58 protein-coding genes and 1 pseudogene (2 of these 59 only partly in view) are annotated in these 56,997 nt (G+C 64.1%); 42 read left to right on the top strand and 17 right to left on the bottom strand.

All coding sequences use genetic code 11. The features are described from left to right. Positions 1–682 carry the 5' portion of a hypothetical protein gene (locus OG203_RS17755; protein WP_405166766.1) on the bottom strand. 227 nt of this gene lie to the left of the window's left edge, so the window shows 682 of its 909 coding nt (coding positions 1–682); it begins with the start codon at positions 680–682; its stop codon lies beyond the left edge, outside the window. 338 nt (positions 683–1,020) lie between these two features. Between OG203_RS17755 and OG203_RS17750 the strand changes: the two genes are divergently transcribed. The 3 genes from OG203_RS17750 to OG203_RS17740 all read left to right on the top strand — a co-directional run bounded on the left by OG203_RS17750 (position 1,021) and on the right by OG203_RS17740 (position 2,868). After that, complete coding sequence (locus tag OG203_RS17750) at positions 1,021–1,554, top strand: CAP domain-containing protein (protein WP_405166765.1); 534 nt, start codon at positions 1,021–1,023, stop codon at positions 1,552–1,554. Positions 1,555–2,110: 556 nt separating this feature from the next. Continuing rightward, positions 2,111–2,575 (top strand): hypothetical protein, encoded by a 465-nt coding sequence (locus OG203_RS17745; RefSeq protein WP_405166764.1) that lies wholly within the window; start codon positions 2,111–2,113, stop codon positions 2,573–2,575. Then, entirely contained in the window at positions 2,563–2,868 is a 306-nt protein-coding gene (locus OG203_RS17740) for a transcriptional regulator (protein ID WP_405166763.1), read from the top strand. Before OG203_RS17745 ends, OG203_RS17740 begins: the two co-directional genes overlap by 13 nt. Positions 2,869–3,428: 560 nt before the next feature. Here OG203_RS17740 and OG203_RS17735 read toward each other — a convergent pair. After that, the gene (locus OG203_RS17735; RefSeq protein ID WP_405166762.1) at positions 3,429–4,061 is read right to left on the bottom strand and encodes a hypothetical protein; all 633 of its coding nucleotides are present in this window, start codon (positions 4,059–4,061) and stop codon (positions 3,429–3,431) included. 114 nt (positions 4,062–4,175) lie between these two features. Continuing rightward, on the bottom strand, positions 4,176–4,445 hold the full coding sequence (locus OG203_RS17730; protein ID WP_405166761.1) for a muconolactone Delta-isomerase family protein: 270 nt from the start codon (positions 4,443–4,445) through the stop codon (positions 4,176–4,178). Here OG203_RS17730 and OG203_RS17725 point away from each other — a divergent pair. The 6 genes from OG203_RS17725 (at position 4,445) to OG203_RS17700 (ending at position 11,817) form a co-directional block, all read left to right on the top strand. After that, on the top strand, positions 4,445–4,573 hold the full coding sequence (locus tag OG203_RS17725; RefSeq protein WP_405166760.1) for a hypothetical protein: 129 nt from the start codon (positions 4,445–4,447) through the stop codon (positions 4,571–4,573). The genes OG203_RS17730 and OG203_RS17725 overlap by 1 nt on opposite strands. A gap of 963 nt (positions 4,574–5,536) precedes the next feature. Further along, complete coding sequence (locus OG203_RS17720; protein ID WP_405166759.1) at positions 5,537–7,339, top strand: amino acid adenylation domain-containing protein; 1,803 nt, start codon at positions 5,537–5,539, stop codon at positions 7,337–7,339. A 5-nt stretch (positions 7,340–7,344) separates the two neighbouring features. Further along, entirely contained in the window at positions 7,345–8,289 is a 945-nt protein-coding gene (locus OG203_RS17715; RefSeq protein ID WP_405166758.1) for a chlorinating enzyme, read from the top strand. After that, positions 8,286–9,392, top strand: a complete 1,107-nt coding sequence (locus OG203_RS17710; protein ID WP_405166757.1) for an alpha/beta fold hydrolase — start codon at positions 8,286–8,288, stop codon at positions 9,390–9,392. The genes OG203_RS17715 and OG203_RS17710 overlap by 4 nt, the downstream gene beginning before the upstream one ends. Next, positions 9,389–10,678 carry an FkbM family methyltransferase gene (locus OG203_RS17705; protein WP_405166756.1) on the top strand — a complete coding sequence of 430 codons (1,290 nt, stop codon included), beginning with the start codon at positions 9,389–9,391 and terminating at the stop codon, positions 10,676–10,678. Before OG203_RS17710 ends, OG203_RS17705 begins: the two co-directional genes overlap by 4 nt. Continuing rightward, complete coding sequence (locus OG203_RS17700) at positions 10,675–11,817, top strand: acyl-CoA dehydrogenase family protein (protein WP_405166755.1); 1,143 nt, start codon at positions 10,675–10,677, stop codon at positions 11,815–11,817. Before OG203_RS17705 ends, OG203_RS17700 begins: the two co-directional genes overlap by 4 nt. Before the next feature lie 5 nt (positions 11,818–11,822). Here the strand turns inward: OG203_RS17700 and OG203_RS17695 are convergent, their stop codons facing one another. The 5 genes from OG203_RS17695 to OG203_RS17675 all read right to left on the bottom strand — a co-directional run bounded on the left by OG203_RS17695 (position 11,823) and on the right by OG203_RS17675 (position 17,058). Then, positions 11,823–13,355, bottom strand: coding sequence for a peptide ligase PGM1-related protein (locus OG203_RS17695; protein WP_405166754.1), 1,533 nt, complete (start codon positions 13,353–13,355; stop codon positions 11,823–11,825). A 124-nt stretch (positions 13,356–13,479) separates the two neighbouring features. Further along, positions 13,480–14,253, bottom strand: coding sequence for a class I SAM-dependent methyltransferase (locus OG203_RS17690; RefSeq protein ID WP_405166753.1), 774 nt, complete (start codon positions 14,251–14,253; stop codon positions 13,480–13,482). 161 nt (positions 14,254–14,414) lie between these two features. After that, positions 14,415–14,696: a hypothetical protein gene (locus OG203_RS17685; RefSeq protein ID WP_405166752.1), complete on the bottom strand. Its 282-nt coding sequence runs from the start codon at positions 14,694–14,696 to the stop codon at positions 14,415–14,417. Between the two features lie 269 nt (positions 14,697–14,965). After that, entirely contained in the window at positions 14,966–15,880 is a 915-nt protein-coding gene (locus OG203_RS17680; RefSeq protein ID WP_405166751.1) for a hypothetical protein, read from the bottom strand. A 323-nt stretch (positions 15,881–16,203) separates the two neighbouring features. Then, positions 16,204–17,058, bottom strand: a complete 855-nt coding sequence (locus OG203_RS17675; protein WP_405166750.1) for an LLM class F420-dependent oxidoreductase — start codon at positions 17,056–17,058, stop codon at positions 16,204–16,206. A 296-nt stretch (positions 17,059–17,354) separates the two neighbouring features. On the opposite strand from OG203_RS17675, the gene OG203_RS17670 reads away from it, so the two are divergent. After that, positions 17,355–18,806 carry an FAD-binding oxidoreductase gene (locus tag OG203_RS17670; RefSeq protein ID WP_405166749.1) on the top strand — a complete coding sequence of 484 codons (1,452 nt, stop codon included), beginning with the start codon at positions 17,355–17,357 and terminating at the stop codon, positions 18,804–18,806. A gap of 82 nt (positions 18,807–18,888) precedes the next feature. Here OG203_RS17670 and OG203_RS17665 read toward each other — a convergent pair whose 3' ends face one another. Then, complete coding sequence (locus OG203_RS17665; protein ID WP_405168221.1) at positions 18,889–19,134, bottom strand: hypothetical protein; 246 nt, start codon at positions 19,132–19,134, stop codon at positions 18,889–18,891. A gap of 283 nt (positions 19,135–19,417) precedes the next feature. Between OG203_RS17665 and OG203_RS17660 the strand changes: the two genes are divergently transcribed. Further along, the gene (locus OG203_RS17660; RefSeq protein ID WP_405166748.1) at positions 19,418–20,266 is read left to right on the top strand and encodes a hypothetical protein; all 849 of its coding nucleotides are present in this window, start codon (positions 19,418–19,420) and stop codon (positions 20,264–20,266) included. A 44-nt stretch (positions 20,267–20,310) separates the two neighbouring features. Here OG203_RS17660 and OG203_RS17655 read toward each other — a convergent pair whose 3' ends face one another. Together OG203_RS17655 and OG203_RS17650 are read right to left on the bottom strand one after the other, a co-directional pair. Next, positions 20,311–20,733, bottom strand: a complete 423-nt coding sequence (locus OG203_RS17655) for a RidA family protein (protein ID WP_405166747.1) — start codon at positions 20,731–20,733, stop codon at positions 20,311–20,313. A 37-nt stretch (positions 20,734–20,770) separates the two neighbouring features. Next, complete coding sequence (locus tag OG203_RS17650; RefSeq protein ID WP_405166746.1) at positions 20,771–21,445, bottom strand: HD domain-containing protein; 675 nt, start codon at positions 21,443–21,445, stop codon at positions 20,771–20,773. 71 nt (positions 21,446–21,516) lie between these two features. Here OG203_RS17650 and OG203_RS17645 point away from each other — a divergent pair, with 71 nt between their 5' ends. Continuing rightward, a complete protein-coding gene (locus tag OG203_RS17645) occupies positions 21,517–22,518 on the top strand; it encodes a GlxA family transcriptional regulator (RefSeq protein WP_405166745.1) in 1,002 nt (333 codons plus the stop codon). A gap of 72 nt (positions 22,519–22,590) precedes the next feature. On the opposite strand, the gene OG203_RS17640 is transcribed toward OG203_RS17645, so the two are convergent. From OG203_RS17640 to OG203_RS17630, 3 genes are all read right to left on the bottom strand, one after another. Continuing rightward, positions 22,591–23,010, bottom strand: a complete 420-nt coding sequence (locus OG203_RS17640) for a Dabb family protein (protein WP_405166744.1) — start codon at positions 23,008–23,010, stop codon at positions 22,591–22,593. A 68-nt stretch (positions 23,011–23,078) separates the two neighbouring features. Continuing rightward, positions 23,079–24,278 (bottom strand): MFS transporter, encoded by a 1,200-nt coding sequence (locus tag OG203_RS17635; RefSeq protein ID WP_405166743.1) that lies wholly within the window; start codon positions 24,276–24,278, stop codon positions 23,079–23,081. Positions 24,279–24,453: 175 nt separating this feature from the next. After that, positions 24,454–25,029: a CGNR zinc finger domain-containing protein gene (locus tag OG203_RS17630; protein ID WP_405166742.1), complete on the bottom strand. Its 576-nt coding sequence runs from the start codon at positions 25,027–25,029 to the stop codon at positions 24,454–24,456. 102 nt (positions 25,030–25,131) lie between these two features. Here OG203_RS17630 and OG203_RS17625 point away from each other — a divergent pair, with 102 nt between their 5' ends. Continuing rightward, positions 25,132–26,304, top strand: coding sequence for an epoxide hydrolase family protein (locus OG203_RS17625; protein WP_405166741.1), 1,173 nt, complete (start codon positions 25,132–25,134; stop codon positions 26,302–26,304). A 22-nt stretch (positions 26,305–26,326) separates the two neighbouring features. On the opposite strand, the gene OG203_RS17620 is transcribed toward OG203_RS17625, so the two are convergent. After that, positions 26,327–32,311: an amino acid adenylation domain-containing protein gene (locus OG203_RS17620; RefSeq protein ID WP_405167897.1), complete on the bottom strand. Its 5,985-nt coding sequence runs from the start codon at positions 32,309–32,311 to the stop codon at positions 26,327–26,329. A 240-nt stretch (positions 32,312–32,551) separates the two neighbouring features. Between OG203_RS17620 and OG203_RS17615 the strand changes: the two genes are divergently transcribed. Beyond that, positions 32,552–33,346 (top strand): hypothetical protein, encoded by a 795-nt coding sequence (locus tag OG203_RS17615; protein WP_405166740.1) that lies wholly within the window; start codon positions 32,552–32,554, stop codon positions 33,344–33,346. Positions 33,347–33,450: 104 nt separating this feature from the next. Further along, entirely contained in the window at positions 33,451–34,215 is a 765-nt protein-coding gene (locus OG203_RS17610; RefSeq protein WP_405166739.1) for a helix-turn-helix domain-containing protein, read from the top strand. 147 nt (positions 34,216–34,362) lie between these two features. Here the strand turns inward: OG203_RS17610 and OG203_RS17605 are convergent, their stop codons facing one another. Next, complete coding sequence (locus OG203_RS17605) at positions 34,363–34,650, bottom strand: hypothetical protein (protein ID WP_405166738.1); 288 nt, start codon at positions 34,648–34,650, stop codon at positions 34,363–34,365. 210 nt (positions 34,651–34,860) lie between these two features. On the opposite strand from OG203_RS17605, the gene OG203_RS17600 reads away from it, so the two are divergent. From OG203_RS17600 to OG203_RS17560, 9 genes and pseudogenes are all read left to right on the top strand, one after another. Next, on the top strand, positions 34,861–35,802 hold the full coding sequence (locus OG203_RS17600) for a BTAD domain-containing putative transcriptional regulator (RefSeq protein ID WP_405166737.1): 942 nt from the start codon (positions 34,861–34,863) through the stop codon (positions 35,800–35,802). Positions 35,803–35,836: 34 nt separating this feature from the next. After that, a complete protein-coding gene (locus OG203_RS17595) occupies positions 35,837–36,112 on the top strand; it encodes a phosphopantetheine-binding protein (RefSeq protein ID WP_405166736.1) in 276 nt (91 codons plus the stop codon). Then, on the top strand, positions 36,109–37,746 hold the full coding sequence (locus OG203_RS17590) for a fatty acyl-AMP ligase (protein ID WP_405166735.1): 1,638 nt from the start codon (positions 36,109–36,111) through the stop codon (positions 37,744–37,746). Before OG203_RS17595 ends, OG203_RS17590 begins: the two co-directional genes overlap by 4 nt. Before the next feature lie 504 nt (positions 37,747–38,250). Next, positions 38,251–38,970: an N-acetylmuramoyl-L-alanine amidase gene (locus OG203_RS17585; protein WP_405166734.1), complete on the top strand. Its 720-nt coding sequence runs from the start codon at positions 38,251–38,253 to the stop codon at positions 38,968–38,970. A gap of 2,224 nt (positions 38,971–41,194) precedes the next feature. Further along, a complete protein-coding gene (locus OG203_RS17580; RefSeq protein WP_405166733.1) occupies positions 41,195–42,370 on the top strand; it encodes a hypothetical protein in 1,176 nt (391 codons plus the stop codon). 24 nt (positions 42,371–42,394) lie between these two features. Next, a complete protein-coding gene (locus OG203_RS17575) occupies positions 42,395–42,844 on the top strand; it encodes a DUF6301 family protein (protein WP_405166732.1) in 450 nt (149 codons plus the stop codon). A 70-nt stretch (positions 42,845–42,914) separates the two neighbouring features. Further along, positions 42,915–43,373 (top strand): TY-Chap domain-containing protein, encoded by a 459-nt coding sequence (locus OG203_RS17570; protein ID WP_405166731.1) that lies wholly within the window; start codon positions 42,915–42,917, stop codon positions 43,371–43,373. 175 nt (positions 43,374–43,548) lie between these two features. Further along, positions 43,549–44,097, top strand: a pseudogene (locus OG203_RS17565) (DUF6301 family protein). Between the two features lie 305 nt (positions 44,098–44,402). Then, positions 44,403–44,594, top strand: a complete 192-nt coding sequence (locus OG203_RS17560; protein WP_405166730.1) for a hypothetical protein — start codon at positions 44,403–44,405, stop codon at positions 44,592–44,594. Between the two features lie 51 nt (positions 44,595–44,645). On the opposite strand, the gene OG203_RS17555 is transcribed toward OG203_RS17560, so the two are convergent. Then, complete coding sequence (locus OG203_RS17555; RefSeq protein WP_405166729.1) at positions 44,646–45,395, bottom strand: hypothetical protein; 750 nt, start codon at positions 45,393–45,395, stop codon at positions 44,646–44,648. A gap of 447 nt (positions 45,396–45,842) precedes the next feature. Here OG203_RS17555 and OG203_RS17550 point away from each other — a divergent pair, with 447 nt between their 5' ends. From OG203_RS17550 to OG203_RS17465, 18 genes are all read left to right on the top strand, one after another. After that, positions 45,843–46,607 (top strand): PE-PPE domain-containing protein, encoded by a 765-nt coding sequence (locus OG203_RS17550; protein WP_405166728.1) that lies wholly within the window; start codon positions 45,843–45,845, stop codon positions 46,605–46,607. Positions 46,608–46,664: 57 nt separating this feature from the next. After that, positions 46,665–47,294 carry a hypothetical protein gene (locus tag OG203_RS17545; protein ID WP_405166727.1) on the top strand — a complete coding sequence of 210 codons (630 nt, stop codon included), beginning with the start codon at positions 46,665–46,667 and terminating at the stop codon, positions 47,292–47,294. Positions 47,295–47,549: 255 nt separating this feature from the next. Then, complete coding sequence (locus OG203_RS17540) at positions 47,550–47,771, top strand: hypothetical protein (RefSeq protein ID WP_405166726.1); 222 nt, start codon at positions 47,550–47,552, stop codon at positions 47,769–47,771. After that, entirely contained in the window at positions 47,771–48,211 is a 441-nt protein-coding gene (locus tag OG203_RS17535; protein WP_405166725.1) for a hypothetical protein, read from the top strand. The genes OG203_RS17540 and OG203_RS17535 overlap by 1 nt, the downstream gene beginning before the upstream one ends. 97 nt (positions 48,212–48,308) lie before the next feature. Next, positions 48,309–48,974, top strand: a complete 666-nt coding sequence (locus tag OG203_RS17530; protein ID WP_405166724.1) for a hypothetical protein — start codon at positions 48,309–48,311, stop codon at positions 48,972–48,974. Between the two features lie 171 nt (positions 48,975–49,145). Next, on the top strand, positions 49,146–49,268 hold the full coding sequence (locus OG203_RS17525) for a hypothetical protein (protein WP_405166723.1): 123 nt from the start codon (positions 49,146–49,148) through the stop codon (positions 49,266–49,268). Between the two features lie 31 nt (positions 49,269–49,299). Next, the gene (locus tag OG203_RS17520; protein ID WP_405166722.1) at positions 49,300–49,632 is read left to right on the top strand and encodes a hypothetical protein; all 333 of its coding nucleotides are present in this window, start codon (positions 49,300–49,302) and stop codon (positions 49,630–49,632) included. A 119-nt stretch (positions 49,633–49,751) separates the two neighbouring features. Beyond that, complete coding sequence (locus OG203_RS17515) at positions 49,752–50,117, top strand: hypothetical protein (protein ID WP_405166721.1); 366 nt, start codon at positions 49,752–49,754, stop codon at positions 50,115–50,117. Next, positions 50,114–50,503, top strand: a complete 390-nt coding sequence (locus tag OG203_RS17510; RefSeq protein WP_405166720.1) for a hypothetical protein — start codon at positions 50,114–50,116, stop codon at positions 50,501–50,503. Before OG203_RS17515 ends, OG203_RS17510 begins: the two co-directional genes overlap by 4 nt. 48 nt (positions 50,504–50,551) lie before the next feature. After that, on the top strand, positions 50,552–51,055 hold the full coding sequence (locus OG203_RS17505; RefSeq protein WP_405166719.1) for a hypothetical protein: 504 nt from the start codon (positions 50,552–50,554) through the stop codon (positions 51,053–51,055). A gap of 34 nt (positions 51,056–51,089) precedes the next feature. Further along, positions 51,090–51,974: a phage tail protein gene (locus OG203_RS17500; protein WP_405166718.1), complete on the top strand. Its 885-nt coding sequence runs from the start codon at positions 51,090–51,092 to the stop codon at positions 51,972–51,974. Next, the gene (locus OG203_RS17495) at positions 51,971–53,650 is read left to right on the top strand and encodes a phage tail protein (RefSeq protein WP_405166717.1); all 1,680 of its coding nucleotides are present in this window, start codon (positions 51,971–51,973) and stop codon (positions 53,648–53,650) included. The genes OG203_RS17500 and OG203_RS17495 overlap by 4 nt, the downstream gene beginning before the upstream one ends. A 48-nt stretch (positions 53,651–53,698) precedes the next feature. Next, positions 53,699–54,136, top strand: coding sequence for a DUF2744 domain-containing protein (locus OG203_RS17490; protein WP_405166716.1), 438 nt, complete (start codon positions 53,699–53,701; stop codon positions 54,134–54,136). Further along, entirely contained in the window at positions 54,133–55,521 is a 1,389-nt protein-coding gene (locus tag OG203_RS17485) for a hypothetical protein (RefSeq protein ID WP_405166715.1), read from the top strand. Before OG203_RS17490 ends, OG203_RS17485 begins: the two co-directional genes overlap by 4 nt. A 102-nt stretch (positions 55,522–55,623) precedes the next feature. Continuing rightward, positions 55,624–55,944 carry a hypothetical protein gene (locus OG203_RS17480; RefSeq protein ID WP_405166714.1) on the top strand — a complete coding sequence of 107 codons (321 nt, stop codon included), beginning with the start codon at positions 55,624–55,626 and terminating at the stop codon, positions 55,942–55,944. 46 nt (positions 55,945–55,990) lie between these two features. Then, on the top strand, positions 55,991–56,383 hold the full coding sequence (locus OG203_RS17475) for a hypothetical protein (protein ID WP_405166713.1): 393 nt from the start codon (positions 55,991–55,993) through the stop codon (positions 56,381–56,383). Continuing rightward, on the top strand, positions 56,380–56,715 hold the full coding sequence (locus OG203_RS17470) for a hypothetical protein (RefSeq protein WP_405166712.1): 336 nt from the start codon (positions 56,380–56,382) through the stop codon (positions 56,713–56,715). The genes OG203_RS17475 and OG203_RS17470 overlap by 4 nt, the downstream gene beginning before the upstream one ends. A 61-nt stretch (positions 56,716–56,776) precedes the next feature. Next, positions 56,777–56,997, top strand: the 5' portion of a protein-coding gene (locus tag OG203_RS17465; protein ID WP_405166711.1) for a hypothetical protein. 130 nt of this gene lie beyond the right edge of the window; 221 of the gene's 351 nt are visible here — the first part of the coding sequence; the start codon lies at positions 56,777–56,779; the stop codon falls past the right edge of the window.

Here is a 56,997-nt window from a genome sequence, read left to right as displayed (position 1 = left end):
TGGTGGTCAACAGCGATGTGAGATCTGTTGTCGGAGCGGCCATTTGAACATTTTTGGCTGTCGTGCTCGCGGGATTCGCGGCGTCTGCGGAGTCGCTTTCCGTGCTGCTCGGCGCGGGAGTACTCGCCTCGGTACTGGGGGCCGCGCTGCTGGATTCCAGGCCTTGTGCGAATGCCGCTCCGGCGTTGAGGGCGGCGCTGATGTTGGTCAGGAGTGCGGTGAGATCGATGGGTGGAACTGCGGTTTGGGCACTGGGCTTGGCACCTGCCGCAGTATCCCGCGCGTCGCTCTGATGGTGGATTCGGGGTGTGTTCGTCCGGCCTGGTATCGACGTCTTCTGCTCGAACGGTGTGAGTGGCAGGCCAAGTCCGGTCGGCCCCGCCTTCTGGCTGGACGGCCGATCCTTCCGATCGGCGGGTGCGTCCGAGGCGATGGCTGGTCGTATCGGATGCTCCGGTCGGCTGGCCGCGGTCGGCTGTTGTATGTCGTTCGCAGTGATGGCTGGCTCGGTGACCGGCGCCTGGGGAGGTAGTTCGGTCACGGTGGCCGTCAGGACCGCCGCTTGATTCTCGGGCGACGGCCCGTGCTCGGTGGCGATTCCGGTGGCGATCAGTGCGGTCATCGAGAGCATGGCCAACCGCATCGAACCGAGAGGGTTCCGCCTTGCGTTGTGTTTGCCCATCAGTTGTTGTCCTTAGTAGCGAATCGATCGATTCAGTTGTGCCCGCACGTCGGTGCCACCGGATGCGACGGATATGGCGCTGCTATTCGCGCACGTCCGCCCATGGCCGAGCATGGGTCGAGGCGAAGATCGAACACGTCCGGTGTCCTGAGATGCGACCATTTTGGATGTCACGAATCGTATCGAAGGTTCGTCTTCCGCGCTACGTTATGAAGTCGAATCTCGTGCTGTAGCGACCCGATTGCCACCGGGCAGCTGGAGCCCGCAGAGATCTTGCGTACGCGCACGCTGAGATGTTAATGTTATTTAAACGTAATACGAACCGTGGAGTCTGAATTATGCGTCTTTCTCCCGCTCTGAACCGTTCCTTCCTTACTTGTCTCGTCATATCAACGTATTCCGCCTGGCTGATCGCCTTCGGGCCGGCGACCCTAGCGGCGCCACAGGCTCAGTCCGTCGCCTCCGACGTGGTCCGACTAACCAACGCGGAACGCGCGAAGGCCGGGTGTCCCGCCCTAAGGGCCGAAAGCCGCCTTAACCGGGCCGCACAGGCGCACACGGAGGACATGGCCGCCCGTGGCGTCTTGGATCACAACTCGTCTAAGGGCAGTCCGGGCGATCGGATCAAGGCGGCGGGCTACCGCGCAAGCGCCTGGGCCGAGAATATAGCCTCGGGGCAATCGAGTGCTTCCGACGTTGTGGGTGCATGGATGCGCAGTGCGGGTCACCGTGCGAACATTCTTAATTGCGGGCTACGTGATATTGGTGTCGGATTTGCCAAGGGTAGAAATGGCACTCCCTATTGGACGCAAGACTTCGGTACATCCAGTGGGCAGGGCTCCAATCAATCCACTGGGCGATCGCGTCGGTAAAGCTTCTGATCAACCGAATTCGGATACATCGGAAATTAGGGCGGGAATGCCGAATTTCCGGAACGACAACTGCGTTTGTCCGCAGCTGACAATCTTGGTTCTGCGTGCGGAACCGTGACTCGCTGGTAGCGATAGGTCGACCGGTTGCCGACCTATCGCTATCCGTGGTGTCGTGTGCCGAACTGCTGCGCGATCAACCTGTCGTAGTCCATCTCGGAGACGCCCGTCTGCGAGCGTTGGCGTTTTGTGGCGGCGCTGGTGGTGGGCTCACTGACGGGGCCGCTCACTTGGTTGCCGGTGCGAGTGGCGGTGCGCGAACAGTTCCGACGGTGGGTAGCCGTAGGAGAGTGCACTCCGGCGGGCGCCTAGGACGGATCCTGGCCGGGATCGGTCGTGTCTCCAATTAGCTGCGGAGCGCGCGTCCGACCAGTCACAACCGTTGGGCGGCAGTCGTTCTCGCGAATATCAGTGCCTGCCGATGAGCGACTCAGGACGCGGGCCACTCGTGTTGGGAAACAGGTTTCCCAATGGAAACTCGTTGATGTATGGTCACCTCATGCAAGAGGCACAGACACCACAGCAGGCCCTCGACGTCGCCGCCGCTGCCACTCGTCGGGCGCATGAGGCCGCCGCTTTGCCCACCTGGGGGCCTTTCGCGGCAGGTGTGTTCGCGGGACTCTTCGTCACGCTGTTCGGCCTGGCCCTCCTGCTCGGATTCGACGATCCGATCAAATGGACCGCCCTGATCGGCGCAATCGCCTCGTTCGCGGTGTATTACGCGATTGTGCGGTGGCTGCGCCGAGTCCGGCGTGCGCGCGGCCTCATTCCCGTCCCGCTGGCGGAGTGGAAGTTCCTCGTGGTGCTGATCGTGGTGCTGATCATTCCTGACTTCGGTCACGGAAATCAGAGCCTGACCGCATGGCTACAACTGCCGTGCGGATTGGTCATGGGCGGATGGATGTGGTTCGCACAGGCCCGCCCGAACGGCGCACTGTGGAGGATGCGACCGTGGCGGACCTGAACGAGCTGTTCGCCTCCCTACCGCGCCTCAAACTCGTCGCATTCCTCGATGGCTGCATCGAAGCCGAATTCATGGTTGTCACCGACCTCTGCGAACTGAACAAATCCACCCTCTCCAAAGCGATGACCGTCCTGGAGACCGCCGGATATCTCACCGTCACCAAGGGCTACGTAGGCCGCAAACCCAAAACCTGGCTCGCCCTCACCTATAAGGGCCGCACCGCCTACCACGCCCACCTCGATGCCCTCACCGTCCTCACTCGCAAAGGCACCGAAACCACCTCCAACTCCTGACCGGCCACTTCCACGCTGGCCGCCGCCGCCCTATCCGGCGAGATCCGTGCATCACACAGTGCGTTCGTCCGGCCGCACGGCGCCGACCGTTGTTGGTCGGATGATCACGGGGAACTGAGGGCGGCAAAGTCCGAGAAGGGAGTTACGTCAGTTCCCCCTGATCGCTTGTCCAGCAGTACATCTCGGAAGGTTGCCACCCGAACAGCTGGTTGAGGTGGCGCCGGTGACAGCACGGTTTGTGGCCGTTCAGGCCGGCTTCCTCTCGACGCGCGGCCCGGTCCGAGCAGATGATCCGCAGAACACGTGTGAGAAGTGGTTGAGCGGTGACAGGCAAACACGTGCACGGGACCTGGCGGGTGTCCGCCGAATGCACGACAACGCCGCTGGGCGTGCGTAGTTCTCGACCAAATCTGTTGGTCGACACGGCTTTCCAACCCGTGCTTCTGTCGAATACCGCGATCGCGGCCCGGGCGGCGATGCTCCACAAGTCGCAGATCACGCTGGATCAGCGCCTGCCCACGCACGGATGCGACCGGATGTTGCCGTGCGCTCCGCGTTTGTTACAGGACGCTCACGTAGTTTCCGTAACGACCGTTCAGGGCGTCCTTTGCGGCGTCGGCGATGATCTGTCGGTTGTCTTGCGAGCATCGGCTGAGAAACGCATGTACGCGAGGTCCGGACCAGCCGGCTGCTGCGACCGCTGGCCAATACGGCAGGTACTTATGGTTGAGATCGTGGAAGTGGGCCTCGGCGTAGTCGAGGACATCGGCGATTGCGGTGTCGGGGAAGTTCAGTCGCAGCATTGCCACTGCGCGCAGCGCGCCGTCAGCGAGAAGTTCGACATCTTGTTGCAGGCACCATAGGGCGGGGGTCGGGTCATCGTCGACTGCACGACCAAGCCGGACAACGGCGTCGCCAAGGGCGGCGTTGACCATCGTTGCCGAGCGAGGTTGCAGCGCCACTGTTTTCAACAGTTCGACGTCGCCGCGGTCACCAGTCATCCCTAGCGCCATGATCAATTGGTACTGCGTCTCCCAGGTGCGCTTATCCAGCACCTCACGTTCGAGCGCAGTGCGGACCTGGGCTGCTGTTGTCGAGTCCGCGAGCGCACGCAGCCGTTTGGCGCCGCGTCGCCGCCGCGCCGACAGCGGGTCTGTCAGTAGCGCCAATGCCTCATCGCGTGCCAGCGTCATCCAGTTCGGCCTAACCGTGTTCCCTACATTGTCGATCCATTGTGGACGGCTCATCGCGCCGGACCCGCTGCGGTGCCGTGCGATTCGCCGAACAGAGGGCTGACCTGGCGTCGGTCAGGTCGAGCGACTGAGTGAGTGGGTGGCTAGCGGGGTTACGTCGATTTCGACGTAGGGCCAGATCGGCAGGCTCGTCAGTGCGGACTCGAGCGCATCCGCGTCGGCGGCCGACCAGATGCCGATGTTCGCGCGCCGTCCGGGCACTCGCCAGATGTCGCGCAGTATGCCTTCGGATTGGAGCTCGCGCCCCCGAGCCTGCTCTGCCATGATCAAACTCGGCCGGTTCGTCGGTGGGCAGCTCGTAGACGTGTGAGGGCGACGCCGCAATGTTCTCCCGCACGGCCGAGGCCCTCGGTGACCGCAACGCCGCCCTTCGTGACCTCGCCACGCTGCCCGCCGGTGCCGGCCGTCCGGCCCACACGGCACTGTGGCTCCCTACCTTCACCGTCTCCTGATACGCACGCAACCGCTGGGGGCCGCCGCGTCGATTCGGCGAACGCGCAATTGGGAACTGATTACCACAACGCTTCAAAAATATTGTGGCATTGGTTAATTAGCCCCATGACCTGATATGCCAGGTCGAAGTAGTGCGACAATACTACGTTGCTAATCCGGTATTGGGAGCGGAAACATGGAGCATATCAAGGTATCTGAGTTCGCGCAGCAGATCGGTCATCGTCAATAGCGCACCTTCGCCGACGAATAGCTGATCAACTCTACGGCGGTGAATCGGCTCGTGATCCGCGTCAGGGACGGAACGGCCTGGACCAGGTCGTCTCCAATTCCGTTGCAGTGGTTCATCTTTCGCTGCAAGTTTACCGAACTGCCACTAGCCCCGGAGTGGCGTCCCAGGTTACTATGCTAGGGCAGGGATTTCGTTCACTCAGTCGAACGGTACAAATCTAGGGGAAGTCATGGCCGATCCGGCCTATTGCGTGTTCCGGGATTGTCACTGCGGCAAGTTCGTGTTCGAGCTTGCCAATGACCGGCGGATCGCAGCGGCCCGCCGATCGTCTTCGGTGACGAAACCATGCCGGTTCACGTGATGGGCCGGATCAAGAAACAGAAGGCACGCTAGGACCCGGACGCGATCGAATTTCTGCACCACGGACATCGAGGTCCGCGACTCCAGCATCGAGTACGCCAATGACTATCTCGGTGCGGCATGCGTGGCGTTCCTGCCGGGCTATTTCTGATGCTGGTGTTACTTGACAATGACCCGCGCGGTCGACCGTCACCTGACCCGGCTGCGGCGGTTCGGGCTGTGGAATACGCACGGCGGCAACCCGATCCGCGCGGCATCCATTCCTGGTCGCGTGGAATTCAGGCCAACGTCTGCAGCCGGTATCGCATTTTTGGAGGAGACCGTGCCTCAACAAAGTCAGAGTATCGAACAAAGCCAGACTATCGATCGACGAATGAAGACCGCGCCTGGCGCTGCCACGCTCGCCGATCTGCTGAGGGTTGTTGTCGAAGCCCACCCCGACCGCATCGCGGTGAGCGCTCCGGACGGCACGCTCACATATCGCGACTTGAGCGCCAGCGCCCAGCGCGTCGCCGACGCGCTTCGCCACGCGGGGGTTCGGCCGGGGGTTGTGGTGCCGTTGCTCGCCGACACGAGCGTGTATCTCGTGATCGGCATGTTGGGGATCCTGCGGGCCGGCGGCGCCTACCTTCCGATCGATCCGACCGCGCCCGAAGACAGAATTCGATGGCTCGTCGAGGATTCCGGCAGCCCCGTGGTGCTTGCCACCACCGCAACCGTCCGAATGGCCGACGCGGCAGGGAGTGCCGTCGTTCTCGCCGACCGACTACCCGAACCGGTATTGGACCCGTCGCCCGCGCCGGATTCGCTCGACACCGACCTGGCCTATGTGATCTACACATCCGGTTCGACGGGGCAGCCGAAGGGCGTGCAGGTCGAACAGCGCAATATCGTTCGACTGTTCGAGCGGACCAGAGAGTGGTTCGGCTTCGCCGAGACGGACGTATGGACCATGTTCCACTCGGCGGCGTTCGACTTCTCGGTGTGGGAGATTTGGGGCGCCCTGCTGCACGGCGGACGGCTTGTCCTTGTGCCGTACGAAGTTTCGCGTTCGCCTGCGCGGTTCCGGGCCCTCGTCGCGAACGAGGGTGTCACGGTGCTCAATCAGACACCGTCGGCATTCCGCCAGTTCATCGCCGCGGATCGCACAACATCGCCCGACGACCTGCCAGCGCTGCGCGCGGTCATCCTGGGTGGCGAGCGCCTCGACGTCGCGATGCTAGAGCCCTGGTTCGAGCGGCATCCGGCGGGGCGACCGGACGTAGTGAACATGTTCGGCATCACCGAGTGCACCGTGCACGCCTCATACCGGCCGATCCGTCCTGCGGACCTGACGACGCCGGAGGTAAGCCCGATCGGAATGCCATTGCCGGACTTGGACTTCCAGGTCGTCGACGACGCCGGTGTGCCGATGACCGACGGGCAGCCCGGCGAGCTGTACATCAGCGGAGCGGGGCTGGCCCGCGGCTATCATCGCCGCGACGATCTCACCGCGCAACGCTTCGTAGACATCGCGGGTCGGCGAGCGTATCGCAGCGGTGACCGGGTGCGGCGCGTAAACGACACGGAGTTCGAGTATCTCGGCAGGATCGACGACCAGCTCACGGTGCGCGGTTACCGCGTCGAACCCGGTGAGGTCGAGGCCGTACTGATCAAGCACCCCGAGGTGGACGCCTGCCTCGTCGGCACGGTCGATCACGGCGCCGCTGACATCCGGTTGGTAGCGTATATCGTTGCGTCACAGGAGTATTCGGACGACAACGGATCGTGGGAGCGGCTTCGCGCGGAGATCTCCGCACGTGCGGATGCCGCGCTCCCCAAGCATCTGCGCCCGTCGTCCTACCTCCGGGTCTCGGCACTGCCGTTGACACGCAACGGTAAAGCCGATCGGTCGGCGGCCATGGCCGCCGATTCGCTCGGGTCGACTGCCGCGACCGATGTCGTGATCACCTCGATCTGGCGAGACATATTGGGGGAGAACGGATTCGGCCCCGATGACGATTTCTTCGATCTGGGCGGCACGTCGCTGACGTTGGTACGGATGATCGACCACGTCAACACCCGGTTTCGGATCGACCTCGACCTGACCGCATTGCTCGACGGTGTCACGATCGCCGCGCTGGCCGCCGCGGTCGACAGCGCCGCTGAGCCCGTCATTCCCGCACCGAAAGGTTGATTCCCATGACGACCGAAACAGGCTCCTACGCATTGACATCCGCGGAAATCGACGCCTTCCACCGCAACGGCTACGCCGGTCCGTTCACCCTCTACGAGCACGACACGATCACCCAGGCGTGGCGACGTGAGCGAATCCGGCTCCTTGACCGTTCCACGGCGGTCTATCAGGATGAGGCCGCGAAGTCCGGCGCCACCAACATCGCCAATTACGACCGGCATTTGGACAACGCGTTCCTCGCCGACCACGTGTGCTCGGCGGAGATTGTCGACCGGGTGTCGTCGATCCTCGGTCCGGACGTCCTGTGCTGGCGTACCGAGTTCTTCCCGAAGTATCCGGGTGACGAGGGCACCGACTGGCATCAAGCCGATACGTTCGCCAACGCGTCGGGCACGCCGCAGATCCTGTGGCCGAACGGTTCGGATTTCGGCGGGACGATCACCGTGTGGTGCGCGTTCACCGATGCCGTCATCGACACCGGCTGCCTGCAATTCATCCCAGGCACCCATCAGACGATGTATTACGACGAGACCAAGCGCATGCATTACGACCCGGCGACGAGCAACGTGGAGAAGGACGGCGTGCGCCGCGGCTTCTTCGGTTACGACTACCGCGAGTTGCAGGTCGATCCGACGTGGACACCGGACGAATCGAAGGCCGTCTCGATGGAGATGCGCGCCGGACAGTTCATCGTTTTCTGGTCGACGCTGATGCATGCTTCGCATCCGCACGCGGGGTTGAGCAAGCAGATGCGGATGGGATTCGCCGCGCGATACGTGCCGACCTCGGTGCGTATCTACCCGGACACCCAACGCATCCAAGAATATGGCGGCGAGGTGAGCCTCGACAGTTACGGCGCGGTCTTGGTCAGCGGCGACGATGGCTACAACCACAACCGGATCGCGAACGCGACGACCGGGGGACACCCATTCGTGGCCCGGCGGCGATGACGAGTCCGGTCGACGCGATATGCGCCGCCGTCGCGGACGTCGCACCACTGCTGACCGCACTGCGGGAGCGACAGCGGGTCGCTGTCGCCGCCCCTGGTGCGCAGGAGGTGCTGGACGCGGTCACCGGCGCGCTGGCGTTACCTGGTTTGCGCGTCGTCGAGACCACCGCGGGCCTGAGCGCGGCCGAACTCGTCATCGGGCAGCGCATTGCCCGCGCCCCGCTCGGCGCGCCGATCCCGGTGGCGTCGATCCCCGCGGCGGCGAATCAGGCGATGCCGCAACCGATCTCGGTCATCAGCGGTGACGGTGCGGTACTCCGGTGTTATGTGGCGGGTGACCCCGCCGCCGCACCGGTCGTGGTGGTGTCCGCGTGTGGAATGCCCGCGGGGATCGCGTCCCGCTGGGTCGAGCACCTTGCCGTCGATCACTATGTCGTGACCTGGGAAAGCCGGGGGCTGTTCGGCAAGGATGACGGGTTCGACGAACGCCACCACGATTTGGCGGCGCAGGCAGCCGACCTGCTCGCCGTGATGAGCCGGTTCGAGATGGACAACGTGCACGTCATCGGGCTATGCGGTGGCGCGGCGATCGCGCTCGCCGCGGCGGCGTCACCGCGGGTGCGGTCACTGAGCCTGTGGCACGGTGACTTCGAATTGGGCTCGGCGGCAGCGAAAACGGCGCATCAGCAGGACGTCGCGATGCTGCTGGCGATGTCGGGGCGCGACCGAGAACGGGCCGAGAAAATGCAACAGATGTTTCGTCGCCCCTCGGTCCTGGCGACGCTGCGCCCGGACATCGCCCACCATCTGTACTACCCGTACGCGACCGCGGAGCTGCTCTACCGATACGGCCGACTGAACGGCGCGATCATGAGCACCGACTGTCGACCCCTGTTGGCGGCGGTGACCCAACCCACGCTCGTCGTCACCAGCGACGAGGACACCACCGCGCACCCCGACGGTTCCCGCTATGTCGCCCAACAGCTCGCCGACGGGCACCTACGGCTGCTTCCGCACGGTGATCATCTGGCGGCCTTCGACGCGGCGCCAGAACTGTTGACAATGGCCAGCGCGTTCATCGCGCGGACAAGGAATGCGTCATGACCAGCCTGGACGGTACCTCTCTTGCCGCGCATCCAGCGGTTCGTGCCGCGCTCGTTCGCGGCGGTGTCGCCTACGTTGTGCCAGACGCGCGGACGGCACCGATGCTGCATCGCGCGGCCACCACCGAATTGCCCGACGGGTTGGCCTGGCACGAACCTGCCGACGATCTGCTCCTCGCCGGGATCAACCGCACCGAGACAGAATTCCTGTGTCGAGAAGTGTGGGCGGACAACGCGTATCTGCGGCACGGGATCGTCCTGCCGGAACGGGCGAACATCGTCGACGTCGGGGCGAACATCGGGATGTTCACGCTTCTCGCCGCTGTGCGCGGTGGCCAAGGAACGCGGATCGTCGCGGTGGAGCCCGTCGTGGAGGCAGCACGCGCGCTCGAGGTCAATGGCCGGCTGCACGGTGTCGAGTTGACTGTGGTGTCGGCGGCGGTCGGTAGCCGGGAGGGTACGGCGATGTTCACCTACTATCCGGGCAACACCGTCATGTCCGGACAGTATGCGGACCAGGTCGAGGACCGCGATGTGCTGCGCGGATATCTGTTGTCGGACACGGAGGCAGCCGGGGTCGACGTGTCGCCGATGATCGCCGAGCGACTCGCGCCCGAACTGCGCAGCGTGCCCATGACAACCCTGCCGCAGGTGATCTCCCAGACCGGTCTCGACGCGGTCGATCTGCTCAAAGTGGATGTGGAGAAGGCGGAGTGGGAAGTGCTGGCCAGCATCGATGAACCTACCTGGGGCATCATCGAGCAGATCGCGATCGAGGTGCACGATCTCGACGGCCGTCTCGACCGGGTTCTGCACCTGTTGCGCGGGCATGGTTACACCGTTGCCGCCGATCGTGATTCGCGACTGCTCGACACACCCCTGTATACGGTTTACGGCCATCGCCCAACCGCGCGGCGCGTGGCAGCGGAGCCGGTGCGGCAGCAGAAGTGGCTGACTGCCCGCGCGTTGTCCTCCGAACTCGGCCTGCCGGTCGAGCTGGTCGCGACACTCGACGATATCGGCGCGACCGCCGCCGCGCCGCCGATGCCGTCGTCGGTAGCGGTACTCGCGGAAGTCTGGACCGAGATGTTCGGACCCGGTTCGGCGCGTCCGGATGCCGACTTCTTCGCGTTGGGCGGGCGTTCGCTCTCGGCGGTGCGGCTGATCGCACAGGTCGAGGCTCGACTCGGCGAGAACGTGCTCGAGCTGGACGCGGTGTTCGCCAAGCCCCGGTTCCGCGATCTGGCCGCGCAGCTCGACGCGGGTGTTGGGCGGGCGGATCGATGACGCCCGCGTCGGTGCACCTCACGCCGGGACACGAGGCGTTCCGCAGTGAGGTTCGAGCAGTGCTGGACGCCCACGTGGTTCCGTGTTTGGCGGAGTGGGAGCGCTCGCGATGCATCCCGCGCCCGGCGTGGCGGTTGCTCGGCAAGCATGGGCTGCTCGGAGTCGGCTATGCCCCCGATCGTGATCTCTTCCACTCACTGGTGCTGCTGGAGGAGTTGGGGCGAACCGGGTACGCCGGATTCCGGGCCGCGGTGGGTGTGCACGCCTACATGGCGACGCACTATCTCGCGAAATCCGGCAGCCCGTTCCTGCGTGCGCGATATCTGGCGCCCGCGGTAGCGGGGGAGAAGATCGCGGCGCTGGCGGTGACCGAACCCGATGCCGGTTCCGACCTCGCCGGGCTCGCCGTCAGCGCGACCGCGGCGGGCGAACACGTCGTGTTGCGCGGGGTGAAGTCCATGATCACCAACGGCACGACCGCTGACTTCTTCGTCGTCGCGGCGCGCACCGGCGTCGGTTCCGCCGGACCGGCCGGGATCTCGCTCTTCGTGGTCGACTCGGCGTCGCCAGGGGTGTCGGTTCGTCCGCAAGAAACGGTGGGATGGCACTGCGCCGACACCGCCGAGGTGCGGTTCAGCGATGTTCGGGTACCGACCGGCAACATGATCGGCCGCGTCGGCACCGGTTTCCGGCAACTGATGCATGGTTTCCAACTCGAACGGTTCGTGGCGGCGGCGCTGGCGCTCGGCGGCATCGAGAGCTGTCTCGACGCCACCCGCACCCACCTACGGACCCGGCACGTTTTCGGCGGGCGCCTGTCGGACCTGCAGTCGGTGCGCCACGCCATGGCGGAGCTGTTCACCGAGCTGGCAGCCGCCCGTCATCTCGTTCACGACGCGGCGTGGCGGCTTTCCCAGGACGACCTGCCCGCGGCGGAATGCTCGATGGCCAAGCTCTACACCACCGAGCTCGCCTGTCGGGTCGCCGACCGTTGCCTCCAACTGCACGGCGCCAACGGCTATCTCGCGGGTTCCGCCGTCGCACGCGCACACGCGGAGGCCCGTGCGGCAACAATGGCGGCGGGGCCGAGCGAGGTCATGCGCGACCTCATCGCGGGCGAGATGGTCGACCTCGGGTAGCTCGCCTACCCGTCGGTGTCGACGCCGACCTGCGCCGCTCTGCGTTGGGCACGCGACTCGGCCGCCGCGTCGACGGCCGCGACGAGACGCTGGTACTCGGCGGTCGCCGCTGCGGTATCGGTATCCACCACGATCGCGCCGAACCGGCCGATTTCCAGCGCGCCGAGCATATACGCGGCGGAACCGGTCCGCGTCGACGTGCGATATTGCAGGCCGTTCCGGGCGAGCAACTCGATGACGTGGCGCGGTTCGAGCACCCGGTAGGCGTCGCGGAAGAGGCGGTCGGTGGCGAAATAGGCGCGCGGCGCACCGTCCGGCGCGAGATACTGTGCGGTCACCGGGTCGTACTCGCCGTCGACGAGCCCGTGCAGCAGAAACCACGGCGCGGTGCCGCCGCCCATCCGGAGATTGACCTCGAGACCGTAGTGACGCCACCCCTGGTCGCCACGCGCGGCGACGAAATCGATGCTGACCAGGCCGACAACCCCGCGCTCCGCCAGTTTGCGGCCCGCCAGCAGTGCCTGTTCCTGGATCTGCAGCCGGTAGTCCGGCCGAGTGGGGAACGTGGCACCGACGAAGATCTGCTGCTGCGGTCCAGCAAGCACCTGGTCATGGGTGGAGATCACCCTGGCAACGCCCTCGGGCGAGATCACGACCTGCGCCGACGGCGACGTTGTCTCGATACCTTCGACGAATCGCTCGACCACCGCACCCATCGAGTCGAGGGTGTCACGATAGCTGGCCCAATTGTCCGGCGGTGACCCGAAGACGGCACGCTCGGGCAGTTCCTTCCGAATCCATTCCGCAAGACCGGTTTTCGGGGCCCCCGAAAACGAGAAGACGACGTTTCCGGCCGCGCCGAAACTGTCATTCAGTTTGATCATCGCCGCCGCGAGAGTGGCGTCGCGGCCGCGCAATTCGGCGAGCGCGGCGACGACATCGCCTTCGTCACGCAAGCCCTCGGCACCATCCGCGACCGGCACGCCCGCATCCTTGAACAGCCGCCGCGACCCGGTCTTGGAACCCAGCGCGGCCAGATCCGGGTCCGCGGCGTAGAGCGGGATACCCAGACGCACCGCCAGCGTGCGTTCCAGCGCAGAGCCGTTGAACGCGACCAACACCGCGTCCGAGTGCGCGTCGATCACGCCGCGAATGCGGTCGAGCAGATCGGGGCGAGCCAACAGCTTGGCGGTCAACGGAATCGGCTCGCGGCTCGCGCAATCCACCATCGTGAGACGCCTTCTGGCGTTTTCGCGCGGTAGCGACGGAACCAGGCTGAGCGCATAGTCGACGACTTCGGGAGCGATCGCCTCACTCGTGACGTACACAATCCGGGTTTCGGGATGCCGCAGTCGCTGCAGCACGAAAAGCAGTCGCTCCTCGTAATGGTTGACCCCGGGGATCTTCACCAGTCCCGCACTGTCGAGCGTGATGCTGGGCACCACTATCAGCGTCTGCGGGATATCGTTGCGCCCGAAGGGATCTCGAAGGCGCCCCTGCGTGGCCCGGAAGGCTGCCAGCTCTGCCGCGTCGTCCATCGCGCCCCCTAGTCGACTTCCGAACGACACCCGCTACCGTGCGTCCAGGGTAATACGGCGGGCACGACCGTTGGACCCGACTCGCCCGATGCGCCCTCGTCTGTTCGTGAGATCAACTGGCGGATCAGGGCCGCGGTGTGGCGGTAACGGTGATCCACGGATGAATGAAGCTGATCCGGCCGTCTGGTGCTTTCGACGGTGTCAGGCCGGTCGCCGGGCCACCATCGAGTTCGTCGGTCAACCGGGCGTGGATTTGTGCTCGTATCTCCTCCGGTGTCTGGGTGCGACCGAGCCAATCGTCGAGGTCGAGAGCGAAGTCGGCGACAGCCTGCGAGACGACATCCGCGTCGGCGGCGTCGATCAAGGCGAGTATCTCGTCGCGGGTCAGGGTGCGGTTGTGGCTGGGATCGCGTAGCCGTTCGAGCCGGTTGGTTTCGGCCGCCAGGCTCGGTGCGGGGACGAACATGTCGATGATGCCGATCCGGCCGCCCGGCCGAGTCACTCGGACCATTTCGCGCAGCACCGCCGCGGGGTCGGCGACCTGGTGCAGTGCCAAACGACAAACCACCAGGTCGAACTGTCGGTCCAGCCACGGAAGTGCGGTGGCGTCGCCGAGCGCGAACGCGATGTTCCGCAGACCGGATTGCTCGGCCAGCAGCAGGCCTTGGGCCAGCATCTCCGGCGTCAGATCGACCGCGCTGACGTGCGAAACATTGGGTGCCAGAGCACGACCGAGATGCGCCGCTCCGGCGGCGACATCGAGCACCATGTCATCGCGGCGCGGTGACAGCTGGTCGATGATCCATTCGAGGCCGCGGTTCGCGAAGCCGATATTGTCGAAACTCGTTGCCTGGATGCGAAATTGCGCCCGAACCTGGTCGTTGTGTGAGTTCGCCATGTATCCAGTGTGCACTCAGCGCATCCGCCAGGCGGGGGCACGTCCAGTGGTCTGTAACACCAGATATGTTGTCGGACAGGCGATCAGGAACGCGCCGCATGCGGCAGGTGGGCTGTTCGGGTGCCCTCCTGCCGCATGGCGGAATATGACCTGGACCCGACTTAACCGTGCCCCATGGTTGGGTCGCCCGCGCCGCCCCCGGCGCCGGGGTTGCTCGGACCTCCGCCTTGTCCGGCGCTCGGGTCGCCCGGACCCCTCGTCCCCGTATTCGGATCGCCGGGACCGTCCGCCAGCACGGTACCCGGATGTCCGGTCAGCGTGACGCTCGAAATGGGGGATACCGACTGAGCGGTAACCAACGCGGGAACTGTCAACGCGACGGCCGCGGCCGCACCGGCGATTCCCACGACAGCGATGCCGCGGCGAACGGTGAACAAGCTCATCGAAACTCCCGATCCAGAACGACGACAACTCGTCGCCGTTGTCCAAGCCGCGACCGTCCGGCCGGGCTACCGTCGAGACTAGGCAGCGAGGGTAACCACAGCATCATCCTGATATAACAGCGCGCCAGTCGAATGCACTGGCGCACAACAGGATCGATCCGCACTGGCTGGTTCGCCTCGTGCGGTCGCCGACTGGCGGAGCAGCCGAGTCCGGAGCCGAACCGCCGGGACGTGGACGGCGGTGCACTCAGCTCTGCGGAAACCGCCCGCTACCGGCGGGGGCGCTCGTCGATCACGTCGATGCCATCGGCGTCGATCAGCAGCAGGCATGGATTCAGCTCGGAGCCGGTGTCCGGGGAGGTGAGCACAGCTTGCCTGATCTCCTCGACCTGGCCCGAGCTCGCGCCCGCGATGAGGATGTGGTCCGGGCTGATCAGTCCAACGATCAGCCGGTCCGCACCGACCTGCTCGACGCACTTCTCGTAGAAATCGTCGAGCAGGATCGCCGACCCCACAAAGGGACCGTCACGCTCCAAGGTAGCCATGGTCCCGAGCTCCTCATCCGGGGCCACCTTGAAGATGAGCCCGGACTTCACGTTGCCGAGAGCTTCGGATGCCAGCTCCTCGATCTCCTCCATGCTCATGGCCTCGAACTTGCCCCGAGTCAGATGCGACATACCGATCTGGCCGTCGGGCATGGTCGTAACCTTGGCAAACCCGAAGTACAGCTTTCCCTCCACCAGCGCAAGGGAGGCAGAGAACGGCAACGGGGCGGCGGCGCTGTGCAGGATCGGCAGCCATTCGCCGACCCGCTCGGCCTGCACGAACATCTCATCCACCGCGGCGCTCCGCTCCCGCAGTTCGATGTTCTCGACCTCGGCCATCACTCGCCGCGCGCGGTCGAAGGCAGCGGTCCAATCCGCGCCCTCGGGGCGCTCGAAGACATGGGTGTGCCCGGCATGGGGGAAGGTCTCGGCCAGGAAGTCCCGATCGGCGGGGGACGGCTGCCACATGCTGTGCACCCTGGTTACGTCCGAAGACTGGATCTGTCGTTCCTGCTCGGCCTGCCGCCACGCCTGCCGGACGGAGTCATGGGCCTGCGCGGGCGCTGCCGCGGTGATGAGGTCGTTGTCGTTCGTATTCAGTTGGAAGACAACGACATTCAAGGTCATATCCTGCGCCACGTGCGGTGACTCTACACAGCGGCCGCGCCGATTCGGCCCCCGCAAAAGTAGGGGCTGGGGGGATTGCTCGAATATCGCTACCGTGGTTTAGCTTCCTAGACAAGGGGATTGGTGTGAATATCAGAAACAGTGTGGCTGTGTCGGTATCGGCTGCCGCTTTTGTGCTGACGGCGCTGGTGGCCGCGCCGACCGCGAGCGCGGATCCCGGGCCTGCCCCGAGTTCGGGCAGCTCGAACCTGCAGTGCTTCATCCAAGTCCTCATCCATGGCGAAGTGCCAGGAATCTGCTAGCGCGCCTGCGATCCGGCCCCAGCGCTGGCTCGTTCAGCTCGCGTAGCGCTCGACGAACGGGACCAGCTCGTCGAGTCTGCGCAGCACCTCGTCCTTCGGGTAGGTGCCGAACCCATTAGAGGGAGCATCCAGGTGGCCACCGAACATCAGGGTCACGTGCTCGACACCGGCCTCGGCGCAGGCATCCAGCAGTGCCGGCGCGAGCGGCAGGTTGGACGGCACCACCGGTACACCCGGTTCGGCGCGCGCCAGCAACGCGGGCAATTCTTCGGGTGTGAACGGGCCGATCGGCATCCACGTCGCGCCGTGTCTGGCGGCGCGGGCGATCATCGCCGGACTGTTACCGCCGAGGTAGATCGGCGGGTGTGGCCGCTGCACCGGCTTGGGCCACAGGAAGGACCGCTCGAACCGGACGTACTTGCCGTCGAACTCGGCCTCGTCCTGGGTCCACAATGCTTTGAGCGCGGCGAGCTGCTCGTCGATCAGCTTCCCTCGGGTGCGCGGGTCGGTGCCGTGGTTACGCATCTCCTCCCGGTTCCAGCCGATACCGACGCCGAAGATGAACCGGCCATCGGAGAGCAGGTCGAGGCTGGCCACCTCCTTCGCGGTGTGGATGACATCACGCTGCGGCAGCAGGGCCACCCCGGTCCCGAGCAGAATCTTCGAGGTCACCGCGGCCGCCGCGGCCAGCGACACGAAAGTGTCCAGCGTGCGGTAGTACACCCGAGGTAGTTCAGCACCAAGCGGATAGGGGCTTTCCCTGCTGACGGGGACGTGCGAATGCTCGGCAACGAACAACGAGGCGATGCCACGTTCCTCGGCAGCCTTGGCCAGTGTGTCGGGCCGCATGCTCTCGTCGGTGATGAACGCTTCGATCCCAATACGCATGCCGATAGTCAATCCCATCCCGGCTTCAGCGGCGAGTTCGCCGGTTCACATCAGGCCCGCAACGCGCGGTCCGTCGGATCCCGTCGGCGCGTCGAACATCCGCTGATACCGGACGTTCGTGAGACGTCGAACGTTTCGGCGGGGCAGCGTGAGCGGGTAGATCGGCCAGTCCGATCAACCCGCGCGGCTTGTCAGTTACTGGCCGTCGGCGGTGCGTTCAGGCTGGAACCGGTGTCCTCGTTTTAGGATTTGGTCGACGAATCGGCGGATCGACGAAGCTCGGGAGGCTGGATTTGATGAGCGATGTGGCCGCACGACTGCGCGCGGCACTGCCCGGCATGACGATGAGTTTCGCCGGGGATCCCGATTACGACAGTGCCCGGGCGACCTGGAATGTGCGCACCCGGTTCCGGCCGCTTGGTCTGGTCCAGCCGCGCAATACCGCCGAAGTGCAGGCGGTTGTGCGGTCCGCGCGGGCGGCGGGGGTCACCCAGTTGGCGATCCGTTCCGGTGGTCATTCGATCGAGGGCAACGGCTTGGGCGGGCCCGATACCGAGGCGTTGGTGATCGACATGGTGCAGATGCGTGCCATCAGCGTCGACCCGGCGGCGAAGACAGTCACCGCCGAACCCGCACTGCTGACCGGCATCATGTACGCACAGGCGTTCGCGCACGGGTTGCTGGTCCCCGCGGGTGACTGCCTCAATGTCGGGCTCGGTGGCCAGGTCACCGCAGGCGGGTACGGGCGTTGTCTGCGCACCTATGGCAACCTCACCGACCACGCCCTGGAGTTCGAGGTCGTGACCGTCGACGGTGAGGTGCGCATCGCCAACACCAGCGAGCACGCCGACTTGTTCTGGGCGCTGCGCGGCTCGGGTACCGGGTCGTTCGGGATCATCACTCGAATGACGTTGCAGGCCCTAGATGCGCCGAGGGCGCCCGCGAACTTCACCTTCCGCTGGCACTTCGACCAGGTCGACATCGCGCAAACCCTGATCGAGGTGCAGCAGTACTGCCTGGATTCACCGACCACCGTCAGCCCGATCCTGGTCACCTGGCGCGGCATGATCGAACTGTCCGGCGCAATCTTCACCGACACCGCCGAGCAACGCGACGCGTTGATCGCCGACATGCAGGCGAAACTGCCCACGCCCACCGAGCCCGCGGAAATCGAACCATTGAACTTCTTGCAAGTGCTCGAGCGTCAGAGCGAGGAGCAGACCTCGGCGCACTGGCTGGTCGACGCGAGCGCGGTCACCCGCGAAGCCGACAACCATCCGCGCTATCAGAAGATCAGGGCCGGGTTCCTCCCTGACCCGTTGTCGGAGAGCCTGATCCGCGAATTCGCGGATCTGCTGAAAACTCAGCAGCCCGGGAACCGGGTGCAGTTCTGCCGGATCAACCCCGCCGTCGAAGCGCCCGTCGACGCATGCGCGATCAAAAGCCGTGGCTGCACGTGGCTTTCGGGTTTCGGCACCGACGTCGAACCCGGCAACGGACTTGCCGTCGAGGATCTACTGGCCGAGGGCGATCGCCGCTACCGTGAATGGGAGGACCAGACCTATGAGTTGTTCCATCCCTACTCCGTGGGCCCCTACATCGGCGACGACGACCTCATGGAAGCCGACCACGGCCGCGACTTGTTCGAGGCATACTACGGCCCGCATCTGCCCAGGCTGAAAGAGATCAAACGCAAATACGATCCCGAGAACCTACTCCACCACAAAATGAGCATTCCCCTCGACTGAACGAGCAGCGGGCGAATATCGGTACCCGGCTCACGAATGTCCGATATTCGGCTGCTCAGGGAATGGTGGTAGGACCGTCCGATCACGACACCTGCTGCACACCGGCTGGTTTCCGGTCGCCGATCAATAGTCCGCGGAGGTAGGCGGCCTGACCGAGATGCTGCATGTCGTCGTTGAGGATGCTGACGAGCCGACTGCCGAGCGAAACCGCAGGGTCCCAGCGCTCGTCCACGATCCGATCCAAATCCGCTGCGGTAAGCGGATCGATCCATTGATACAGAAGGGTTTCGGCATCGGTGACCGCCGCCAGGTTACTGCGGCGGAGCACCAGCCGCGTGGGTGAGCTGGGACGAGTCGTGGTTCTGGATGGGATTGGACGTCGCGACGCTGTTGAGCCGTGATCCGATGATTCAGGGCTGTGCAGTGCGGCTGGCAGGGCAGACTGGGTAACCGCCGGGGCGATGCCAGACGAGCCGTCGTCGCCCGGATTCTCATCGAGTGCCGATTGTTCGCGTGCGGGATGCGCATGTCCGAGAAGAGGGATCTCAATGATGTTGTGCCTGGGTAGTTTACGAATGCGGTCGGCGCTGGCAGGAGTGGTCCTTGCAGTCGTGGCCGAGAGTTCACTTCCGCTGACGATCGCCCCTGCTGCGGCGGCACCCGCGCCTACGACGCAGATCGTGAACGGCGGCGACGCGTCCGGACGCAATATCCCGCACGGTTCGGTCAGCTGCCCAGCGGGCAGCAGGCTGACCGCCGGCGGCGCTCAAGCCGACATCCACGCCAGTGACAGTCCGGGCGCGAGCGAGTGGGATGTGTATCTCACCGAGCTGCAACCTGTCTACGCAGGCGACGGCACCACATCACTGTCCGCGCGCGCCGCGGCGAAGCAGGCAGGCACGGTCGACTTCAGTACACGGGCAGTCTGTGTCACCGCAGGGCCAAGCACCCAGGTCGTGTCGAATACCGCGACGAGCACCGCCACCGGGAGGGTGGACGTGTCGGTGTCGTGCCCTGCGGGAACCCATATCGTGGGCGGCGGCGCCGCTACCCGTACCGATATCTTTCCGCCGACGGACTACCTCGTCAGCAGTTATCCTGCCGCCGATCTGCGCTCGTGGAATGCGACCGCGGTGACCCAAACCCGTTCCGGGACCGCCACCGCCTACGCGGTCTGCGCGCAAACGGGTCCGGCCACCCAAATCGTCTCCGTCACCAACAACCAGCTGACCGGGGACAACCCCGGCGACTTCGTGGAGGGTTGGGCAACATGCCCTGGCGGAACCCACATCACCGGCGGCGGAGCACAAACGATGGGCGGGTACCTCGTCGAAGCGACCCCCGCCGGCGAACCCGACCACCAGGGCGGACCCATCGGCTGGCGGACCCAATTCATCATCAAGGTCCCGAACATCGCCGCACTCACCACGACCGCGATCTGCGAATCAGACACCTGGTAGGCCGGTGGGCGGCAAACCAATTAGCGAGGCCAAGCGGCGGCGGTTTATCGGGACGCGTCGGGATACGCGGCGGTCGCGCGGATTTCAACGAGAAGTCCGGGGCTGGCGAGACCGTCGACTCCGATGATCGTCCAGGTCGGGTAGGGCGCTGTGACGTAATGCTGTTTGGCCTCGATGAAGCCGGGCAGGTGCTGGCGGATGTCGACGTGGTAGCTGGTGATGTCGACGAGGGCGGACAGGTCGAGGTTTTCCAGCCGGAGGATCTCTTCGATCTTCTGGATGGCGATCTCGGTCTGCTCCTCGATGGTGTCCGGGATGGTTCCGTCGGCGCGGCGGCCGATTGTTCCTGCGATGAACAGCAGGCCGTGCGCGCGGACCGCGGCGGAATAGCCGAAGCCCGCGAAGGCGCTGACAGTTTGCCCGAAGACGGCGTTGTCCTCGGGGATCTCGATGGTGTGGATAGTCATTGCGGTGCTTCCTTTTCTCTGTCGACGGAGCGTGGAGTCAGTTGCCCCAGCGGGACGAACGGCAGTCGTTTTCCAGCCGCGTCTGGCCGAAGGTCTCGCGTTCGCGGAGGAATTCCCCGGGAATCGCGTAACGGGGTGCGTTCCCCGGGCTTTTCGCGGCCTGCGCGACGATGGCGTCGATGAGTGAGCGCGCCATCTCCAGCCGCGGGTAGGCGACGTGGATCGCGTCGGCCTGCTCGTCGCTGACGGAGTCCAGGTGGTCGCTGCCGAGCGGACCGCCGAAGTCGAGCGCGACGCCGTGCCGGACGAGCACGCACAGTGCCCCCCTGCGTTCCGCGATCCCCGGGGAGGCGTGTAGGGCGATCGCCTGCCAGACCTCGTCGGCGTCCGCTTCGGATACCCCGCGCTCGAGGAGGAATTCGGCGGCTCGGTCGGCGCCTTCGACCTCGAACCGTTGCCGGTGCGGACCGTCCGACGCCACACCGAGGTCGTGCATCGCGCACGCGGCGAACAACAGGTCGTCGTCGTAGTCCCGGCCGGTGGCCAGGTCGAGGCGGCCGGCCACCAGCCGCGCGAACAGGTAGCTGCGGACGCTGTGGTTGAACACCGACGGCGTTTCCACCGGTCGAATGAGGTGCACGACCGCGTCGGTGAGCGGTGTGCCGGGCAGCGTGATCAGGTCGGCGGTCGTCTCGCGGGTAGGTCCGGTCATGTCTTCAGCCTGGCCGCGATGACCCTGACCTGGCGAGAGGCAAGTTTGCCCCGTTTCGTTAGGATCTTGCCATGACGGTGCATCGAGTCGCGGTGCTGGCGCTGGACGGGGTCACCCCGCTCGACCTGGCGATCCCGACGCAGATCTTCCACGCCCGGCCGGAGACGTCTTATGAGATGACTCTGTGTGCGCTCAACTCGACGGTGGCCACCAGCACGGGTTTCGCGCTGGTCGCCGACGGGGGCCTGGAGCAGCTGCGCAGCGCTGACACCGTGATCGTGCCCGGATTCGAGCCGATCCGCCGGCCGCCCGAGTCCGCGCTCGGCGCGTTGGCCCAGGCCCGCGATCGAGGCAAGCGGGTGGTGTCCATCTGCACCGGCGCCTTCGCGCTCGCCGCTGCCGGCGTGCTGGACGGACGGCACGCCACGACCCACTGGAAACACATCGATGATTTCGAGCGGGAGTTCCCGGCCGTCACGGTCGACCGCGACGTGTTGTATGTCGATGAGGGAGACGTGCTCACCTCGGCCGGGGTGTGCTGCGGCATCGACCTGTGCCTGCACATCGTGCGTCGCGACCTGGGGGCGACGGTCGCCAACCAGATCGCCCGCGGTCTGGTGGCCGCACCTCATCGCGAAGGAGGACAGGCCCAGTACGTGCCGGCCCCGGTCGCGGTGGCCGGTGAAGCATCGCTCTCCGATACCCGAGGCTGGGCCCTGTACCGGCTCGCCGAGCCACTCACACTGCGCGTGCTCGCCCGGCACGCAGGCCTCTCGCAGCGCACCTTCATGCGCCGGTTCACCGAGGAGACGGGCACGACCCCGTTGCAATGGTTGCTCAACGCCCGCCTCGGTAGGGCGCGGGAACTGCTGGAAACCACGGACCACTCGGTGGATCGGGTGGCCCGCGACTGCGGGCTCGGCACAGCAGCCAACCTGCGGCTGCACTTCCGGCGCGCGCTGGACACCACCCCCACCGCCTACCGCCGCACCTTCGGGCGCTCGACGCCCTCCAGTCCGACCTGTTCACAAGCGAGCCGGCGCTCGGACTCGGCATGGCCACCACGACGGTGACTCGGATCCACTCAACGCGAAACCCCCTGTCGGACAGGCTATCCGACAGGGGGTTCGGGTTCGATCGGGTGATTACTTCTCGCCGTGCGGTCCCGGTGCGGCGCTCCCGCTGTATTCGCCGAGATCGGAGACCAGCTTGGTCAGTTCCGGGTCGCTGTCGTAGCGACGCTGGTGCAGTTCGGCGATCTTCTCGGCCATCGCGGGATCCGCGTCGTCGGTGATGTCGAAGGAGGCGAACTTGTCGACCAGGGGCAGGCCGACGCGGTCGGTGTTGCGGTGGGCCGGGTGAATCAGGTACTCCCAGTAGCCTGCGAGGTCCTCGATGACGAACACCGCGCCCCACTGGTATTCGCCGCCGAAGTCGGGGCCGACCACGAAGGACTTCACCGAGGGGATGGACCGTCCCTGGTTGCGCAGGCTCTCGAGGGCTTCTTCGACGGCTTCAGGGGTGGCGTCGGCGCGGAGGGTGAAGCGGTTGCCGTGGTAGATCATTTCTTTCATCCTTCATTCGGGTGAGCCGCGGGTTCGCGGACTCGGTGGTTGGGGTGAATTTGGCTGTGTTACTTGGAATTACGGAGCAATGGCAGGGCGATCACCGCGCCTAACGTCATGGCGATCCCGGTCAAGAGGAACGCGCCGCCGATGCTGGTGATCTGGATGAGTGGCGCGACGATCAGCGGAGAAACGAACTGGCCGAGGAAGATTCCGGTGACCAGGCCGCTGAGGATCCGGCCGCGAGTGGCGGCAGGCGCGAGGTCGCTCAATCGCAGGTTCAGGTTCGGGACAGCGAGGCCGACGCCGAAGCCGCCAACGAGCAGTCCGGCCACTACCTGCACCACCGTGCTCGCGGTGCCGACCAGCATCCACCCGATGCCGAGCAGCGCGATGCTGGCGGCGGTGAGGACACTCGGCGACCAGCGGCCCCGCAGTGACGGAAAGGCAAGTGCGCCAGCGACACTGCTGAGCGTCGTCGCGGCTATCACCGCACCGACCAAGGCCGGACCGATGTGCAGTTGCGCCAGCAGGAAGGGCAGTTGGGTGGGAGCCATGTAGAAGGCGAGTGTCACCAGGAAAGCGACTAGGTAGAGCCCGGCGATCGGCCGGAAGATCCCTGATCGCGAACTAACGGCGTCGACGCCAACCGGTCCGGATACCTTGTCGCGCCGCTGTTCTCGCAGCGCAAGCAGCGCGAATGGCAGGATAACGGCGGAGGCGCCGTAGATCCAGAACGGCAACTTCCAGTTCGACGCGGCCAGCAGACCCGCAAGCGGCAAGAAGACGACACCGCCGATGCTGGCGAAAGCCTGTTGCAGCCCAAGGAAAGTCGCCCGCTTCGGTCCCTCGAACCAGTCGGTGATGATGGCGCTGATTGCCGTCATGATGCCGCCGACCGCGACACCAACCAGGGCTCTGGTCACCAGTAGGACACCGATGCCCTCGACGAAGAACCCGGCCGCGCCCGCCACGGCGTACAGCGCGAGACTGCCAACCAGCAGCGGTTTACGCCCGATCCGGTCGGCTGCCATGCCCGCCAGCGGCGCGCTGAGGCCGATCGCCAGCGATGTGACGGTAAGCACCAGCCGCACCAGCACATCCGCGCCTGCCACCGCCGAGAACGCCTCGCGCATGGCGGGCAGGCTCGGCGCGATGACGGCCGGACCCATCACGGTCAGCGTCGCGGCGGCCAGTACGGTGGCGCGGGCAATGCGCGCTGGCGTGGCCAGCTCTCGCTCCACCGCCTCATCAAGTGCCGCGCTCATGGTGTTCCTCCTCGTGTCCGGCAAGTCGTGCTCGCTTGCTGACATCGAGATTTCCATCCGTGCACCCGCATCCGCGTCGGTGATTTTCACCTAGATACGCAGTCGAGTCGGCGGTTAGGTAGACACACTCAGCTCGCGGACCTGACGGACGCCGACCTTCTATCGAAGGTAACGATCACTCCGCTGATCTGGTGCTTTTGCGCTGGTTGGCATTGAATCTCGCCTTCTTCTGACGATTACCGCACGTGTTCATGTCACACCATTTGCGGGTGCGACTTTGGCTGGTGTCGAAGAAGGCGGCTCGGCAGGTCGGCGATGCGCACAAGGCCAATTTTCCGTCTCGTTCGCCGGCGATGATGCTGATCGCGTCGGCGGCGATTACGCCTAGGGCATCTTCTACACAGGAAGCCGAGCTGAGTCGCCATTGCCGATTACTCTCGGGCGTCAGAACAGCCGCCGCTCGACCCGCAATGCTGCGGTCATTGATGACTTGGACGGCAGGCGCAGGAAGAGCGTCGTGGATCGCGGCCGCTGTCGCGACGGCGTGAATTGATTCCCTTAGCTCCCAAGCGAGTTCGAGCTGGGCGGTGGTGCAGGAGTGCACGGCGAGGCCGCTCACTGCCAGCCAGTCGACGAGTCGCTGTGGCGTGGGAATGCGCTCGACCGCGTCGCCATGACGCTCCGACAGCGTCCCTGTGAAGCTGGTCGCTAGCACGCTACCGAGGCGAAAGTCAGGAAACCCAGCACGCATGGAACCACCTTAGCTGGTTGCACACTGACATGAAGACATGTTAGAACCGTCTTAGCCGGTTCCAATTCGTTTTAGCCGGTTCCACGACGACCAGGAGGACTCATGCCCCGTCCAACCAGCGACGTGCAAGCATTCGAAGCCCACGCAACTGACGCTGACCTCGACGATCTGCGCGCACGACTGGCCGCGGCGCGACTACCGGAGGCTGAGACGGTCTATCGCGCCGCGCCCGACCCTCGCCGATGGGAACAGGGCGTTCCGCTCGCCGACCTCGTCGACGTCGTGAACTACTGGCGCACCGAGTACAACTGGCGGTCGTTCGAAGAGCGCCTCAACCGGATCGGCCAGTTCCGCACGACCATTGACGATCTGGGAATCCACTTCCTGCACCGCCGATCCGCGCGCGCAGACGCAACGCCGTTGGTCCTGACGCACGGCTGGCCAGGCAGCATTGCCGAGTTCACCGAGGTAGTAGACGAACTGGCGGAGCCGAAAGACGCAGCCGCGCCAGCGTTCCACGTCGTGGTCCCATCGCTGCCAGGCTTCGGTTACAGCGACAAGCCGACCACCACCGGGTGGGGAACCGAAAAGATCGCGGCCGCATGGGTGGAACTGATGGGAAGGCTCGGCTACCGCAAGTTCGCGGCCCACGGCGGCGACTGGGGCGGCAATATCACCACGGTTCTCGGCGGCAGATTCCCGGCGCACGTTCTCGGCATCCACACAACGTTCGCGGAGGCGCCGCCCGGGCTGACAACGGCCGGGCTGACGGCGGCCGAGCGCACATGGACCGAGGAAACTCGCGATTTCTGGCGCCACCGCGCGGCGTACGCGAAGCAGCAGGCGACCCGACCACAGACCATCGGCTACTCGCTCGTCGACTCACCGGTCGGGCTCCTTGCCTGGATCCTCGACAAGTTCGCCGAGTGGACAGATACCGAAGACAGCCCGTTCGAGACGATTTCCAGAGACCGCATTCTCGACGACGTCACCCTGTATTGGCTGACGCGGACCGGCGCATCGTCGGCCCGCATTTACTACGAAAGCCACAACTCGCTCGACCCCGAACTTCGGGTCGACGTCCCGTCAGCAATCACCATGTATCCCCGCGACATCGAGAAGTATCCGCGCCCATGGGCACAGGAGCGGTACCGGCAGATCGTTCGATGGAATTCGCCCGAAACCGGGGGACATTTCCCGTCGCTCGAGGTCCCCGAGTATTTCGTCAAGGACCTGCAAGACGGCCTCGCGGCAGTGCTTGCCGCTAATCGGTGAACGCGGCTGGGAGCACTATCGGTTAAGCAAGTCTTCTCGCAAGGCCCGCGATTGTAGGGTTCGTAAACAGGTCGTTGAGCTTGAGTTTCAGGCCTCTCCGTTCGATGGCCGCGCGGAACTGCAGGGCGGATATGGAGTCGCCGCCAGTGGTGAAGAAGTGGTCGTCGGGGTTGGGTGTGCTGCCGAGCACTTCTGTCCAGGCTTCAATCAGAAGTGCCTCGATCTCGTTGCGCGACAGAGGGACTGGTAAATGGTCACGCAGGCTGTGGAGGGCATTCCGGTCGGCTTTGCCGTTGTGGCTGCGTGGGATCGAGGGGAGGGGTACGAATACGGCGGGGATCGCGTAGTCGGGTAGCCGGTCGCGGAGGAAAGCGGCGATTTCGCCCGGGGCGGCGGTGCCGGAGTAGTAAGCGATCAGGACGGTGGCATTGGCGGCATTGGTGTCGTCGAGGACTGCCGCGGCACTGACTCCGGGGCACTCTGCGAGGTGGGTCGTGACCTCGCCCAGGGTGACGCGGTTGCCACGGATCTTGACCTGGTCGTCGATGCGACCGAGGTATTCGACGTCGCCCGTGCTGGTTACGCGGGCCAGGTCACCGGTCTGGTAGCTGCGGACCGTGCCATCGGTGGTAAACGCCTGTGCCGTCAGCTCACTGCGGTTGTGGTAGCCACGAGCGAGACCTGCACCCGCGATGACGAGTTGGCCGGTGTCTACCGGGCGGCGGTCGGTCTCCGCGATGGTGAGGACGACGTTGTCGATCGGTTCGCCGATCGGCACTGCCGTGGTCTTGCGGGCGTCAGCGACGGTGATATCGAAGTAGGTGCTGTACACCGTCGCCTCGGTGGGACCGTACAGATTGGCCAAGACGACGTTGTCGAGATCAGCGGCGGCGAACAGGTCGCCGAAGCGGCGGACCAACGCGGACGGCAGAGCCTCACCGGCGCAAAGGATGAACCGCAGGGTGCCGACGCGGCGGATGGCGCCCGGTGTGGCCTCGAGCTCGTCGAGGAAAGGACCGAGCATCGATGGCACGAATTGCACGACGGTGACCCGGTGGCGTTCGACAGCATCGATGATCTGTCGAGGGTCGATGTGCGCGCCATCGGGGAGCACAGCGACTTGGACACCGGTTTGAGTGAGCCACCACAGTTCTGGCACCGACACATCGAACGTATGGGGTGTCTTATGCAGAATGACGTCGGTCTCGGACAGTGGGTACCGCCGTTGCAGCCATGCCAGGAGATTGACGACCGACCGATGTTCGATCATCACGCCCTTCGGCGTGCCGGTGGAGCCGGAGGTGTAGATCATGTAGGCGAGGTCGGTCGGTTGGCATGTCGCCGGTTCGGTGTGCCGGGTGGGTTGGCCGTCCGGCGCGATGACGTCGATGCCGTACTCGGCGGCATGTTCTGGGTTGCCGATGAGGACGCGGGCGTCGCTGTCAGCGAGCAACGTGCGGATCCGCTGCTGCGGATAGTCGGGCGAAATCGGCACGTAGGCGGCTCCGGCGGCCACGACGGCGTGGATCGCGATGACCAACTCGGGGGAGCGCGGTAGCAGTACGGGCACGAATTCGTCTGCACGTAGGCCATATTCACGCAAGCAGGCCGCGAGGGTACGGACGCGGTCGAGGAGCTCGCGGTAGGTGAGCGCTGCGATCTGGTTGTCCGCGGTTGTCCAGGTGAGCGCGGGTCGGTCCGGGTAGCGTGCGGCTGTGTCCGCGAGCAGCTGCGGCAAGGTGGCGGTTGCGTCGAAATCGACTGTCGCGCCGACCAACGCGGTGGGTGTGGCCGCCAAGGCCAGCGGTGCGGTAGGAGCGGCGAGTGTCGCGAGGACAGCACGCAGCGCGCTGTCGAATGCGGCTTCGTCGAAAATGTCAGTGCTATAGAAGATTTCGACGTCGACGGTGCCGTCGTGGGCGTATTCGTTGACCACGATGGTCATCGCGTCCAGCGCGTAACCGGCCGACAACGTCGATACATCACGGCGCAGTCGCTCGGCATGTCGGCTGTCAGGGATCTTGTTGTAGGTCAATCGGATATCGAACAGCGTCGGCATGTTGCCAGTGCGTTCGCGCAACGCGCGGAGCAGGTCGCCGTACGAAAAACGTTGGCGTCCTTGAATATCCCGCACTTGTGCTTCGACGAGATCGCCGAGTTCGGTGAGCGTCGCTGCCTCGGCGACGGGGATGTGCACGGGCAGAATGTTGGTGAGGTCGCCGACCATGGCCAGCTCTGTGGGCGTTTCCCGGTTGAGCAGGGTGACGCCGACGACGATATCGCCGTGCTGATGAAACCGGCGAAGTTGCACACCGACAGCGGCGAGCAGCAGTGCCACCACCGAACCTGTCGCGCGGACACCGTTCACGGCGGACCGCCCGAAGCTACGGGTGCAGCGGCGCAAGGGATTTCCGGTCGAGCTTCGCGCGAACACCGCGGGCGTGAGCGGGAGAAATCGTTCGACGAGCGCGGCACGGTCGATGGTCCATTGACCGGATTCGCGGTAGCCACGGTAGCCGTCGAGCATGGCGAGAAAGCTCGGGGCGGTGGTGGCTGGTTCGGCTCCGTGGTAAGCGGCGGAGATCTCGCGTGCGATCACGATCGATGACCAGCCGTCGGCCACTGCGTGGTGGAATCGGCTGAACACGATCAACGAATCGCAGGCATCGCGCAGGATGGTGAACTCGCTCTGCGGACCGTCGAGCGGCAGCACCGTATCGGTGCGTATTCGTGTCCACTGTGCAAGAGCCGCAACGGGATCGGATTCGGTGCGGAAGTCAACGAACCCCACCGCATCGGGCACGGCGACAAGACGCTGCACGGGCGGCGCGGCGTCGATGTCGAACCGCAGGCGCAGCGCGTCGTGTCGGCTTTGCACACCGAGGATCGCCGTGCGCAACCCATCGACGTCGGTAGCCCCGTCGACTCGAATGTAGTATGCGGCCTGCACCACCGGCAGCTCCGGATAACGCGCTCCGACGGCGACAAGATCGGCTTGATACGGCGACAACGGCCACGCGGTCCCAGCCGGGCGCGCCAGCTCCGCAACCGCTGCCGATTCCCTTGTGGAACAGGCTAGTTCGGTGCGAAGCCGGGCGGCGAGTGCGCCAGGGGTCGGCTGCTCGACCAGATCGGCGACAGTGAATCGCACGCCGGTGGATGTCGCCAACCGGTTGCGCAACTCCAACGATGCCAGCGAATCGAGCCCGAGTTCTTTGAATGTCGCCGCAACGGGTACCAGCTCACGGTCGCGGTATCCGAGCACTGCGGCCACCGCTTCCCGCACAACGACGTCCGGGTTGAGATCCGGCTGGCGGATGGGTGTTTCGACTGTCTGGTTCAGCTGCCGGCTTGCCGTTTCGCGCGGCTTGAAAGCTATCGCAAGCCCTTCGTCCGGCATCATCCAAAACCTTTGGCGCTGAAAGGGATAGGTCGGCAGGTCGACTCGACGCGCACCCGAATCGGTGAAGTAGGAGCCCCAATCCACCGCCACACCTACCGAATACAGCTGCCCGGCCGACGTCAGGAACCGTCGCAGCCCACCCTCGTTGCGTCGCAATGTGCCGACCACCGACGCCGCAGTGGCCTGATCGGATTCCGCGGCCAAGGCGGCGACGGTTTCGTGCACGCCGACGCTCAGCACCGGATGCGCACTGACTTCCAGAAACACCCTGGCACCAGCCCGATGCGCGGCACGAACCGCATCCTCGAAACGCACGGTGTCGCGGGTATTGCGATACCAGTAGTGCGCATCGAGATTCGCGGTGTCGAGCACATCACCGGTGACCGTGGACAGGAACGGAACCGCACTGCTGCGCGGTGTGATAGTCGCCAGTGCCTCCTCGATCGCCGACCGCAGCGGCTCCACCAGCGGCGAATGTGATGCCAGCGAGGCAGGCACCTTCCGCGCGTCGATGCCGTTAGCGGCGCAGTGCCGCAGCAGATGCTCGACATCCTCGGCGTTTCCGGACAACACACAGGAGCCGGGACTGTTGACACACGCCACCGCGAGCGCACCGCCGACGAGCTCGCGGGCTTCGTCGACGGGTAATGGCACCGCGACCATGGAGCCATTACCGCTGGCCGTCATCATGATCGCGCTGCGCCTGGTCACCACGAGCACCGCCTCGCGCAGCGTGAGCGCACCCGCGATGTGTGCCGCGGCGATCTCGCCCTGCGAGTGCCCGATGACCGCGGCGGGCCGCACGCCGAGTGCCTCCCATGTCCGCGCCAACGCCACCATCACGGTAAACAGCACTGGCTGAATGACATCCACCCGTTCTAGCGGTGGCGCACCCGGCGCACCACGCAGCACATCGGTGACCGACCAGTCCACGAATTCCGCAAGCGCCGCCTCGCAGCGCGCCATGTGTTCGGCGAAAGCTGGTGCTGTATCGAGTAATTCGATGGCCATGCCTTGCCACTGCGGTCCCTGGCCGGGGAAGACGAACACCACGCCGCCGGAGGTGTCCACTGGCGCGGAACCGGTCGCCACCTCGGCCAAACCGTCGGTCAGTTCGGCAGCGTCGGCGCCGAGCACCACCGCACGCTTGTCGAAGGCCGCCCGTCCGGTCGCCAGCGAGTGCCCCACATCGGCGGGCCGAAGCTGTGGCCGACGTCGCAGGTGGTCGGCCAGCCGGGCCGCCTGAGCACGGAGCGCGGCGTCGGTGCGAGCCGACAGCACCAGCGGCACGACCGGGAGCTCACGGCGCGGCGGCGGTCCAGCGTCGGAAGTCGCGGGTGCTTGTTCGATGATGACGTGGCAGTTCACGCCGCTGATGCCGTTCGCCGAGACCGCGCCGCGGCGGGGCGCGCCGGACCTGGCGGGCCATGCCATGAGTTCGTTCGCGACTCGCACGGTGCCCGACGACCAGTCGATGTGCGGGGACGGCACATCGTAATGCTTTGTCGCAGGGACGATTCCGCGCCGGATCGACTCGACCATCTTGATCACGCCCGCGACACCCGAGCCCGCTTGCGTATGACCGAAATTCGACTTCGCGGACCCGATCCACAACGGGCGATCCGGGCTGCGCACGCCCCCGTATGTCGCAGTCAGCGCCGCGACCTCGATCGGGTCACCGACCCTGGTCCCGGTGCCGTGCGCCTCGACGACATCGATATCGGCCATACCGAGTCCGGCGTCGGCAAGCGCGTACTCGATGGCTTCCTGCTGGGCGAGCTGGTCGGGTGCACTCAGCGATGCGGATGCCCCGTCGGAGGCGATGGCACTGCCGCACAGCACCGCCGCCACCGGGTGCCCGAGCCGCTGTGCGTCGCGGAGCCGCTCCAACACCAAGACGCCGACGCCTTCGCCCAAGCCGAAACCTGTTGCGGCGGAAGCGAACGGGCGCGTGGTGCCGTCTTCCGACAACACACGAAGCACCGAGAATCCGACGAAGAGGCTGGCCGTGCTGTGGATGGTGCCCCCGCCGGCCAATGCCATCGAACACTCGCCCGACCGCAGGGCCTTCATCGCGGTGTGGATCGCCACCAACGACGACGAACATGCGGTATCGATGCTGAGCGCCGGGCCGCGCAGACCCAGCGCGTAAGCCACGCGCCCGGAGGCAACGCTCGCCGCGACGCCGGTGTCTTGATAGCCCTTGGTCCGCTCCATATCCGCCATGCGCGGCCCGTATTCAGCCTGCATCACCCCGAAATAGACCCCGGTGCGGCTCCCGCGCAGCGACCGAGGATCGATACCGGCGCGTTCGATCGCCTCCCACGATGTCTCGAGCAGCACACGCTGCTGTGGCTCCATCGCGACGGCCTCACGCGGGCTGATCCCGAAGAACCCGGCATCGAAATCGGTTGCGTCGCAGAGGAAGTTCCCGAACCGCGTGGAGCTGGTAGCGCGGGTAGCGCCGGTGCCACACAGGCGCCCTAGGTCCCATCCTCGATCGGTCGGAATCTCTGAGACGGTGTCGCGGCTCGTGACCATGGTGTCCCACATGGCATCGACCGAGTTCGCCCCGCCGCCGAAGCGGCAACTCATCGCTACCACCGCGATGGGTTCCTGTCCTGACGCGTGCTTGTACGCCGACCCCGCCACCTGTTCTTACCCCCTGCTCGTTCGCTAACTCGGCATGAGGATAGACAGATAGTTACCCTTCGGTTACGAAGCGAGTAGCGGCGACTCGTCCAAGTCGGGTGTCAGCGCCGGGCGTTACAGGAGCTGTCAACCCTATTTAGGGTCAATCTCTTAACTTGTTTTAGATGGCCTGGCAACGCTTCACTCATCGCTATGACCAGCACAGACCACCACATGCTCCACCGCAGGCGCAGCGCGTCGGCCCCCCGCCTCGTCGGCACCGGCAGAGCCTTGCCGCACCCGCCTGACTGCGTGACGCGAAACACCGTCATGCAAGCGCTTCTCGCCGTGCCGGATCTGCTCGTCGAACTCGACACCACGATGTCGCGATCCGATGCCGTCGGGACCAAGTCGATGGGCGGGCGCACCTCTCCGGGGGGCAGGGAACCGATCCTTCCGTACAACAAGGGTGCCGCCGACGCACGAGCGCTTCTCATCGCAACCCTCGGCCGTGTCGTTGACGAGGTCGCGGCAGTCATCGGCCGGACAGCGCCCGTCACTGCCCGCGACCAGGTGTTTTTCTTGTCTGCCGAACTGCCGAAGCTCCCGCGCGGCGCTGCTGCGCTGGTTGGCATCGGCGACATCACCCGTGCGGTGCGCACCGCCCACGTCGCGATCGATCGACCAGAAGTGCGCCGTGCCCTCGGCCGCTGCGCCTGTGGGGTCTCGCTCTACGCGGACGAAACCCACGATGTCGTCGGCTGCGAGAACTGCGGACGCATTCACTCGGCCGCGGCCGTACGCGCCGCGGCGGTGGGACGCGCGGCGAACAAACTTGCCACCGCAGCCCAACTAGCTCGAATGTTGCCGTGGATCGGGGAGATTCGCATCACCGCCGATCGCATTCGCCAATGGGCGGTGCGCGGCAAACTGGTGGCCCACCAGGTCGACGGTCAAAGCCTGTACCGCGTCGGTGATGTCCTCGCGCTCGCCACTGCTCGTCGGTGACCTGAAGTCATGTACCGTAAGCGCTACCATTTGAAAGTTCAGACCAGTCGTTTTGTTGCCGCGTTGCGGTCGGAGGAGTTTCCGTGTCCTGCGGTGAGTTAACCGTGCCCCTGCCGACCCTGGCCGACTACGTCGCGTTCCACCGCAAGCGTTTGAAACTGACCAGAGTGGCACTGAGTGGCCGTGCGCATCTGTCGGCCAGGACTATTCAGAAACTCGAGACGGGTGAGCAACTGAGTCTCACCGAGTCGTCGCTGAATTCATTGGCCCGAGCGCTCGATCTCACCTCCGAGGACCAGCGCAGGCACCTGGATGAGCTGACCCGCGTGCACAAGCCCCGACCGTGGCTGCCCCTACAACTCCGATTCGAGGTAACCGCGGACGAGCGGGCGATGCTCGACGATCTGATGCCACAGCCCGCCGCGTATTGCAACGAAAGCTGGGCCGTAGTCGCCGCCAACGCTGCCTACCGGGATCTTTTCCCTGGGCGCGTGGAGGCCGGGAGCGTCCTGCTCTGGCAATTCAGCGAGATCGGCCGGAAGACGATCGTGAACTGGGAAGCCGAGGTGACGGGGACCGTCGCCAGAATGCGCGGCATCCTCGCCCACTTCGGCAACCCTGCCCTCGGTGTCGCGTTGCTGGCCGAGCTGGCCAAAGACCCCGACTTCGTCGAGATTTGGCTGCGGCGCGAGGTTGGCTTCGATCGAGCGGTCGATGAGCCACAGCACATTTACACTGCCACGGGACCGGTCACGGTGATCATGCAATTGCAGTCGGTCTCGACTCGGTTGGACCGACTCCACCTCTGTGTGGGAGTTGTCCGCCCCGCCACCGGTGCAACCGAATTGATCGCGCACAAGGCCGGTTAGTCCGAACGCCGCTGTCACCGGTCCAGCTGCTGACCGGTCCGCCACCATTCTTTTGTCTGCCCAGCCCGCCTTTCGCCACCGCATCCTTGCCGGTTGCTGGAAGGTCAGTCGAGGTTGCGCCGACCCATGCCACGGAGTTCCGAAATGTCATCTGACAACCCTGACCTGCCATGCCTCGGCATCCGAGGCTTCATTCAGCGCAGCACGTTGCGAAACTGGCCCGTGCATCCAGAAACCGTTGCCGCACAAAAAATCTGCCGGACTCGCTGCCCTGCCGGACAGTTTCGCACCTGTGCGGAAGCGGCATTGCGGGCCGGTGAAATCTTCGGTGAGACCGATCGGCCGCGTGTCGCCGACGGTGTCGTGATGGCGGGTGTCGTCTGCCGGGGAGATGCGGCAACCGCACGAGCGCTGCGCAGGATTCTGTCCGCGCATGCGGAGGACCCGAACGCTGCCGACCGGCGGTGCGCGGACTGTCAACGGCCGATGTGTACCCGGCGGCGCCGTAAGCCCGGACACGTCTTACACGGAAGTGGTGGCCGCTGCTACGGATGCTATCGAGCGTCCGGCCGCGCGGCCTGACGGCCATTTCGGAATGTCGCTGGGCCCAAGCGGCTTAATCGCGTCCCAGTCCGGCTCTTGCCGGTGTCGCTGGTGCAGAAATCAAGCAGGGGAGAGGTGACGGTGGAGCATACGCAGTCGGGGTTGGTGGTCGTAAGACTGTTGGGCCCCTTCGAGATCGGCTTCGAAGGTGCTGGGAAGAACCCGTGGCGATCGAAGAAATGCACAAATCTATTCGCATTTCTTTTGATCAATCATGGTCGGTTGGTGAGCCGGGGCCGTCTCGAACAGTTGCTCTGGCCGCAGCCGAAGCGGCCTGCCGGTCCGACGGCGTTGAAGGTCCTCGTCCATACGTTGCGGCGCGCTCTCGATGTGACTTTCGGCGGTGACCGCGACTTTCTTCGGATCGACAGCGGTGACGGCGGCTATCGACTGGTGCTCGGTGAGCGGGTTCGAGTGGACATTCATGAATTCGAGCAGTTGTGCCGGAATGCCAGCGAGGCATCGAGGCACGGGGAGACCGATGTCGTGGTCGACTACTACAACCGGGCAGTCGAGATCTATCAGGGGGACTTCCTGGGCGAACGGGGCGAGGAATGGGCGCGGGAGCAGCGAGAGTGGCTGCGGGCCAAGATGATGCATGCTCTCGGTCACTTGATGCAACATGCCAACGACATCGATGACGCGCCTGCGGCAATCGGTCATGCGCGTCGCATGCTCGAGCTGGATCCGGCCGAAGAACGGGCATTTCAGGCGATGATTCTCGTCCATGGTCGTCGCGCCGAGCTCGATCAGGTCAACTACTGGTACGAACTCTGCATCGGTCGGCTCGCCAGGGAACTCGACGTAGCGCCGCAGGAGGAAACACGACGGCTATTGCTCCGAGCCCAGAACGGTGACCTGGTCGGGAGTTGCGGCACCGGTCGGCGGCGGCCACCGAGGAGACGTCGTCGCCGGACCTGCACTACCGCGAACAGTGGACCGCTACCCGAGGACTCCGAAGGAGGGCGATGGCCCAAATCTTAACCGGCTCATAACCGTGCCTCGTTAGAACCTTCGTATGGCGGATATCGCAGAGCAGTTGACGCAGCTCTTTGTCGAGGACCTCAGGATCGAACGGAGCCAACTGACACCGGACACGTATCTGGTCGCTGACCTGGCGTTCGACTCTCTCGCATTCAAGATCACCATGTCGTCGATCGAGGCACGGTTCGGCATCACCCCGCCGGAGCGGGAGACGATGGCATGCATGACGTTCGGCGACCTGGCCGAATTGATCGCGGCGTGTGTCGCCGACGCACCCGCGACGACCGAATCGGCGACGGACGGTCGGTGAGCAGATTCACCGACCACCTGTACCGGGCGGCCGCGAGTACCGCCGGAGGCATGGTGACCGGCGAGCCCGGCTCACCAAGCCGCCGCACCTGGGGCGAAGTGCATCGCCTGGCCAGACGGATGGCCGGTGCGCTAGCTCCCCACGTCGGACCCGGTGCGAAAGTTGGCATCCTGGCCGGTGATCCGGCCAAGGTGGCACCGTTGGTGCAGGCCGTCTGGATGCGTGGTGCGGCATTCACCATGCTGCAACAGCCAACGCCGCGTACCGATCTCGGGCAATGGCTCGCGGAAACCGAGCGTGTGCTGCGCATGATCGATGCCGAGGTGCTGCTGGTTGGTACGCCATTCGACACCGCCTTACCCGAGGGCAGTCTGCCTGTCTCGGTGCTCAGGTTGGCTGATCTGACCACTGGAACCGACATCGAGCCGGTGAGCCCCGCGGAGGACGACGCGGCTCTGCTGCAACTGTCGTCCGGTTCCACCGGTGATCCCAAAGCCGTTGTCATCAGCCATCGCAGCCTGTATGCCAACATCGCCGCGATGGTGGACCGGTCCGCGCTGCCGACGACGACCGACGAGGTCATGATCTCGTGGCTGCCGCTGTCACATGACATGGGCATGATCACTTTCCTGGCCATGCCCATGATGACCGGTGTGGAGTTGGTCAGCGTGACACCCGCCGATTTCCTGCGCGATCCACTGCTGTGGGCGCGGCTGATCAGCCGCTACCGTGGCACGTTCACCGGCGCACCGAACTTCGCCTACGCACTCCTCGGCCATCGCCTCGCTCGTGTCACCGACGACACCGCCTATGACCTGTCGAGTATGCAGGTCGCCGTCAACGGTGCCGAGCCGATCGACTGCGCCGCGATGGCGACCTTCACCGACCAAGCCTCCCGATTCGGTTGGTCGGCAACAGCATTGGCGCCCTGTTACGGGATGGCCGAAGCGGTCGTCGCTGTCTCCGCTCCAGATCGGGGGCGCGGCATGCGACCCGATCATGTCAACCGGGAGACTCTGGAGAACGAAGGCCGCGCCGTCTCAGTGACGGCCGGTCCCGCTTACGCCCGGCTCGGCAAGCCGCTGGCCGGGATCACCGTGCGAGTCGTCCACCCCGTTACCCGCGCAACGCTCGCCCATCGAGGCGTTGGTGAGTTCGAACTTCGCGGCGAGAGTATCGCCAGCGAGTACCTCACCACCGCCGGTAGTGTCGCCGCCAAGGACACCAATGGGTGGCTCCGGACCGGTGACCTCGGATACCTCACCGAGGACGGCGAACCCGTCATCTGCGGACGTCAAAAGGACGTCATCATCATCTCCGGGCGCAACCTGTATCCGACCGATATCGAGCGTGCCGCCGAACAGGTAGAGGGGGTGCGCATCGGCAATGCCATCGCGTTATCAATCGCCGCGGGCACCGCGACGGAAGGTTTCGCCGTACTCGCCGAGTCTGCCCATCATCACGACGAAGATCTCAGCCGTGACCTGCGGCGTGCGATCAGCACTGAGATCTTCAAAGCCGTGGGTATCCCGCCCCGGACCGTTGTCGTACTGGCGCCTGGCGCGTTGCCCAAAACCACCTCTGGCAAACTTCGCCGCTCCCATGCCCGCGAGATCCTTGCGGGGAAATGCTGACGCGGTTGCGGAGCTGATCGGCGCATTGGCCGAAAAGTGGTTGTTACCTGCGTTGTTCAACACTTCGGCGGAAGTTTGTCACGGTCAGGGTGCTAGGCTACGCGCCGTCGGATATCACACCGGAATGGTGTGATCACTCGGCTCATGCCGACTGTTGTTCTGCTAGTTGGCATTCTGTGCAAACCCGTCGCAGGCCCGGAAATGGCCGTTTACCTGCGGTGTTGGCAAATTTCGCCGGCTCTGTCACGCGGCCGTTGATAGGCTGATGTCGCCGGATCGGCATAGACCTGGAACCTGTTGCTCAACAACGGGTTTCGAGTCGGATTCCGTCACATGGTCGTTGCGACTCTGCATAATTCACTGTCTTCCGATGGTCCATTCGGCTAAGTCGCTGGTATCCCCGGCTTCTCTCTGCAAACGAATATATACAGCAAAGGAACGACGATGTCTTGGACCGGAGATCCGATCTGGCTGGCCGATGTATTGCGTGCGGCCGGGTTACGCGTGATCGAACACGAGGGTTGGCGCGAGCGTGGTCATGGCGATTTCGGTGACCTCCGCGGTGTGCTGTGTCATCACACAGCTGGTGGCGGTACCGAGGATTGGCGGATCGTCCAAAATGGCCGCCCGGATTTGGAAGGTCCATTGGCCCAGTTGGTTCTGGAGCGCGATGGTACTTTCCGGGTCATCGCCGCGGGTGTGTGCTGGCATGCCGGTCGTGGTTCTTGGCCCGGCTGGCCCACCGATAACGCTAATTACCACGTGATCGGTATCGAGGCGGTGTCTCGCGGCGACGGAACCGATTGGACGCCAGCGCAATTGGATGCCTACAAGCGAGGTTGCGCGGCAATTCTGGCGCGTATCGGGCGTACCGCTGAGGATTGCGTCGCTCATCGGGAGTACAGCCGCGAAGGGAAGATCGACCCTGCCGGTATCGATATGAACGAATTCCGCCGTGATGTCGCGGCTTTCATCGAGAGAAAGGACGCGCCGATGAGCGCTTCAGAAGTCAGTCAGATCCAGGACTACATTGCCGGGTTCTGTGGCCCGATCGGCAGTGACGTCAAGGACATTCGCGAACAGTTGTGTGGTCTGCAGCAGCGTGATCGGGGTCAGTACGGTGGTTGGCCGCAGCTTGGCGGCCGCACCGTGGTCGACGCACTCGCTGACGTGATCGCTCGGTTGGACAAGTTCGAACACCGCTCCATTTCTCCCGCCGCCTGAATCCCCAACGGGCACTTGCCCGTTCGCCCTACTCATGTGGCATATACCCGAGACCCTGTAGATAGCTCTCGGTTACGTGCCTTTCGCAAGCCCGCCCTGTCGCGCGCCCGTCTCCCGACGATCTTCGTCGGTCGCAGATGCCGCCCGCCGCGCACAGGGCGCCAATGGTCCCGCCCCCGGGTCCGCTCACACCTCGGGGGCGGGACCTTCTCTTTCCTCGAATCCGCCTCCCCGCAACGGGATTGGTGTCGGATCGATCCCCTCTTAGAAGCTCAGCCGCATGATCGCCGTCACCTCCGAACTCTGGTGATGTGCTCTGCGGCCGTGTCTTCGCGTACAGAACAGTGGAGAACACCTCATGCCTCCCGAATCTTCAACTTCTGGCAAGCCGATCGATCCCTCGGTGGCAGTGCTCTTTCCCGGCCTGGTGGGAGGGACCCAGCCAGCGCCGGACAAGAAGCCAGAATCCGCCGCTCCGGCGTCAACCACACCGGTGGATCCGTCGGTGGCAGTGCTCTATCCGGGTTTGGTGACCCCGGCTCAACAGCCGCCAAAGGACGAGAAACCAGGATCCGCCGCTCCGGCGTCCAGCTCACCGGTGGATCCGTCGGTGGCCGTGCTCTATCCCGGTCTGCTGGGAGAGAAAGAGCCACCGACGGACAAGAAGCCAGGATCTGCCGCTCCGGCGTCTAGCACACCGGTGGATCCGTCGGTGGCCGTGCTCTTTCCGGGTTTGGTGACCCCGGCTCAAACGGCGCCCAATGGCCTGGCGTCGTTGGCTATCCCGCCCAGCGTGCCTGTCGAGTACTCGGCAGGTGGTGGGCTTGCCCCGCCGCCCGGTGTGGGCGTTCTTGGTCAGTTGGTCCTCGAAATGGCCCCTCCCGGAAGCAAATTCGAAGGTCAGACCAGAGTCGGCGAGGACGGTTCGTCCACGACCGACTGGAACATGGTGGTACCCGGGCAGGAGCCGACCTATTGGGGCAGGACCCAACACGTCCCCCTGGCCAACGGTACCTCGATCGACATCAACTACGGCTCCGACGGGAACCCGCTCCTAGCTAAAGGCGAGGGTGATCCCGCGCTCCGGGTGCGCCTGGCAGATGACAACGGCGCCCCGCGATGGGCGGTGCTGAACTCTGCCGGTGAGTACCTGTTCACGATCAACAGCTCTGGCAACACGATTGGTGAGGGTGAGTCGGCGTCGACCGGGAACTCGTCCGCGGGCCTGGCCGGCCTCGGGCTAGCGGGGATCGGTACCGGGACCCTTCTCCCAGCGGGAACAGCCGGTGCCGCCGAACTCGGTGCCGCGGGCCTGGGGGCTGCTCTGGCTGAAGGCGCAGCGGCCGGTGCCGCGGGAGGTGCTGGGGCAGGAGCCATTACCGGGCCGGGCGCGGCGGTGACCGCAACCCTCGGGTTGGTCGTCGGGGTCGGCCTCACGTACTGGATGTGGCAGAACGGCACACTCCCGGGCAGCCCGAACGGTAAACCCAAGGACGACGGCGCTAAGCCAATCGACCCGAACTCACTTCCAGAGATCACTCCCACGCAGCCGAGGATTCCGCCTAAAGGCAACGGCGATCAGGGAATTCAACCTTCCCCGGCGCCACCCGGCTCGGAGCTAACGGTACCGGTGCCCGGTCCGGGGACGACGATGCCGCCGACGGATCCGGGTATTACAGCTCCAGAACCTGGAGTGGTTCTCCCACTGCCAGAACCCGGAGTGGTCCTCCCGGTTCCGGAACCCGGAATAGTCGCCCCGGGGAAGGGCCCGGGTGAGATGCCGGGCAAGGAGCCCTGGGCCGAACCGGTGCTCCCGGGTTGGTGGCCCGATCCGGAGATTCCCCTGCCAGGTTGGTGGCCGAACCCCGACCGCCCATTGCCGGGCTGGGAGCCAGACCCTGATCGTCCGCTCCCGGGTTGGTGGCCGAATCCGGACCTTCCGCTGCCGGGGCTGTGGCCGGACCCAAGCGTCCAGCTACCGGGATGGTTTCCAAGCCCTGGATTCGTACCTCCATCACTCGGACCCGCCGATCCGGAAGAACCGTCGGTCAGTGCCGGAGAAGGAGAAGATCCAGAGGACTACCGGCTACCGTGGTATGGCCCTACAGAGGAGACACCAGAAGGCCATTGGCCGTGGGGTGTCTTTGAAGGCCGGAACGACCAGTGGTATAAGCGCTTTCCTGGTGGGTTTACGCAAAAAGTTCCAATGCCGAACTGGGCGAAGATGTCCAAGGATATCGATGCCCGTGCGGTGAAGGGGCCGACTACTCCATACGACGGGAACCGGCTTCCTGGTGATATCGGGTTCCAGCTCGATGAGATAAACGCGATGCAGAACGCTGCTATGGCGGACAGAGATACGATTCAGAATGATATCGCAGCAAGAAGTGTCAACATGCAGGTCGAGGATGGGGTTGGTGGGTTTAGGCCGGTAACTCTGGATGACTTCACTGATTCGAACCTCAAGGAGACGATCGGGCAGCTATCTGAATCGGAAGATTATGACCCAAATGATATAGAGCTGCTGGAGAAACTTGCTGGGCAATTGATTGATGAGAGGGCTTCTATCAGTGCCCTTTCAGAGGTGCGTGGGCAGGTCGGCGGTGACTATGTTGCTGGTGAACTGGGTATTGAGACGATCTACCAAGGGTCGGGCAACTACGATACGGATCGGCTTGGAATTCAAACCTTGCCGGACGGTACGAAAAGGCCAGTCCTGGTGGAGGAAAAGGGTGGTCTCCGTCCGACGTATGGTACGCGGGGTGTCGATGTTGGCGGCCCCAAAAAAATAAACGCTCAGCAGGGATCGGTGCCGTACGGTGTGGACGAATTCAGGACCGGCTCGCCCGCCTTGCAGGCGCTAGTCGACTATGACGCTGAGCACGGCACCACGTTTGCCAATGATTTGGTTGAAGGCAAGATCGACTTCGGCTATCTGGGAGTTCATACAGAACCTGGAACGAACAATATTAATGTCGTCGAATTCGTACCTGGCGCAGGGAAAGCGTTCAACCTCGACCACCCGGGAACCGGGCAGAAAGCGCCTACGCTACCGCCGCCCACCCAACCAGTTCCCGACGAGGGATCCGCTCCATCCGACTCGGCCATCGCCGGCGGACCGAGACTGATCGCGGACGAGAGACCGGTTGCCGTGCCAGGTCAGACGGCGCCAGTATGGATGAACGGTCTCGTCGCGTCTGCCGCGCCCTGGGTCTCGGGTCTGGCCTCGCTCACGCAGCCTCGCAATATGACGGTCGACACGCTGAAATCCGCCCCCGTGCCGAGGGATCTGGCGCAGCCTGCTGATCAGACATTGACCGTCAACCTTGCGATGCGGACGCTTGACACCCTTAGTCCGGAAGTCGCCCACGTACTGACCTATGCTTCCTCCATCCGATGACGACACAGAGAAGGACCATCCCCCATGCAAGTCGATATTGAAGGAGCAGTCCGAATTGCGGCGCTGGCCAAAGAATTCGATTGGACTGGGTATGTCGACGACCTGCCACAATTTTGTGACTTAGCGGGGTGGGAGATCGCCCGGTCGGGGGAGAATGGTGCGACACTGCGAACAGATATGGATGTTCGTCGTCCAGAAGCTCGCGTTTTCAAACAGAAAAGGATTTTCGAATACATTTCTCCATATGTTACTGACATTGTCGATAGGTCGGTGCAGTGGGGAGAAGCCCGGAAGTTGGTGGTCGATGCTTTCGCGGATCTTGGCAACGCCCTCATATCCACTATCGGTATTCCGGACCGGACTATTCCGGGTATTCATCCCGCTATGGGTTGGGATAATTTGAATATATCGATCGATTTGCGTGGCTCTCTTCGTTCGGTTAGCCTCGAATTATCGAACCCTAAATATCGATAGGTTCGAGATTATTTTCAGGAACCGGAGCCGGGTGAATCCAAATCATCGATAGGATGATTTACGAGTTGAGATGGCGGGAATGGATATAACTACTTTGGACGATGATTGGCGGAGAGTTTCGGCCGCTTTGGCGTTGACGTTGTCTGGTATGCCGGCCGAGGCGCATCTGCTTATTAATGCATCTGGCGGGCGATTCGCTCGGTTCTTTGTGGATTCACCGCAGCTGTGGTGCGAGATCGTCCACAACGATCAGCTCGATGAGAACTTTCGGATGTCGGATCGATTCGAGACGGAATTGCGGGAGCAGGGTTGGTGTCCGCCGATCGAGGGGAGTTGGGACACCTGGCATCTCCTCGTCGGTTGGCCGGTGCATTACGACGTGTACGAGAAGGCGGCCGGCCAAGTAGTCGCGGTGCTCCACCGAGGACTGCGGGTGGGTGCGCCATCCGAACTCGACATCGATTCCTGGATCGTGGACTCGGACGAGGAATTCCCTACGAACGCCTTGTCGGATGCCATCGGAAATTGATCCAGAGTGGTCACCTATCGTCTCCGAGCCAATGTCGATGATAAGTGCAGTTTGGGCGTGCAGGTGGACATCGAGGAGTTGTTGAAACAGCAAGCTTGGCAACATGATTCGACTGCATATGGACCGATACGCACCACAATCGGATCTGGGCTACACAGGCTGACGAATCGCGTCCATGCGGTGTGGGAGCTACGATCGCCCGACGGCCGCAACCACTGAATACGAGAATGAGCAATTCGATATGCGAGCGGATATTGAACGCGCTGCTCAGGCGGTGCGTGTGGCGGCTGAGTTCGACTGGACGTGGACCGTCGACGATCTGCAGCCGTTCTGTGACCGGGTCGGTTGGCAGCTCAGCGGCCTCGACGAGAGGTTCCCCACAGCTACGACCAACTTCGAGGTCAATCGCCCCGACGTAATGGTGTCGGTCAAAGGCCCGGAAAGAACCAATTTAGCGCGAACCCTTAAGTAGATCGCGTTTCGCGCCAGTGATGTAGTTCTCGATCGGGCCGACTTGGGGCCTGAGTTGGACGAGGTTTTCGATGCGCTCGTGCAGCGGATGTTCGAGCTGGTCGGGCAGCGGCCGACGGATTGGTGGATTGAGCCGACTCGAGGTCTTCGCTGGGACCTTCCCGCTCTAGTGGTTACAGCCAAGATCAGCGTCACGTCGGTCTATGTGTATCTGGACAGCCCTGCTTACCAGAAATGGGAAGAAGAAATCTAGCAGAGCGGCGACGACTAGACGCGAGTTGGTTTGGGCTGCAGCCGGGCTGGATCCTGCACCTGATTGTGTTGAGGCGGACCGGGGATCGTCCCGGGTTCGCTGCAGGCTAGGCTGTCGCGGCTGTTACGAAGTGTTGTGGGTTGGATCTGTGGGGGAGTCAGAGCGTTATGTCGTGTCGTCGAATGGTTTTTGCGGGGTTGCTGGTGGGGGGTGCGGCGGTGGTCGCGTTGTATCCGGGGTTGGTGTCGCCGGTCCAGGAATCTTCGGAGCCTGCGAATGTGCCGCCAGCCAGCCCGGGAAAGTCCATGAACGTCAGTCCCTACGACATGATCGGGGTGGGGCCGGACGGGCAGCCGCTTCCCGACGTGGGCGTGCTATCGAAGGTGGTCAATCCCTACGATCCGACCGGTGAACTGGGCATCGCGACCTATCCCGCGGCATCGTCGTTGGTGCCGGGAACGACTTCGACGGACTCCCCAGAGGGCCTCTCCGACTAAGGGCACACATAGCGCCGGTCTCATCGACGGGGTGAACAGGCCGATGGGAGTTCAGGTTTCGGGGAGGGCGGTGCGCCACTCGGGGAGGGCGTTGAGGTTGGCTCGCAGGTATTTGAGGCCTTGTTTCATGTAGACACGAGGGTTGGTGTCGAGATGTTTGGCCCACAGGGGTTTCGGGTCGCCGCGCATGATTGTCCAGCAGGCGAGGGCATAGCCGAACATCGGCTGGGAGAGATAGCCGAGACTCGCTGAGCGCCAGCCGTTTTGGCGCTGGGAGAACTGAAAGGCCGCGTTGGCATTGAAAACGCCGAGGCCAAGGTACACGGTGAGCAGGTCGGTGAGTTGTTCGTTGTCGTGACGGTCGGCGTCGATGCGGTACTCGCCGAGAAGGCGCTCGTGCGCGAGCTCGTGGGCAACGGTGGCCACGAGGGTGACGGGCGAACGCATCCTGGACATGTCGAGCGAGATGACCGCGCGGCCGTGTTCGATGCGGTAGTGACCGGTCGCACCCTGCGCGGAGCCCGCCAGGAATGCCGCATCCGGTAGGTCATCACCGTCGGATCGGATCTCCACTCGGATGCGATCCCGAGCGACGCCCATGTAGTCCCCGACAGTGTCGACCACCGTCTGGACGTCCTGGGCGCTACCGGAATACGCGTCGGGAAAGAAGTCCGAGGTCGGCAGGATGACCGGCGTGCGCAGTGTCCGGTCGCCGAATTGCGCCGCGCACCAACTGAGCATCTCCTCGACCCACAGCCGCTCCAACTCTCCCACCGGGCAGGTAGCCCTGAAAATCCCCATGCCACATTATGTCCCACCGCGCTTCGCGAGCCACCAAAACCATCAACTACCTGCACTGTTGATCATTTTCGAACCGTTTGTCACAGCAGGCAAGCTAGGCTTTAGCCACAGGCAAGAAACGAATCGGAACTCCTTCCCACAGTTTCTCGCCTTCTCGATTACGAGAAATCTTGACGGTGCTGATAGCCCGTCATTTCCAGCCCCATGCGGCACGCCCCCGAACAACTATCAGGTTGAAATGCGGGTTCAGAGCGTTGCCGCATGCCACGCCCCTTGCGCGCCCGTTTCCCGCGGGTGGTCCGCGGTCGCAGACGTTGTCGCAGCGCGGGGGCGTCGTAGTCCCGCCCCCGGAGCAATTCCCCTCACCTCCGGGGGCGGGACTCCTCCTACTCATCGAAATGAGTTCCCGTACAAGGAATTCCGGACACACATAGAAAGGCTGTTCGCGTGATCACTGTTCTGACGTGCCGAGGCACCGGAGAGCATCTAGGTGCGCCGACGAACATGCTCTCGTGCGTCACGCGCAGGCTGGACAGCGCCAAGTACTTGATCGGTCCCGATGTCGACTACCCGGCCAGTATTGGTCCGGCCAATCCGCAGAACCGCTACGCCGGTTGCTCGGAGGAGCAATCGGTCGCGCTTGGCGTCGAGGCGCTGGCCGCGGAAATCCGTGCCACACCGAATCGCGTAGGGATTCTTGGCTACAGCCTCGGTGCCATCGTGGTCACTCGGTTCTTGGAAGCGAAGGCACGCGGCGAGTATCCGGACTGCGCGGTCGAGTGGGCGGCGAATATCGCCAATCCACTACGCAGGGAGGGTGATTCATGCGATCAAGGTGCGGTGGGGTTCGGGATCAACGGCCAGCACGAGCCCTGGCCCGAGGGCATCGAGACCTGGGAAGTTGCCCACCATGCCGATGGGATCACCTGCTGCCCCGCGGATTCGCCATTGCGCACCCTCGCCGACACCATGTCGGCTTTCAGCTTCGCCGCCATGGGCGGCTGGGGGAGCGCGCTGGCCGAACGCATCCGCGGCAATCGCTGGCAGCTGGATCACCGCGACTGGTGGCAGCCGCAGGTGTGGTCGCAGGCGGCAGTCCTCATGGACGGATATGTCCGAGGCGGCACCCATACCGCCATATACCGAACCGACGGTTACTGCGATCGGCTGTCCGCGCGACTCAATGCGCACCGGATCGCGGTCACCGCCTAAGAACCTGATGGATGGTCGAAAATGTCTTTCGAAGATGTACGAGATGGCGCGCAATTCGTGCGTTTCGCCGACGGCGAACAGGAGGGTCGCCGTCCTGGCTATGACGATGGCGCACTGTCGATTTCACGTCCGGGCCGGTTGGCTCCCTTCCTGCAATGGTCGGCCATGGCCAGTGTTGCCGGGGCGGCGATCGGTCAGGCGATGTTCAAGACCAAGGCCTACGCCTCGGGCGGCGAGGTAGAAGAGGAGCACGGTCCAACCAATGACGGTGGATTCCTCTCCACCGCCCCGGTCGGTTCATTGTTCCCTTTTCTGCAATGGCACAACTGGTACAACATTTACAAAGGCACGCAAAATGAGATCGTCAAAATCGGCGGCGAAGCGGCCATCTCGGCGCTGGCCGGAGCCGTGGCCGGGCCTGCGGGTGCCGCGGCCGCGGGTGCGGCGACCGCGTTGACCAGCACGGTCGCCTCTGTCGTGCAGACCTTGTCGTCGGCATCGCAGAATCTGCGGCAGACAGCCCCGAAGATGGTGCAGCCTCCGTTGCGCACTCTCGAACAGCGCGGGGGCCCGGAGATCGACCGAAGCACCACCATCAACGTGATCAAGTCCGAACAGTACGGCGCGACGCGCACCAACGACCCATTGCGGGATCGACTTTCCACCTATCTGAGCCACGTGCGCTGAAGAATCGAGCGCTCCCGCTCGCACGAGTGAAAGGGGGTGATGAGAAATGCTCAATTACGTCGTCGACGTCCTGAAATTGCTCAGCGTGGTCCTTCCGCTGTTGCTGCCGCTGCTCGGACTGTAACCCGCAGTGCCAGAACGGGGTTCGTGGAAACCCCGTGGGGCCGAGCATCGCGACGGCGGTCGCGAGTCAGCCCATATCCGAACCTTCGTTTCCACGGATTACCCGTGAACCCAACCTCTTTGGAGAATCTTGTGCCTAGTTCCGATGATTCGCATGGCCTCGCCGGGCGCATCCTTACCGATGTCCAGGCTTTGGTGGCGCGTCTGGCGACCTTGCGAGCCGACGCCAATGTGCTGTCCAACCTGGCCCAGGGCGTCGCTATGACGGTAGCTGACGCCGTGCCGGCTCCGACAACCCCCGCTGGCACCGCCAAGGCCGCGGCGACGGTCGGCCATGCACCGGAAGCGGCGTAATGGCAACCTATCCCGCACCGGGGGAATTCCCCGACTTCGAGCAGTTCATGGTCGATCTGTTCACCCCGATCGCCACCACCGTCACCACGTTGCCGGCGGACCTACAGTCCAAGCTGCCGTTGATCTGGGTGCGTACGACCGGCGGGACGCTCGACATCAACGCGATCACCTATAAGGCCAAAGTCAGTGTGGTGGCCTTCGGCACCACTCGTGCCCAGGCGCAACAGCTTTCGGTGCAGATCCGCACCGCGATGCTCGCCGCTCCGGTCAGCCGTATCAACGGTGTGCTCGTCGATTACACCGAGGAGATCGCGGCTGAGGAGCCGAAGTTCCATCCGCCGATCCTGCGGCGCAGCCGCGGCCTGTCGGAGGTGCCTGATCTCGACCCGCTCAATCAAATGGTCGAGATCGCTTTCGCTGTCGAAGCCCGCCAGCAGTAGCGCCAAACCTGCCCCCTGACTGGGCTTTTCACCGGCACCACTCGGTGCCGGTTCCTGTTAACCGTGCCCGCACCCGCGGGCGCTCGAATGGAGACACATGCCTGCCACCAATCTCACCGCGCTGAAGAACGCGCAGCGGTCGCTGCTGCTCAAGCCGCTGGACGCGGCCGTTTTCATCGCACCGCACTACACCCCGGCCCCGTCGGCGCTGACCGACGCCACCGGCGCGCTGCAGACGCTGCCGCCGGCCTACCAGCCCGTCGGCCTGATCGACAAGAAGACCGGTGTGGCCTTCGCCCGCGGCATCACCGCCGCCCCGATCGAGTCCTACGGTGAACTGCAGCCGGTGCGCAACGACGTCACCAGCGACATCACCACCATCGAGTTCCAGCCGCAGCAGACCAACGCGCTGACCCTGCAGCTGACCACCAGCACCAACATGGCTCGGGTCAAGGCGGCGGCCGACTCCGGTGAAGTGTTCTTCGCCCAGCCCGCCTCCGAAGAGATCACCTACTACTCGGCGATCATCATCGGCAAGGACGGCAACGACGCCAACCCGATCTATGTCTACAAGGTGCTGCCGAAGATCGCGGTCAGCAAGTTCGGTGGCGAGCAGTGGAACCCGACCGAGGTGCTTGCGCAGAAGCTCACCATGGTCGCGTTCAAGGACGACACCGCCGGCTACGCCATCGCGCACGGCTTCGGCGGCAGCGGCTGGAAGAAGATTCTGGCGCAGACCGGTATTGCCACCGCTACGGCGTAACGCCGCCAAACCGTCACTTGACGGTTTCTTGATCTCCCAGGTCCTCGACTTGGGCGTGGGGCGTGTCATGTGTCTCCGGTCATGGCACGCCCCACCACTTCCTTATCCATTCTTGCCGGAGCAGAAAGCGGGTCCACTGTGTCCGCCATCCCCACCGAGTACCCCGTCATCATGACCGACGGTGTCAACGACTACATCGTTTCCAACGCCAGCGAATACGTGAACGCGGTCTTCAAGCTCGGCCACGCCGAGAAGGCCGAAGTCGAAGCTATCGACCGCGCCTCGAATTCGTAGTAGCACAACACAACCCGGAGAAATAGCAATCATGGCATCCACATCAGAAGCGGCCGCTCAGGCCGAGGTCGGCGGTCGTTTCTACGAGCTGCAGCAAGAGCTCGCCCCGCGCCGACGCGCGCACTACCGTCTGACCGACGACATCGCGATCGCACCCGTCACCCGCAGCCAGGTCCTGGCCCTGCGCCAGACCGCCAGCGATGACGAACAGATGGCCATCGTGCTGGGCGACCAGTACGAGGCCGTCGAAAAGCTGTTCGCCGAGCGGCCGCTCGATGAGTGGTTCGCCTTCCAGAAAGACCTCTACGCGCACCTCTTCGGCCAGGGCTCCGCGGAGCTGCCGGGGGGATCGCAGGGCTCGTAGAGTTCTGGGAACGTTTCGGTGCCGCGCTCGACTACGACTTGCTCGAGCGCGGCATCGACATCCGGGACTGCTTCGGGCCCAACATAATTCGCAACCGTGACTGGCGCACCATCTGGGCGTTGAAAGACAGACTGCCGCACGGTTCCCAATACCGCTCGGCGCTGGCGATGGACCGCGAACTCGCCGAACAGATGCTCGCCACTGAACAAGACGAAGCCGACCTCGATCTCTACGAGGAAGCCGACGCCCCCTCCGGGCCTACCCCCGAGGGTTACACCATCGACAGCTACCTGCTGCTGTCGATCATCGACGCACTCCAAGGCGTGCAAGCCGCCGTGATCGCCGCCGCCGGTGGCGATCCGCCCCGGCTCACGCCGATGCCTCGTCCGGTTACCGCGGCCGACATTGTCCGCGACGCGCAGCGGGACGAGTCGATGCAAAACCTCATCGATCAGTTCACCGGATCCACTTGGGAGGATGAATGATCTATTCCGCAACTTTGCCGGCCCAAGCCGCCGGCGGAGCCGATACCACCACCCTGGCCGGGATCTACTCGCCCGCCTTCTACAGCGGCGACACCGTGACCGACGTCCAACTCGTCGCACCGCCGGGTTACGCCACGGTCACCGGCGCCGCAACCAACAACGCCACCATCAGCGTTCGGCAACTCCGTAACGGCGTTGTGGTGCAAACCTTTGCGAGGCTCACACTCGCCCAGGGCATTGTGCTGGCCGCCGCGATGCCGGTCACCATCCCGCTGGCCGCGCAACCCGTACTCCGTGCTGGCGACGTCCTCGACGTGCAGTTGCATCAGAACGGAACAGGCCAGGCGATCGGCCCCGGCTTGTTCCTATCGATCTTCGTCAGCTGAGGACACGGCTCAGTTGCCGTGGCAAATATATGAATTGATGGTTAATCAATGGACGCCAATAGTAAAAGTCGATTCCGCTTATCGGCGCTCCCCGAGCCTGAGGTAGCGGCTCCGGGCGCCTTGGATCAAATGATCGCGAACACAACGGAATCCATGCGGGTCAACTTCGAAAGATTCTTGCCTCGGCACGCGGGCCATCCCGCGGACAATCCGACCAAGGTACCGGCTTACGCGGCCGGTGGCGATGTGAAAGGGCCGGGTTCGTCGATCGGCGACAAGATTCCCGCGTACCTGTCCGATGGTGAGTTCGTGATGAACGCGCGGTCGACGTCGGTGAACCGCCCGTTCTTGCAAGCGTTGAACGCCGACCCCTTTTTCTTACAGAAGATGCTGGCTGCGCGTTCGCCGGGCAATGAATCCGGTGGTGGGGGTGGCTCCGGCCGGCCAGCGCCCGGTGGGCAGTCGGCGACGGTGAATATCTCGATGTCGAGCAGTGAAGACATCGTTGGAAGATTGAAAGTTCTGGCAGCGCAATGGGAATTGTCTCACTAGTCGCTGCGGCAATTATATGGATTGAGGTGAATTTGTGGCGTCTAATGCTGCGATGATCACGGTGGTCGGAGTCGATGGTTCGCAATGGACGATCGCCGGTCAGGGTAGTGGTCGTGAGGGTGTGGAGTTGGCTACGTCGCCGACCGGGTTGTATGACGCTCCGGTGACGACGATCTGGAATCAGTCGGCGTTTCAAGCTGGTTCGTCGTTCGGTGGCTACCGGACGAACAAGCGCGATGTTGTCTTCGCGGTGAATGTTTTTCAGACCGCGGGCCGTTCGTGGGAGTCGGTGGACTCGGCGTGGCGTAAGGCGTGGGCCTATGACCGTGACGCGACCCTGACGATTACCACCGATTTCGGTACCCGCTCGCTGAAGCTGCGGATGTCGGAACAGCCGGACTTCAAGCCGGACAAGGATCCGCATCTGAAGTCCATCGGCAAGGTCGTGATGACCTGCACCGCGGGCAATCCGTGGTGGGTCGAGTCGGATGTGACCGGCACGTGGACCTCCACGATCGACACCGGTGGTGCTGGCAAGAGCCAGTCCGGCACCATCACCATCGCCAATCCGACTGACCAGCCGATGTGGTTGAAGTGGGTGTGCTCGGCGCCGGGCAAGTGGACGTTGCCTGACTTCTCTTGGGGGGCGGTCGATCGTGACGCCACGCGCGTGATCACCTTGCCGCAGACCGCTGCCGGGAAGGATTTGACGGTCGACACCGATCCGATGGAAGAGATGATCGTCGCGCAGGACAGCTCGCAGATGTGGGCGTTGATGAACGGTGTCAGCTTTCTGTACCCGGTGCCGCCTTACACCCCGGCCACCTCGGTGCCGGTTTCGGTGACCGGTGCGCCTTCGGGTGCGTCGGTGCTTGTGGTGCAGCCGCGTAACTGGTCGCGTCCGTGGGGGCTGCAGTGACTTCCGTGCTGGATCTGCCCGCGATCTATGCGGATGCGCAGGCCGCCAAGACAACTCGTAAGGAGCAGCGGTTCTCGCGGCCGGTGATCCGGCTGTGGGACGGCGACTGGAATCTGCGCGGCGTTTGTGGCGCGGAGATCAGCGCTGACTTCCGTTGGATCCTCAACCAGGCCGGTACCGGCCTGCTGGTGCTGCCGTATGACTACTACCTGGCGAAGTGGGCAGTAGACATCAACAGCCGTACCAAGAAGAACGTGCACATCACCGTCGATAAGGACGGCGCGCGGTGGGACGGACGTCTGGAGAAAGCGGTCATCAAGACCGACGCGCACGGTGTCACCACCGTCGAGTTGCTGTTCATGCACTCGTACCAGGATCTCAAGCACATCTATTGCTGGTCGAATCCGTTTCTGCCGGAACAGGTGCAGATTCCGCGGCAGTTCCTGCTCGCGGGGCCCGGCGTCTGGGTGCTCAAGACCGCATTGCAGCTGAATCTGCTCCGCTTGGAAGGCGGGCTGTGGACATTGCCGGACGATCCGATGGATCCGAGCCAATGGGGCAGCCTCGACCAGTCGAGGTGGAGCGTGGTGGTGAAACCCGGTGATTTCCAGAGTGATACGTCGATGTGGACGATCTTCGGTTCCCGCTTCCAGAACTTCCATGAGGCCGCGGCAGGCACTTTGGAAACGGCGCAGTTGGCGGTCGTCACCCGGCGGTGGCTGCAGGGTGACCCGGAACCGTGGCCTGGCGCGAATTTACGGCACGGCTGCCTGGTGGTCGACATCGTCGACAAGTCCGGATTCTGGACTGGCACCAGCACCGGCGGCGATATGTGGACTGGCTTGGAGCGCACCAGGCAGGTGTTCGACAAGAACAACCTCGACTACACCCCGGACGTGCTCCCGGATCGGAATGCGCCTGAGCTGTACAAGAATCCGGGCTGGATGGGCACGCTTCCGTCCAACCCGTGGGTGGTCTATCGGCAGAACGAGAACACCGGCATCCAGACGTCACAGTTCGTGGTCAACCCGGCCTCGGCCGTGCAGGTGCTCACCGGCGGCCATTCGATGCCCGGTGTGAACGAGGCGATCTCCTCGGCGATCCAGGTCGTCGGAATGCTGGTCGCCGGTGCGCTCGGCGAGATTCCGCTCGGTGGTTCGTTCGCCGGTGGCGTGGTAAACGCCGCTACCGCTGTGGCGAACACCATCGCGACGGCGTTGTTGTCCGACACTCTGCTGGCGTGGCAGAAACACCGATCGCCGCGGCGGGCGCTGGCTGCGGGCTGGTCGCACTACCACGAGCATTTCGAGAACAGCTCCGACCGGGCCTACACCCTCGGCGCGTTGCTCACGCTGGGTGAGGGCATGTGGAAGACCCGACAGCATTTCACCCATAAGTTCACCGTTGCCAACGGCGAACCGTATTTGATCGGCGATCAGGGCCAGGGCCACTTCTTTCTCGGCGACCGTGTCGGCTCCACCGTCAAGGGCATGCCGGACGGTTCGATCTATGTCGACCAGGTCACCGAACTCGAACTGGCCTGGTCGCGGACCGCGAGCCCGGCCTGGCAGGTCACGGTCGGTTCCGATCGCGACCACGATATGCCCTTCGCCAAGTCCATGCGCATTGTTGCCGACATCGTCGACGACATCCACGCACTCGCCGTCCAGATGTAGTCCGACCTGGGCGGACCCACCAGAACCTCTCTAATCTCCGGAGTGAACATGTCCATCCCTTTGCACGAGCAGTGCAATCCCGACGACCCCCATGAAGCGTTCGTGTGGGCGCTCGTCGGCCTTCCAGGGCCGCAGAACTCGCCGCTGCTGGTACACCCCGATGTGCTACGGCAGTGGTCGAAACACCTGTGGGACCTCGGGTTTCGGCACTGCACCGACGAGCAGACCAAGGAGTATCACCCGCCGGCGCGCGGTGTCACGCACTGGCTCAACGGTGCGGGTCAGTGGGCGGCGAAGGGCGCCCCGCGTGCGCCGGAGACCTCCGCGCCCGACGTCACCGAACTGACTCAGGAAGAGCGTGCCCACCTGGTCGAGCAGCTGCGCGAATCGGGTGAGCTGAAGCATCTGGTAGATCCGCGCGAACTCGACCTCAACTACGCGAAAATCGGTGCCGCTGAGGAACAGTCGGCCGAGGTCGGCGAATGACAAGCCCGGACAGGAACATTCCTGCTGGCGCGTACACAGGGGGGTCGATTCGTAACCTCCAGAGAGTCACGTGGGAGTCGGCGCGGGCGTCGATCCTGTCCAGCGTCGCGGAATCCTTCGCTGGCGTCGAGACCATCGGCACGAATATGAACGCGGCGAACGACCGGGCACTCGCCGCGGCGAATCGGGCACAGGTTGGGGCCTCGTCGGCACAGTCCGCGGCGAGCTCGGCGCGGAGCACCTCGACCGCGAATTCGTCAGCGATCGCGGACCTGCAGACCAAGCAGACCCAGGAACAGGTCGGTGGTGCGTCGGCGACCGATAACTTTCAGAACTGGGACCTGACCAAATGGACTGTGACCAAATGGGTTTCGGGCGGGGATGTGGTTTCCGACATAGTCGTTGTCGACGACCAGGCCGGTATATCCAAGAGCGGAAACACCGGCAGCGGTGCTGATCTCGCGTTGCGCAAGACCTCCATGATGACCGACGACCAGTCGGTATCGGTGGTGTTGGGCCGCCCCAATCAGGCAGACACGTACACCGGAAGCGGGATCCTCATCCGAGCGGCCGCGGACCTGTCGACCTTCGTCATCGCGCAGGTCGGCACGGGGCGAATTCTGCTCCAGCGCGCCACCCTTGCCGGTGGCGCCCTGAATATCACGACCTGGGCCGAAAAGACCGGTCTGGCTCTCGGCGCCGGCGACACCGTCACGGTTACCGCGTCGGGCCAGTCCTACGAGGTGCTGGTCAACGGTGTCGGCCGACTCAACTATCGAGACGCCGCGGCCAGTTCTCCAGTGGGCGCCAACAATCGGTGGGTCGGTTTCTACAGCGGCTGCAACGCCACCGCGTCCGGGGACGGTTCGAAATCCTTCTGGTTCGGGTTCGACCTCGACTCGTTCACCGCGGCGGACACGACATCACCGTCGGTCGTCGGAACGGGTTGGTCGCTGTGCCGCCAAAACACCGCGACGGTGGCCCAGAGCGCGGGATCGGCCCGTTTCGGCACCATTTTCGATACCGCCCTCCAGGTGAACAATGTCAATGTCCTCGACCTTCCGTCCGGTCTTGTTCAAATCACGAAGTCCGGCTGGTATGTGATGAACGTCAGCGCCCGTTGGGCGAAATCGTGCGGAACGGGTACCAACTACAACGTCTCCCTGTGGACTGCGCCAAGCCCGGACGGGCAGTGGAAACTCGTCCGCAGCGGTGGCGAAACAGAAGGCGCAACCATCAAGCAGCCCGCGAGTACCTTCGTCGTGTTCGCTGCGGCTGGGAGTGTTTGGGCCCCAGGCTATTACATCGCCGCGGCGAACGACATGTCCGGTGACGCCTCGGGTATGTACACCTACTTCGACGGCACGCTGTGCTCCTATTCGTGAGCACGCGGCCACCTGATCTCACCGCGGAACCTCGCACCAGCAGGGTGCGCCGGTACCGCCTCCTGCGCCGTGCTGGCGCACTCAATTACCAAGGGAGTTCTTATGGCGGGGAATGCTGGGGCCTTTGTTGCCCGTAACGCGAAAGCGGTGGTGTCGCTGATCGGCGGCACCATCACTGTCCTGGCGGCGTCAATCGCACTGCTGCAGTACGCGCCGAGCCCTGTCGCGGGTCTCGGTGCTGGCCTGCTCGTAGCTCTGGAAGTACTGCGCACCATCAACGTGTGGCTCGTCAGGAACGAGCCGGTGCTCGAGGCCACCGCGGACGCGGCGTCTGAACTTGTCGAGTCCATCACCGATGCTTTCGGCGCTCGAGGCGCCAAAGTCCAAGCGGCTGAGGCTATTTTGCCGGATGGTCCTCGATGACAAGCCTCGGAAACCAGCCTGACGCGGCTGGGTCCGGAAGGCCCTGATGGCACTACTCGAAACAACCCTCATCAGCGTGGCCACCTTTCTCGGCGGCTCCGGCGCCACCACCTTCTACTCCTGGCTACGAGACCGGAAAGTCCTTCCGGCACAGAACCTTCGCCTCGAAGTGTCCGCCGCCAAACAGGTCAATGACATCGCGTTGGCGACATTGTCGCGGGTGTCGGAAGAACTGCGGGTCGTCTCGTTACGACTCGACGGAGTGGAGGTCGCGCAAGCAGCGTCCATGCAGGAACTCGACCGCGTCACCGGACTATTCCGTGAGGCGCTCGCCGTGCTGCGCGGCGTGATCGAAGCGGCCCAACACGGCCGTATCCCGGAACTGAACCTCTCCAGAGAACTCATGGACGAGGTCGAACACAGCAGAGGAAACCTATGACAACAGCGCTCGATCCCGGATACCTCGGATACCAGCCGAAGATCGAACCACTCAAACTCACCACCGGCGCCAGCTTCGTGCAAACCATCGAAGCCTCCGGTGGAGCTGGATTCCCGCCAGGGACAACAGTTTCCATCGTGCTCACCGCCGCTGGTGGCGCGCCGCTCGGCACCTGGGCGGCCACCGTAACCCCGACCACGGCCAGCTGGACCGTGCCGGCCGTGACCTGTGACCCCATCCCGACGAACTCGCGGTACACGATGCTGGTCACCTACCCGACTTCCCCGGTGACCACCTACGCCTGGTACGTCGGCTCCGTGATCCGCAACTGATCCCGTTCCGTCGTAGTCGACGAAATCACATTCAACACAACAACTTCCAAGGAGAATAACCATGGCTATCGCAGTTACCTCGACCAAGAACGCCCTGTGCGCCGCTTACGCCAACATCGCCTCCACCGTCTATGTTTCCGTCCACACCGCCGACCCGGGCACCACCGGTACCAATGAGGCTTCCGGTGGTTCGCCCGCATACGCCCGCGTCGCGACCAGTTGGAGTGCTCCGGCCAATGGTCAGATCTCCGGCAGCCAGGTCACGGTCAACCTGCCCGCCGG

This window comes from Nocardia sp. NBC_01499 (assembly GCF_045040275.1).
In the GTDB taxonomy this organism is placed as follows: domain Bacteria; phylum Actinomycetota; class Actinomycetes; order Mycobacteriales; family Mycobacteriaceae; genus Nocardia.
Note: the sequence above shows the minus strand (reverse complement) of the source record. Positions and strands in the feature narration are given on the sequence as shown.

Excerpts from the sequence above, each read along its gene's own strand:
- OG203_RS17700 (WP_405166755.1), top strand. The coding sequence starts at position 10,675 with ATGACGCCCGCGTCGGTGCACCTCACGCCGGGACACGAGGCGTTCCGC.
- OG203_RS17710 (WP_405166757.1), top strand. The coding sequence starts at position 8,286 with ATGACGAGTCCGGTCGACGCGATATGCGCCGCCGTCGCGGACGTCGCA.
- OG203_RS17530 (WP_405166724.1), top strand. The coding sequence starts at position 48,309 with ATGCCTGCCACCAATCTCACCGCGCTGAAGAACGCGCAGCGGTCGCTG.
- OG203_RS17570 (WP_405166731.1), top strand. The coding sequence starts at position 42,915 with ATGGCGGGAATGGATATAACTACTTTGGACGATGATTGGCGGAGAGTT.
- OG203_RS17490 (WP_405166716.1), top strand. The coding sequence starts at position 53,699 with ATGTCCATCCCTTTGCACGAGCAGTGCAATCCCGACGACCCCCATGAA.
- OG203_RS17615 (WP_405166740.1), top strand. The coding sequence starts at position 32,552 with ATGACCAGCACAGACCACCACATGCTCCACCGCAGGCGCAGCGCGTCG.
- OG203_RS17560 (WP_405166730.1), top strand. The coding sequence starts at position 44,403 with ATGAACGTCAGTCCCTACGACATGATCGGGGTGGGGCCGGACGGGCAG.
- OG203_RS17725 (WP_405166760.1), top strand. The coding sequence starts at position 4,445 with ATGTTCTCCCGCACGGCCGAGGCCCTCGGTGACCGCAACGCCGCCCTT.
- OG203_RS17715 (WP_405166758.1), top strand. The coding sequence starts at position 7,345 with ATGACGACCGAAACAGGCTCCTACGCATTGACATCCGCGGAAATCGAC.
- OG203_RS17695 (WP_405166754.1), bottom strand. The coding sequence starts at position 13,355 with ATGGACGACGCGGCAGAGCTGGCAGCCTTCCGGGCCACGCAGGGGCGC.
- OG203_RS17745 (WP_405166764.1), top strand. The coding sequence starts at position 2,111 with ATGCAAGAGGCACAGACACCACAGCAGGCCCTCGACGTCGCCGCCGCT.
- OG203_RS17635 (WP_405166743.1), bottom strand. The coding sequence starts at position 24,278 with ATGAGCGCGGCACTTGATGAGGCGGTGGAGCGAGAGCTGGCCACGCCA.
- OG203_RS17645 (WP_405166745.1), top strand. The coding sequence starts at position 21,517 with ATGACGGTGCATCGAGTCGCGGTGCTGGCGCTGGACGGGGTCACCCCG.
- OG203_RS17525 (WP_405166723.1), top strand. The coding sequence starts at position 49,146 with ATGACCGACGGTGTCAACGACTACATCGTTTCCAACGCCAGCGAATAC.
- OG203_RS17650 (WP_405166746.1), bottom strand. The coding sequence starts at position 21,445 with ATGACCGGACCTACCCGCGAGACGACCGCCGACCTGATCACGCTGCCC.
- OG203_RS17595 (WP_405166736.1), top strand. The coding sequence starts at position 35,837 with ATGGCGGATATCGCAGAGCAGTTGACGCAGCTCTTTGTCGAGGACCTC.
- OG203_RS17720 (WP_405166759.1), top strand. The coding sequence starts at position 5,537 with ATGAAGACCGCGCCTGGCGCTGCCACGCTCGCCGATCTGCTGAGGGTT.
- OG203_RS17655 (WP_405166747.1), bottom strand. The coding sequence starts at position 20,733 with ATGACTATCCACACCATCGAGATCCCCGAGGACAACGCCGTCTTCGGG.
- OG203_RS17535 (WP_405166725.1), top strand. The coding sequence starts at position 47,771 with ATGGCAACCTATCCCGCACCGGGGGAATTCCCCGACTTCGAGCAGTTC.
- OG203_RS17705 (WP_405166756.1), top strand. The coding sequence starts at position 9,389 with ATGACCAGCCTGGACGGTACCTCTCTTGCCGCGCATCCAGCGGTTCGT.
- OG203_RS17640 (WP_405166744.1), bottom strand. The coding sequence starts at position 23,010 with ATGATCTACCACGGCAACCGCTTCACCCTCCGCGCCGACGCCACCCCT.
- OG203_RS17480 (WP_405166714.1), top strand. The coding sequence starts at position 55,624 with ATGGCGGGGAATGCTGGGGCCTTTGTTGCCCGTAACGCGAAAGCGGTG.
- OG203_RS17690 (WP_405166753.1), bottom strand. The coding sequence starts at position 14,253 with ATGGCGAACTCACACAACGACCAGGTTCGGGCGCAATTTCGCATCCAG.
- OG203_RS17625 (WP_405166741.1), top strand. The coding sequence starts at position 25,132 with ATGCCCCGTCCAACCAGCGACGTGCAAGCATTCGAAGCCCACGCAACT.
- OG203_RS17580 (WP_405166733.1), top strand. The coding sequence starts at position 41,195 with ATGTCCAAGGATATCGATGCCCGTGCGGTGAAGGGGCCGACTACTCCA.
- OG203_RS17675 (WP_405166750.1), bottom strand. The coding sequence starts at position 17,058 with ATGCGTATTGGGATCGAAGCGTTCATCACCGACGAGAGCATGCGGCCC.
- OG203_RS17685 (WP_405166752.1), bottom strand. The coding sequence starts at position 14,696 with ATGAGCTTGTTCACCGTTCGCCGCGGCATCGCTGTCGTGGGAATCGCC.
- OG203_RS17520 (WP_405166722.1), top strand. The coding sequence starts at position 49,300 with ATGGCATCCACATCAGAAGCGGCCGCTCAGGCCGAGGTCGGCGGTCGT.
- OG203_RS17750 (WP_405166765.1), top strand. The coding sequence starts at position 1,021 with ATGCGTCTTTCTCCCGCTCTGAACCGTTCCTTCCTTACTTGTCTCGTC.
- OG203_RS17670 (WP_405166749.1), top strand. The coding sequence starts at position 17,355 with ATGAGCGATGTGGCCGCACGACTGCGCGCGGCACTGCCCGGCATGACG.
- OG203_RS17470 (WP_405166712.1), top strand. The coding sequence starts at position 56,380 with ATGACAACAGCGCTCGATCCCGGATACCTCGGATACCAGCCGAAGATC.
- OG203_RS17630 (WP_405166742.1), bottom strand. The coding sequence starts at position 25,029 with ATGCGTGCTGGGTTTCCTGACTTTCGCCTCGGTAGCGTGCTAGCGACC.
- OG203_RS17555 (WP_405166729.1), bottom strand. The coding sequence starts at position 45,395 with ATGGGGATTTTCAGGGCTACCTGCCCGGTGGGAGAGTTGGAGCGGCTG.
- OG203_RS17485 (WP_405166715.1), top strand. The coding sequence starts at position 54,133 with ATGACAAGCCCGGACAGGAACATTCCTGCTGGCGCGTACACAGGGGGG.
- OG203_RS17475 (WP_405166713.1), top strand. The coding sequence starts at position 55,991 with ATGGCACTACTCGAAACAACCCTCATCAGCGTGGCCACCTTTCTCGGC.
- OG203_RS17605 (WP_405166738.1), bottom strand. The coding sequence starts at position 34,650 with ATGCGCGGACAGAATCCTGCGCAGCGCTCGTGCGGTTGCCGCATCTCC.
- OG203_RS17505 (WP_405166719.1), top strand. The coding sequence starts at position 50,552 with ATGGACGCCAATAGTAAAAGTCGATTCCGCTTATCGGCGCTCCCCGAG.
- OG203_RS17575 (WP_405166732.1), top strand. The coding sequence starts at position 42,395 with ATGCAAGTCGATATTGAAGGAGCAGTCCGAATTGCGGCGCTGGCCAAA.
- OG203_RS17510 (WP_405166720.1), top strand. The coding sequence starts at position 50,114 with ATGATCTATTCCGCAACTTTGCCGGCCCAAGCCGCCGGCGGAGCCGAT.
- OG203_RS17735 (WP_405166762.1), bottom strand. The coding sequence starts at position 4,061 with ATGACGCTGGCACGCGATGAGGCATTGGCGCTACTGACAGACCCGCTG.